Here is a 57,671-nt window from a genome sequence, read left to right as displayed (position 1 = left end):
ATGCTGGGCAATGGCTGTCATACTCGACCAATTGCCAGGGGTTATGCGCAGCTCCGATGTCGCCAACACGGGCAGCGATGACCAGGGAAGTCCGGATGAATCAGACTCAGCAACCAACAACCGCGCCGGCGAAGCGACCGTCGCGTTGGTCGCTGCGCAATTGGCCGGTGCGGGGCAAAGTCTTTGCGATCGTGGCCGTTCCACTGGTGCTGGCACTGGTCTTCGCCGGCACCCGGCTGTGGAACGAATTCAATTCAGAGCGAGATCTGCAGGTCGCCGCCGATCGCGTCGAGATGATTCCGGTGATCGAAAGCTACGTCAGCGCGGTGGAAGGTGTGCTGCTGGCCTACAGCTCCGGCGAGGACACCCAGGGGAAAGCAAACACATTCGATAAAGCCAAGGCCACCCTGCAGAACAAGCTGAACTCCACTGACGTCGCCCCTGACGTCCGCACCGGGGTGGCCAACCTTCTCACCGGGGGTCAGCAACTCATCGGTGCGGTATCGGCAAACGCCATCGGGCTACGTGAGCGGATCGCCACCTACGCGCCGATCCTGCTCACCGCAGAAGACGCCATCAACGGTTCGGTGCGTCTGGATGACGAGAAGCTACGCGCGCAGACGCTGGGCCTGAGTCGCGCGGTCGGTGCCCGCGGCCAGATGCTGATGCAGCAGATGCTGGTGAAGCAGGGTGGCGACGTGGCCGAACCGGAGCTGCGGACGTCGATGATCACCCTGGCCGGTACCGAGCCGTCGACGTTGTTCGGGATGAGTCAGGTGCTCGGGGTCGGCTCTCAGGACGCCAAGACGCTGCAGAGCGAGATGGTCAAGCGGATGGGCCTGATCTCCAACCCAGACGTCGCGCTGGTCGGCAACACCGAACTGCTGCAATCGCTGCAGGCCACCGACACCATCGCCGGCCAGGTCATCACGTCGACCACCGCCCAGACCATCGCGGCCGTCCAACAGCAGGCCAGCGATCGGCGGACCGCCGTCATCCGCGACTCGCTGCTGGTGTCCGCGGCGTTCATCATCGCCCTGCTGGTGGTGTTCCTGGTGGCGCGGTCACTGGTCAGGCCGCTGCGCATCCTGCGCGACGGTGCCCTGCGGGTTGCGCACACCGATCTCGAGCAGGGCATCGCCCGAGTGCGGGCCGGCGACGAGCGCGAGCCTGAACCGCTGGCCGTCTACACCACCGAGGAGATCGGCCAGGTCGCGCACGCCGTCGACGAGCTGCACGCCCAGGCGCTGCTGCTGGCCGGTGACGAGGCCCGGCTGCGGCTGGTGATCAACGAGATGTTCGAAACGATGTCCCGGCGCAACCGTTCGCTGGTCGACCAGCAGCTCGCACTCATCGACCGGCTGGAAAAGAGCGAACAAGACCCCGAGCGGCTGGACAATCTCTTCCGCCTGGACCACCTCGCCACCCGGATGCGCCGGATCGGCGCCAACCTTTTGGTACTCGCCGGCGCACAGGTGTCGCGCGATCACCGCGAGTCGCTGCCGCTGGCCAGTGCGGTCAACGCCGCGGTCTCCGAGGTCGAGGACTACAAGCGGGTGGAGATCGGTGAGGTGCCCGACTCGGCGCTGATCGGCAAGATCTCCGCCGACGCGGTGCACATGCTGGCCGAACTGATCGACAACGCCCTGCGCTACTCGCCGCCGATCTCGCCGGTGCGGGTCAGTGCGGAGCAGACCCGTAACGCCGGGCTGCTCATCGAGGTGCACGACGACGGTATCGGCATGACCGACAGTGACCTGCGCATCGCCAATATGCGCCTGCACGGCGGTGGCGAGGTCAGCCAGGACAACACCCGGCACATGGGGTTGTTTGTGGTCGGCCGACTGGCGCACATGCACGGGATGGGTGTGCGGCTGCGTAACGCCGTGGAGGGGGAGACGTCCTCGGGGACCACCGCCGAGCTGTACATCCCGCCGAAACTGCTCGAGCACGGCTCGCCGATCAGCACTGACGCCCGCCGCTACGACGATGCCTCCGCCGAAGCCCCTTCAGCCGCGCCCGCCGAGGACAGCGCTCTGCCGCAGCGCTCGCCGGGTTCCAGTGGCATCACCGGGGTGCCGGCACCCGAACCCGAGGACACCGACACCGACTTCATCTATCAGAAGATGCTGAATGAGATCATGGTCGACCCGCACACGCTGGTGGTGCCGCAGGACTGGAAGTCGGTGTGGGACAACGGCTGGGAGACGGCGGCCAAGGTGGAGAACGTCCCGGTGCAGGCCCACACCGAGCACGGCCTGCCGGTTCGCGATCCCGGTGCCCGGCTGGTGCCCGGTGCCGCCGAGGTTGTCGAGGCCCCACCCGGTCCCGAACTTCCGCGACGCGATCCCGACGCGGTGCGGGCGTCCTTCAGCAGCCACTTCGGCGGTGTGCGGGCCGCGCGCTCCGATCTTCAGGACGGATCCGCAGCGAACAGACGAGAAGACCAATGACCAATCCGCCACGCCCGCCGCACAATTCGCTGGACTGGTTGGTGACGAACTTCGCCCGCGACATCCCCGGTGTCTCCCACGCGGTGCTGGTGTCGGTCGACGGCCTGCTTATCGCGGCCAGCGAGCAGTTGCCGCGCGAGCGTGCCGAGCAGCTGGCCGCGGTGACCTCGGGGCTGGCCAGCCTGGCTGCCGGGGCGGCCCAGCTGTTCGAAGCCGGTCAGGTACTGCAATCGGTGGTCGAGATGGCCGGCGGCTACCTGTTGGTGATGCGGGTCGGGGACGGCTCGCACCTGGCGACGCTGGCCGCACCCAACTGCGATATCGGCCAAATCGGTTATGAGATGGCTGTTTTGGTTGAGCAAGTCGGCAGCGTCGTCTCATCGTCGCGGCGTAGCCCACGACCTTCGTGACCGGCGACGCCGAGGCGGATCTGGTTCGCCCGTACACGCTCACCGCGGGACGCACCGAAACCACGGTCGAGCTTCCGGTCGAGGCCCCGATCGAGACGTTGCCGTCGGCCGTGCAAAACCATTGGCCTTCGGGAGATATGCGGGGGCGGATCTGCCGGCTGTGTGCCGACAGCCCGTCGGTGGCCGAGATCTCCGCGCTGCTGGATCTGCCGCTCGGCGTCGCGCGCGTCCTCGTCGGTGACCTGGTGACGGCGGGCTATCTTCGGGTACAGATCACTTTGACCGACCGCTCGACACCTGACGAGCGCCGCGACCTGATAGGAAGGACCCTTCGTGGCCTACGAGCCCTCTGAGGGACGCCCATCGGCCTCGACGAAGATCGTCGTCGCGGGTGGGTTCGGCGCCGGGAAGACGACGTTCGTGGGTGCGGTCTCGGAGATCATGCCGCTGCGCACAGAGGCGATGGTCACCGATGCGTCGACCGCGGTGGACGTGCTGGAGGCCACCCCGGACAAGACGACGACGACGGTGGCAATGGACTTCGGCCGCATCACTCTTGACCAGGATCTGGTGCTCTACCTGTTCGGCACCCCGGGGCAGCGCCGGTTCTGGTTCATGTGGGACGACCTGGTGCGCGGCGCGATCGGGGCGATCATCCTGGTGGACGTTCGTCGACTGCAGGACAGTTTCGCCGCTGTCGACTTCTTCGAGCACCGCAAGATGCCGTTCTTGATCGCGGTCAACGAATTCGACGGCGCACCGAGATATCCCACTGATGAGGTGCGCCGCGCGCTGACGTTGCCCGAGACGACGCCGGTGATCACCCTGGACGCCAGGGACCGCAATTCTGCCACCGACGCGCTGATCGCGATCAGCGAGTACGCACTGGCGAAGCTGTAGTGCAGCCCTGGACCGACCGCGAATTCAACGGCAATGACTTTCGCGACGAAGACCTTTCCGGCCTGCAGACCGAGCGGGTGGTGTTCACCGAATGTGACTTTGGTGGCGCCAACCTTTCCGAGTCGACACACCTGGGGTCGGCGTTTCGCAATTGCCGGTTCTTGCGGACCACGCTGTGGCACAGCACGTTCCGTAACTGCAGCATGCTCGGCTCGACCTTCGAGAACTGCCGGCTTCGACCGATCGTCTGCGAAGAGGTCGATTTCACGCTCGCCGTCCTGGGCGGGGCAGACCTGCGCGGGGTGGACATGTCGGGTTCTCGGCTCCGGGAAACCAGTCTGGTTCAGGCCGATTTGCGCAAGGCGATCCTGCGAGGCGCCGACCTGACCGGCGCCCGCACCAACGGGTTGCGGCTCGAGCAGGCTGATCTGCGGGGAGCCCGCATCGACGCGACACTGTGGACCACGGCAGCCTGCCGGGGTGCACGCATCGATGTCGCCCAGGCACTCGCCTTCGCGGCGGCGCACGGCCTCGACGTCAGCGGTGAGTGAGCCGTCACCTCGGCGAATTCTATTCACGTTACCGCAACTGCAGCCGGGGAGAGGCAAGAGGAGCCGACGCAACCCGCTCCCGGTGACGCCGTCGCCGCCGGACAGCAATAACAGCCGAAACGTCCGAAAGTCACCGTCGTGGAACTCTTTCATCCTCGAGGTGCGTGGTGCCATCGACCGGGACAAGGGCCGCGCCAACGACCGCGAAGCCGAGTTCATCGAGAAGGTCCAGATCGAGAGCGCACTCGGAATTCATTCCGGCCACCACGGATTCGCCTTCTCTACCCTCGGCCAATTTCTACGGCGTGGTCGGCCAAGCGTTCACCCTGCGTCAGAAGTTCGGGCCGCCGATGTGCAGCGCGGCGCCGGTGGGGATCACCGCAAAGGCGACGATGACACAGAGGGAGATCCGCACGTGGCACCGGGTTGTGGGTTGATCGATCTCTGGCCTGGTGATCGAGTACAGAATGTAGACCAAGGCGACATTGAAGGTGATCAGGACCCACCAGCGCGTCCAATCGACGGCAGTGATGAACAACGGCACCATGGCGGCGAGCCCCAGGATCGGCGCGGTCAGCTTGCCGTGGAATTCACGGAGAAGGGCCGAGAAGCGAACGCCCGAAATTGACTGAATCGCCCAGATGCTGACCGCAAAGTACAGCAGCCCCACCACAAACGAGGCGAGAAGCGGGCCGGCGCCGAAGGTGCCGACCTTATGAAGACCGTCAGTTACCCGGGCATCGACAATGGTGCGCTCAAAGTTGCACACCCAGTCGTGAAAGTCTGTTTTGATCGCGGTTCGACCGGCGAGGTAAGCCATGTGGTCGGACGGGAAAGGGTCCTCGATCTGCTTGTGGGGAATCTGCTCACATACCTGTGTCCCTACGTCGTTGCGTGAGAACGCGGCGATGGCCAGTATCGCGCCGAGCCCAGGCGCCACCGCGGCGGTCGCGCATAGTCGCCGCAGCCCGGACGCCAATTGTGCAGGCAGGACGGATATCGCCAGAAGAGCTCCCAGCGCGACCTCGAGTGGAATCCCTTCGTGTAGCAGCGCCAGTACGGCAATCGTCACGCCGTAGACGGCACTGACGATGAGCTTTGAGCGATCCGACTGGAGCTGGGTCAACGCGATGCCCAACATGACCAGGGCCGACATCGCGTACAACTCCGGTCTCGGCGTGTACACGGCGTAAGAGAATGCAAAAGGCAACACGGGGACGAGCAGGGCCAGCATCGCCCGTCGCGCCGATTTCTCACCGCTGGAGAGAATCAGCCGAATTAACGCTGCGAGCGCGGCCAACCACACGACGACGGGTGCCCACACCATCGTGTGAAGGGCAGGGAAGTAGGCGGCGTCGGGCAGCATACGGATGATTTCGCCGCCGAGCCCGCGACGCAAGAACCCGAACGCGTAGTTGGGCACGTAATACGTCATCCAGTAGACCGCTGTCGGATACAGGGCGAGGGTGAGGAACGAATGGCAGCCCGCCAGGACGACCAATCCGATCGCCGTCCATACGAACACCCTCGGGTGCTTGTCGTTCATCACCGAGTTACTCACGCCGCGATCACCGTCAACCTGCATGCTCGCGAGTTCACAGGCGCGGTGAGCCCGCTGGCCGTGGTGAGGATGCGTCCCATCTCGGTGCACCGTCGGCGCTCGCCTATTGCCGGCCACGACACGGTGGCGGCGGGGGTGGGACGCATGCATCGTAGCGAGGCGGGACGAGATCGGGCTGGGCGACGCGGCTGGTCAGCTCGCGCACCAAGCGCACCGCCAACCATGAACGTGCTTCCCCCCGACGAAAGATCCGTACGAACAAGCCGAAAACTATCCCCGCGTCCCCGAAAGCGCTGATAGAGGACAAAGGTTCTGCATCGCTACTGCCTAGCAAGGCCGAAAAGCAATATACACAGCGCATCTGATCTGACGGAAACTCGCGGCGGATCCGAAGCGGAAGCCTGACCCTTGACGGCGCTCACTTGGGTCGCCATTCTTACTGCTGAAACGCCACACGAAATTCGCAACTGCAAAGAAACCGGACGCAGGTAGGTAAATGGCCGATCCGCGCTAGGACCGGAGAGGTTGCTAGCCGGTTGAATCGGCTAAATCCTTTGCAGTTCATGGCAATCCTTGTTGAGACCACCCTTAGCGCCGGGTCGTTGACGACGTCGCGGGCCGCATCGTATCGTCTCCGTCATGTGGGGGATCGTGTCCCTGTTGGGTCTGTCCGTGGCGGCCGACCCGCTGCGGATAGGTATCGCGATGCTGTTGACATCACGTCCCCGGCCCATGGTCAACCTGGTGGCCTTCTGGCTCGGATCCCTGGTAGCGGGAATCGTCGTCTCCCTTGGCGCGTTTGTGTTGTTTCCAGGTTTGGTGTCTGAAGCCCTTAACATCGTGGTTTCTTGGATCGGGAGCCTCACTGGTGGTCACACTAGGCGCATCGTTGGGGCCGTTGCCCTTTTTGTCGCCGCGGCTTCCGCCGTGCGCTTGGCGCGACGACCGATGGTAGGCGCGAAACGAGTTCTCCAGAAATCCAATTGGGCAGCGCAGCCAAGCGCCTCGACTGCGATTTCAAGGGTGGCGTTGCGTGCGAGAGAGCTGTTGCAGGACGGGCGTCCGTGGGTTTCGTTCGCCGCTGGCCTCTCGCAGGGGCCGGCGCCAGTCGAGTACCTCGCGGCGATATCGGTCATCCATGCGTCCGGCGCAGCGACCGGAACGCAGCTGGGAGCTTCCGTTGCTTTTACCGTTGCGACGTTGGCCGTTGTTGAGGTCCTACTCGTCAGCTTTGTCGTAAAGCCCGCGCAGACCCAATCGATACTTGCGAACGCACGTGACTGCTTACAGCCCTACCGCCAGCACATCGCTACCGTGGTGGCGGGGCTGCTCGGGATCGTCTTGGTGGTCGGCAGCGGCTGAGCCGGCGGTGCCCGCTGCAGCCACACGGGTGCGAGGTGGCATGGCTGTCTGGAGACTGGCGCAACGAGCGTCGCCGCTGGGAGCTGAAGCCAAGGGGCAGGCCCGCCGCCATCGCCAAGCTGCCCGCAGCAGGGCCGATCGGTCAACTCCAGTCAGCGGTGAGCTGGACTACTTCCAGACCAGCAGGTCCTCAACCCCGTTGTTGTAGACCACCGAGGTCGGCGCGGGTCCGGTCACGTCGAAGTACAGCTTGCCGGAGGCATTGTCGCCCTGCTGGAGTGTCCCGCCGCTGATGCCGGCCGGGGTGGCGGCCTGCCACAGCACCGGGTAGTTGGCGCCGTTCGCGGCGCGGGCGTCGAAATTCGGCTTAGCGCCCATGGCCGGCAGCTGGATCGAGTTTCCCCTGGCAGTAACGTTGCGGACGCGTTCGCTGCGTAGCTGTCAGTGGGGGTTGGGTTCGTTTGCGAACAGCTGCGTGACGTTGCGTTGGCGTTCTCGTTTGACGTTGGCGCGTGCCGCGTCGAGTGAGCGCCTGAGGGTGTTGTTCTCGCTGTGTGCGCGTTGGAGGTTGTGGGTGAGGGTGGAGACGAGGTCGCGAAGTCGGGCGTTTTCCTCGGCGAGGTGGTTTCCGTCGGGATCGTAGAGTTGGCCGGCGAGATCGCTGATGCGGTCTTCTCGCTGTTGGACTGCGGTGCGCAGTGACTTGGCGAGGGCTTCGGCGCCGAGGGCTCGTTCTCGCCACGAGGCGGATGTGTGATCGAGGGCTTTTTCGGCGTGGTCAATTCGGTTGTTGTGGGAGGCATCTCGGGCACTCAGGACTGCCCGTGTGAGGTGGGGGCGCCGCTTGTCGTAGATGAATGTCTTGCCGACTCCGGCGAGGTCGCAGACGTTGGCGACGGTGAATGGCGCGCCGGCCTTGATGAGTTTGGTGAGAGCGTTGCGGACTCGGCGTTCGCATTCGGTGGTGTTGGTTGTGCGGTGTTCGATCATTTCGACGGGGCGTCGGCGGGCCTTGGGTTCCGTCAAGTCGTCCTCCTTAGGATCCGGGTTCGCTGCTATCACTTTGGGGCGGGGGTGGATTCAGTTGAGCTATGTGCCATCCGGTGGCGAATAGTGGGTCGAAGTAGTCGTGGACGGGTGTACGCAGGTCTGGTTTCTCGGCTTCTTCCAGGAGACCGAGTTCGTCGAGCGCTTCGCGTAACGCGGTGAGTACTGGTTCCCACGGATGCCATTGACTGAGGATGTAGTCGCGGGCATCGTCGGTGGGTGCGCCTTCTGCGAAGTGGTAGGCGGCATCGCGTTTACGCTCCCAGTAGGCGAGATCCGCGCCGGTGAGCACAAAGTGCTCGCATGGTCCGTTCGGACCGTTGCTGCAGTTCTTGTCGAATGGGCATTGCGCGCCGCCGACCACCGGGCCGTAGCGGCACAGGCCGTGCTCGACTGGGACGATGCTCAGATCGATGCGGGCTTCGGCGGCGCGTGTGTCGTCGGCCTTTGTCTCGGTTGGTCGCATCAAGATGGTGCCCGGCTTGTTCATCCCTGGTCCTGCGGCCCAGAGCTGCTTGAGGTGTCGGGCCATGCTGTCGTTGCTGTAGTTCGCATAGTGCGCCAACGACTCTTGGGAGAAGTGTCCCAGTAACTGCCGTACCAGAGCTGCGGGAGCGCCGTTGTTCAATAGCGAGGTAGCCAGGGTTGCTCGGGTCTGGTGTGTGGTGATCCCCTTGAGGCCAAGACCTTCGAACCAAGGCCGGAAAAGCTCGTTGAACCATGATTGTCCTACTTCGATGACCAGGTCGGGATTACGCACGGCGCTTGGGAACAGCGGTTTGTCGCGATCCCACCTCGCCTCCAGCGCTGCCCGCCCGCGTTCGTCGAGAGCAGCAAGTTGCTCGGCGTAGCGGGTGCGAAGTTTCGCCCGTGTGATCCCCACGGTGAAGCAGTCGTTCGTAGACCGGCAGATAGCAGGGCATACCGTAGTCGACGACGTTGACTTTGCTGAGGTCTCGCCAGATATAGGGTTGAGCGGCGCCGACGAGTCCTACACAACCGAGTCGGAGTTTGAGTGTTTCGCTGATCCGGCCACCTTGGAAGGCCTGGGTGAGCCAAATGTCAGCGAGGCCGAGATTGTGGGTGTCGAGTGCTTCAAGAGCGGTCACACTCTCGGGGTTGACCAGCAGTTGAAAGTCGCTGTAGGTCAAGGGGCGCGGTCGCGGCTTCTTCGTGGGGATCGGGTAGTCGGGAAGGCTGTAGATGAAGGGGTCCAACCCTGCCGGGGCTCGATGGCGTTCGCGGCTGCGCTGGAGTACAAGTCGGATACCGGACATGTAGCGATGGCGTGTCAGCTCGTTGAGAGTGCTGGCTCGCTTGGCGTTTTCGTTCTGGAAAGGGAGGGGAGTCTGCTCGAGGAACCATAGGTCCCAGGTGTCCTTGACCGCGAGCGCATCGGTTCTGTCAAGTCGGGCGGGGTCGTTTCCGTGGTCCTTACGGTTTTTCCGCAGTATCTGCGACAGCAGGATGATGCCGGTGATTTTGTTGTAAAGCGTTGCTGTGCTGGGCCGTTTCCCGGCGGGTTTGAGGGCCTCGTCGCGCAGGTGTTCCCAGACCAAATCCCGCAGCCAGCGCTGTGAGACTGCGGTGAGATCCCAGACTTTGCGTCGGTTCGGCTGTCCTTGTGATCCGGGAAATGGTGTGCTTCCGACGAGTACCGGGTCGAACCAGCCCGCGGATTTGGCAAGGTCGGCAGTGACGGTGAGACTGCGCGCCGCGAAGGGAAGGGCTACCCAGATGCGGCGCGCGTCGATGCGGCGGCTGTTGGCTGCGAGCTCGGTGAACAGGGGATCGTTGAGTGACTCCACGGCGTTTGCCGCCAGAGCATCGACCACTTTCTGCAACTCGGAGGGCCGCCATTGTGTGCGTCGCGCGAGTCCGGCATGGCGATGCAGGGCGTAACGGATCTCACGCTGCAAGCCGAGCGGGAGCATCGCCAATGACAGTTGCCCTCGCATGGTCGGGTGCGTCACCGAATCTCTGACTTGTTTCGACGTGAGCCACGCGTCCCAGGATTCCGAATCTGCCTGTCCGCCTGTGACGGTCAGCCAGCGGTGCCAGAGACGGAGATGGCTTCTGCACACGCGGTGATGGTCCCAGCCTGACACCGCGCTATCGTGGGCGCAGCGCGAAACCGTGCAGCGGGCAATCCTCGGCAACGGATGCGCGTCGCGGCGCCACTGTGCTTCGCTGAGGCCACTGCGCTGTGCTTTGCGCAGCGAGTTCGCATGTTGGTGACAGTAGCCGTGCTGGTCGGCTTGCCGATTGGCGCCGCAGATCGCACAGTCGGGCTTAGGCGTTAGCGCCCAACCGAATTGGGCAAATCTCCCGGGCCTAGCACCGCGGATGAATTCTTCGAGATCTGCGGGGGCCTTCAGCTGGCGGTATTGCTTCAAATGTTCAGCGCACATCAGGTCCCTACACGTTGTGTTGAGTGTGCCCGCGCACTCGGGGACCAGGCACGCCCAACCGTAGGTCGGATGCTGGGGTGGGAAGGCGATCGGTTCGGCCAACAGCCACGGCGGAAAGTGTTGGCTGACAACGGTGTAGCGCTGCTCGATGGTGAGACTCAGGTAGTCGCTGGCAGTCTCCAGGATTGGAGGCTGAGCCTCTGCTGCTGCTGCGCTCATGGAGTGTCTTTCGAGGCTACCGGCACGAGGTAGCTTTCGGTCGGTGGTCGTGCCGTGGCATCCCAGGCCCGCTGCAGATATTTCATCGCATGCTGGTTGGCGGACTTGCCGTAGAGATCGGTGACCATCTGCGGGCTTGCCCAGCCGAACTCTTGAGCGACCATCTCGGCGTTGAAGTCAGTTTCGGCGTAGAACGTCGCTGCAGCTTTGTGCCGGAATCCGTGCGGGGTGACCCGCGCCTGCATCCCGGCCCTCGTGCACGCTCGGCCAAGCATCTTGCGCACCCCGGCAGTGGTCAACGCCGCGCCCGGGGTTTTCCCCAGGACATGCACGAGGACCTGCTCGTGGTCCACCAGGTGCTGCATCGGATGGAACTCGTCGAGTAGGTAGGCGTGGAACGTGCTGATCATGTCCGGGCTCACTGCACGGATGACCCCGTCCAGAACGGTCCCGTCATCGGCGAGGTTGACCGGTGCACGAGTCTTCGCGCGGGCACCATTGGGGTTGTCATCGCGACCGACGATGTGAATGTGCGGATCGGTGCGCTGGCATCGATGGTGATGGGTGAGGTGCAAGTCGCAGAACCGTAGCCCGCACAGGCCGCCCACCCTGATACCTGCGTCGTGGAGCCAGGTGACGATCATGACGTCACGCGCCGTTGTCAGTACCCCTGGCGCAAACAGAGCTTGTACCTGTTCATCTGGCAGAAAGCGGGGTCGGCGAGCCGCTTTCTTCGGTGCAAGGGGATTGGCTTCACCGTTCCACCGTGTCGCGCCTTGTCGTGCAGTGTGATGGGACGTGAGTGCCTCCACCAGTTTGGCGTTGATGTTGTGCGACACGGCCAGCGCCAGATAGAAGGCTTTGACGATCGAAGCTACGTTCCCCGCGGCCGAGGCACCCAGCGGCCTCTGGGTCGGTTTTCGCCACGCTGCGCCGTAGACGCCGTCGAGTTGACCGGTCAGGCCGTTCATGTAGCGCCGCAAATCGTCAAGAGTGACCGTGTCGACCGATTTGCCATTGGCCAGCAACCAGTTCAAATGATCGGCCAGACTGTAGGCGTAGGTCTGCTGAGTGGACCTCTGGTACCGGCACAAGACGGTCAGTGAGGGCCGGTGCACCTCCAGATCGGGGGTGAAGATCCAAAAGGACTGACTCTTGTCCCGGTGCCGGACCTTGCGAACAGAAAACCGATCAGCCTCCATGACACCACCCGTTCTGCTGTGTGATCAATCCATGACCGCACGTCATATCACCTGCTCGACGGCGACGACGGGCGCCGCGCCGCGAACCCGATGCCTTGCCGTTGCGCGCTAAGGCGTTGATGTCGAACACATTTCAGCATCGTGACGCCGGCATTGCCCCTTGCCGGCCGCGTGGGCGAAGGTAGATAGCGCGCCTGCGAGTAGGTCCAGCGGGCGGTCCGGGACACACCGACCTGCTGCGGTGCTGGCGGCGCCGACTGTCGGCATGTCAGGGGCGGGTATTCTGAGCTGCGCAACTGGTCTGCTGGGGGCGAAATGCCCGCAGCATCGAGCGGCGCGTGCTCGCACAGGCGTGGCGTGAGAGGGAACCCGGTGAGAATCCGGGACTGTCCCGCAGCGGTATGCAGGAACGACCGCCGTCATCGGCACTGGTCTTCACGACTGGGAAGCGACGGCCATTAGGTGCACTCATAGGGGTGCGTGCCTGCGAGTCCGAAGACCTGCCAGGTGTGCTGGGTGCGCCGCGCCCAGCGGCGCATCGCCTCGTGGAATGGGCGGACTCCAAGCTGTGGTCAGCGACCGCATTTGGCAGAGGTCCGAGGGCGATGAGCTTCCCGTCGCATCAGAAAGACGCTGCTCGTGTCTCCTACCGTTACACCCTTCACCGCAACCACATTGGGATCCCCACGGATCGGGCCTCGTCGCGAACTCAAACGCGCGATCGAGGGCTACTGGTCGGGTCGCATCGATAAGGCCGATCTGGAGTCGGTCGCCGCTGACCTGCGTAGGCAAGGTTGGGCAGAACTCACCGCCGCTGGCCTCGACTCGATTCCAGTCAACACCTTCTCCTATTACGACCAGATGCTCGATACCGCGGTCCTGCTGGGCGCATTACCGGCCCGGTATGCCGTCGTCGACGACGAGCTGGATCGCTACTTCGCGGCCGCCCGTGGCACCGCAGAGGTGGCGCCGCTGGAAATGACCAAATGGTTCGACACGAACTACCACTACATCGTCCCCGAAATCGGCCCCGACACCGTCTTCAGGCTGAACCCGGCAAAAGTCCTCAACGAACTCCAGCAAGCTCAGGACGCAGGTGTACCGGCACGCCCGGTCATCATCGGACCGCTGACGTTCCTTGCGCTGAGCAAGGCAGTCGACGGAGCTTCGTCGCCGACCGAGCGCCTCGACGACGTGGTGCCGCTCTATGTCGAGCTACTCACTGTGCTGGCCGATGCCGGTGCTCGATGGGTGCAGATCGACGAACCCATTCTGGTCACCGACACCCTGGACGACGGGCCCGCACTGGCCGAACAGGTCTACACGACACTGGGCGAAGTTACCGAGCGTCCGGCAATCTTCGTCGCGTCGTATTTCGGCGCCCTCGGCCAAGCGCTGCCGGCACTGGCCCGGACCCCGGTCGAGGCGATCGGGGTCGACCTGGTCTACGGCTCGGATCCCGCCATCGGCACAGTGAGCGAACTGGCCGACAAGATCCTCGTCGCCGGCGTAGTGGACGGCCGCAACGTGTGGCGAACAGATGTGCGCACAGCGTTGGACACCCTTGACTCGCTGCGCAATTCAGCTGCATCGATCGCGGTGTCGACATCGTGCTCGACGCTGCACGTGCCCTACTCGCTGACGCCGGAAACCCACGCCGACGACGCCTTGCGCAGCTGGCTGGCCTTCGGGTCGGAGAAGATCATCGAGGTCGCGGCCCTTTCCGCAGCGCTGCGAGATGGCCGTGACCGAGTCGCCTCGGCCATCGGTGAGGCCGACGCCGCAGCAGCCTCCCGCAGGTCTGATCCCCGCCTACACAACGATGACGTCCGCACACGGCTGTCGTCGATCCTGGCGTCGGGTGCCAGCCGTGGGCCCGCGGCTGACCGGCGCACGAGTCAGGACGCGCGGCTGAACCTGCCCGCGCTGCCGACCACGACCATCGGGTCGTATCCGCAGACCGTCGAGATTCGTAAGGCCCGTGCGGCCTGGGTTGCCGGTGAGATCGACCAGACCGAGTACACCAACCGCATGAAGGCCGAGGTCGAGTCGGTGATCCGGCTGCAGGAGCGGCTCGGCCTGGACGTGTTGGTGCATGGCGAGCCGGAACGCAACGACATGGTTCAGTACTTCGCCGAGCAGCTCGACGGGTTCTTCGCGACAACGAATGGCTGGGTGCAGTCCTACGGGACCCGGTGCGTGCGGCCACCGATCCTCTACGGCGACGTGGCCCGCCCGGCACCGATGACGGTCGAGTGGGCCACCTACGCCCAATCTCTGACCGGCAAGCCGGTCAAAGGCATGCTGACCGGTCCGGTGACCATCCTGGCGTGGTCGTTCGTCCGCGACGATCAGCCGCTGGCCGATTCCGCCAATCAGGTGGCACTGGCGATCCGGGATGAGACGGTGGATCTGGAAGCCGCCGGCATCGCCATCATCCAGGTCGACGAACCCGCATTGCGTGAGCTTCTTCCGTTGCGACGCAAGGACAAAGACGCCTACCTGGACTGGGCAGTGTCTGCGTTCCGCCTGTCGACGTCAGGAGTCGCCGACTCCACCCAGATCCACACGCATCTGTGCTACTCGGAATTCGGTGAGGTGATCGGAGCGATCGCCGCCCTGGATGCCGACGTGACCTCGGTGGAAGCCGCCCGCTCACACATGGAGATCGTCGGCGACCTGACAGCCGCGGGATTCGCCAACAGCATCGGACCCGGTGTCTACGACATCCACTCGCCTCGGGTGCCGGACACCAGCGAGATCGTCGAGGGCCTACGTGCCGCGCTGCAAGCCGTCGGCCCGGATCGGTTGTGGGTCAACCCAGACTGCGGTCTGAAAACCCGCAAGACCGATGAGGTCGAAGCCGCGCTGCGCAACATGGTCGACGCCGCCACGCAAGTCCGCGCCGACGCCTGAGCACCACCCGTTGCGCCCCAGCTTGTCCTGGGGCGCAACGGGTTCACTCCCACACGATCGGATCTCCCTGGTGCCCCTGAACACCGTCGCACTGGAACTGGTGCCACCCAACATCGACCGCGGTACCCAGCACGCCCGCCACGAAGCGCACAACGTCCTGGAACTGGCCGCCCAGACCGGGCTCGCCGGCCGGATCGGTCACGTCATGATCCCCGGCATGATCGCCGAGGACGACGACCGGCCCATCGACATGCAGCCCAAACTCGACGTCGTGGACTTCTGGTCATCGGTCCCGAACTGCCCGGCGTACGCGGCCTGTGCACGCAAGTCACCGCCTTCCTCGACGAATCCGCGCTACGCAGCCGGCTGACCGGCCTGGGCGCAGCGGGGTTCGACGGCATCATCTTCGTGGGCGTCCCCCGCACGATGAACGACGGCGACGGCGCGGGAGTGGCACCGACCGACGCGCTGTTGAAGTTCGACGATCTCGTCGCCAACCGCGGCGCCATCGTCATCCCGACCCGAGACGGTGAGCGTGAGCGATTCCAGTTCAAATGCGACCGCGGCGCCACCTTCGCCATGACGCAACTGCTGTATTCCGACGCGATCGTGAGCTTCCTGCGCGAATTCGCCCGATTCAGCGATCACCGCCCCGAGATCCTGCTGTCTTTCGGCTTCGTACCGAAGCTGGAGAGCACAGTCGGCCTGATCGAGTGGCTCATCCAGGACTCCGGCAACGCGGCTGTCGCCGCCGAGCAGCAATTCGTCCGCGACCTTGCTGCCAGCCCACCCGATATCAAGCGCCGACTGCTGGTCGAGCTGTACAAGCGCATCATCGACGGCGCGGTCGACCTGGGGTATCCGCTGAGCCTGCACTTCGAGGCGCCCTACGGCGTGTCCAAACCGGCCTTCGAGACCTTCGCCGAGATGTTGGCCTACTGGGCTCCGACACCGTGAACCCCACCCGAACCCGGCACACCCCTCTGAGGGTGATGGGAATCGTCAATGTCACACCTGATTCCTTCTGGGCCGAAAGCAGATTCGAGACACTCGAACAGGCGGTTCGCGCTGGACAGCAGATGTTCGAGGCCGGTGCGTGGGCCGTCGACATCGGCGGCGAGTCGACCCGCCCAGGTGCAGTACCGGTGTCGGTGGACGAGGAGCTCGACCGCATCCTTCCGGTCGTGGCCGAGCTGGCCCGATTCGGGGTCGTCGCGGTGGACACCCGACATGCCGAGGTTGCGCAGGCGGCCGTCGATGCGGGTGCCCGCATCGTCAACGACGTGTCAGGCAAGCTCTACGAGGTGGCCGGACGTCTCGGCGTGGGATACGTCAGCATGCCCGCGCACACCGTGCCCGTCGTCGCCGGTGTATACCCGCGCTACGGCGATGTCAGCGCCGACATCACCAGGGTGGTGACCGACACCGCCGACTTGGCCATCGAGTGCGGCGCCTCCCGAGTGTGGGTCGATCCGGGCATCGGCTTCGGGAAGTCGCCCGCCGACAATCTGCGGCTCCTGCGGGATCTGCCCGTGTTGTGCCAGGGACCGTTCCCGGTTCTGCTGGGGGTCAGCCGAAAATCGTTCCTGCACACGGTGACTGGGCGCAGTGTCGGCGACCGGCTGGCGGGCTCGCTGGCGGTCATCGCCCCCGCGTGGTCAGCGGGAGTGGACATCATTCGGGTCCACGACGTCCCAGAGACCCTTGACACGATCGCGATGCTGAACGCGATCTGGGGCTGACATCGGTCAGACGCAACGAATGCTCACATCAGGAAGGATCACCGCCATGGTTCTGGACCGGACTCGCCCCACCGTGACGGTGTGCCGGGGATGCTGTTGCGGCACCTCCAAGAAGCACCCCGACACCGACCACGAGGCCCAGCTCAGCGTGTTGCGTGAGCTGATGCGGGGCGTCGCCGATCTTCGAGTCACGGACTGCCTCGGACCGTGCGAACGCTCGAATGTCCTGGTGATCTCGCCCTCACAGGACGGACACCGAGATGGAGGGCGATCAACCTGGCTCGGCTACGTCTTCACCGAGGAGGCCGGCTCTGCCATCGCCGACTGGCTGCGCGACGGCGGGCCCGGAGTGGCCGAATTCCCTCGCGAACTTAGGAGATACCGCTTCAAGCGACCACGAAAACACACGTGACCGTTCGTTCCGCGGAGACATTCGCGGCCGCTTCAGCGCAGGACCACCAGCAGGTCACCACCTTCGACCTGGGCGGTGCGGGCGACCGCGACCCTGCCGACCACGCCGGCCTTCGTCGCGGTGATCGCCGCTTCCATTTTCATCGCCTCGATCGTCGCCACCGTCTGCCCCACCGAAACGGCGTCGCCCTCGGCTACAGCCAGGGTGACCACACCCGCGAATGGTGCTGCGACATGATCGGAATTGGTTTTATCGGCCTTCTCCGACACCGGAATGTCGGAGGCGATTGAACGGTCTCGCACCCGCACTGGGCGCAACTGACCGTTGATGATGCACATCACCGTGCGCATCCCGCGTTCGTCGGGGTCGCTGATTGCTTCCAATCCGATCAGGAGCTCGACACCCTGCTCGAGTTTCACCGAATGCTCTTCACCGTGACGCAGCCCGTAGAAGAACTGGTTCGCCGACAGCCGGCTAGTGTCACCGAACTCGTCCCGATGAGCCTCGAACTCAGCCGTCGGGCCAGGGAACAGCAGACGATTCAGCGTGGCCTGCCGCGTGGGGCCTGCGCAGGCCAGCACCGACTCGTCCTCGGCCGTCAGCTCGCGCTCAGGTTTGGCAGGTTCCCTACCGTCAAGAGCTTTAGACCGCAACGGTTCCGGCCACCCGCCAGCCGGATCGCCCAGCTCGCCGCACAGGAACCCGATGACACTATCGGGAATGTCGTAGCGCCCCGGGTCCGCGGCAAACTCTTCCGCGGTGGCGTCGGCACCCACCAGCGACAGCGCCAGATCACCCACCGCCTTGCTCGACGGGGTGACTTTCACCAGACGACCCAAGATCCGGTCGGCGCCAGCGTAGGCATTCTCGATATCCTCGAACCGGCCACCCAGCCCCAGGGCGATCGCCTGCTGCCGCAAGTTGGACAGCTGCCCACCCGGAATCTCGTGGGTGTACACCCGCCCGGTGGGAAATGTCGGACCGGCCGCCGCAACATCGAATGGCGCGTAGACCTTTCGCAAGGCCTCCCAGTACGGTTCCAGGCCGCAGACCGCAGATAAGTCCAACCCGGTGTCGAACTCGGTGTGGGCGGCCGCGGCCACGATCGACGACAGCGCCGGCTGACTGGTGGTTCCGGCCAGCGGTGCCGCCGCCCCGTCGACCGCATCGGCACCCGCGGTCCACGCCGCAACGTAGGTGGCCAGCTGGCCACCAGGGGTGTCATGGGTGTGGACGTGAACCGGCAGGTCGAAGCGTGACTTCAGCGCCCTCACCAGGGTCGCCGCCGCCGGCGGGCGCAACAGCCCGGCCATGTCCTTGATCGCCAGCACATGCGCGCCGGCCTCCACGATCGACTCGGCCAACCGCAGGTAATAGTCAAGCGTGTACAAGGTCTCGGCCGGATCGGACAGATCTGCGGTGTAGGACATCGCCACTTCGGCAATGGTCGTCCTGGTGCCCCGGACCGCGTCAATCGCAGGTCTCATCGCGTCAATGTTGTTCAGCGAGTCGAAGATCCGGAAGATGTCGACGCCGGTTTGCGCGGCTTCATCGACAAAGGCCTGCGTGACCTTGAGCGGATACGGCGTATAGCCAACGGTGTTGCGGCCGCGGAGCAGCATTTGCAGACAGATGTTGGGTAGGGCCTCCCTCAGCGCGGCCAGGCGCTCCCAGGGATCCTGTTTAAGGAAGCGCAGCGCGACGTCGTAGGTCGCGCCACCCCAGCATTCGACGGAGAGCAGTTGCGGCGTCATGCGAGCGATATACGGTGCCACGCGGATCAGTCCGCTGGTGCGCACCCGGGTGGCCAGTAGCGACTGGTGCGCATCGCGGAACGTGGTGTCGGTGACGGCCACGGCCGGGGAATCCCGCAACCAGCGCGCGAAACCGTCCGGGCCGAGTTCGGTGAGCCGCTGTTTGGAGCCTGGCGGCGGGGGCGTGCGCAGGTCGACGTCGGGCAGCTTGTCGCGCGGGTACACCGCGGACGGCCGCGGGCCGTGCGGCTGATTGACTGTGACATCGGCCAGGTAGTTGAGGATCTTGGTACCCCGGTCGGCGCTGGCATGCGCAGTCAGCAGCTGCGGGCGTTCTTCAATGAACGAAGTAGTCACCCGGCCGGCCTGGAAGTCCGGGTCATCCAGAACAGCCTGCAGGAACGGGATATTGGTGGAGACACCGCGGATGCGGAACTCAGCCACCGCACGGCGGGCGCGGCGCACCGCCGCGGGGAAATCGTGGCCACGACAGGTGAGCTTGACCAGCATCGAGTCGAAATGGGCCGTGACTTCGGCGCCGATGTTCGTGCCTCCGTCGAGCCGGACTCCCGCACCCCCCGGTGACCTGTACCCGGTGATCCGGCCGGTATCGGGCCGAAAACCATTCGCCGGGTCCTCGGTGGTGATCCGGCATTGGATCGCCGCTCCCCGCATGACCAGAGTCTCTTGGGACAAACCGAGATCGGCCAACGTCGCCCCGGCCGCGAGCTGCAGCTGCGCGGACACCAGATCCACGTCGGTGATCTCCTCGGTCACCGTGTGCTCGACCTGGATTCGCGGGTTCATCTCGATGAAGACATGCTGGCCGCGTTCGTCGAGCAAGAACTCCACCGTGCCTGCACACGAATAGCCGATCTCCCGGGCGAACGCCACCGCATCGGCGCAGATACGCTGTCGCAGTTCGGGATCGAGATTCGGCGCTGGTGCCAGCTCGATCACCTTCTGGTGGCGTCGCTGCACGCTACAGTCCCGCTCGAAGAGGTGAATGACCTCCCCGGTGTGATCGGCCAAGATCTGCACCTCGATGTGACGGGGATTGAGCACCGCCTGTTCGAGGAACACCGTCGGATCGCCAAAGGCCGATTCCGCCTCCCGGGAGGCCGCCTCGATGGCTTCCCGCAACTCGCCGGCTTCGGTGACCCGGCGCATGCCGCGGCCACCACCACCGGCCACCGCCTTCACGAACAGCGGGAAGGTCATGCCGGCCGCAGCCGCCATCAACTCGTCAACGTCGGCCGACGGGTCCGACGACGCCAGCACCGGCAGTCCCGCCGCGCGTGCCGCCGCGATCGCCCGTGCCTTGTTCCCCGTGAGCTCCAGCACCTCCGACGACGGACCCACAAACGTGATACCCGCTGCCGTGCACGCCGCGGCCAATTCGGGGTTCTCCGAGAGGAACCCATAACCGGGGTAGATCGCGTCAGCTCCACACGCCTGTGCGGTCGAGACGATCTCCTCTACGCTGAGGTAAGCCCGTACCGGATGCCCGGGCTCGCCGATCTGGTAGGACTCATCGGCCTTCGAGCGGTGCAGCGAATTGCGGTCCTCGTAGGGGTAGATCGCGACGGTGGCCGCACCCAACTCGAAGGCGGCGCGGAACGCACGGATCGCGATCTCCCCGCGATTGGCGACTAGAACCTTGGCGAACACACTTCCCTTTCGAACTGGAACTAGGCGAGCGCGCGCTGCGGCTGGCCCGAATACTCACTGAGCGGGCGGATCAACGCGTTCGCCCCCGCCTGCTCCATGATGTGCGCGGTCCACCCGGTGATCCGACTCATCACGAACAGCGGCGTGAAGCTGGGGATATCGAACCCCATCAGGTAGTAGGCGGGGCCGGTCGGGAAGTCCAGGTTCGGCTTGATCCTGGTGGCGGCATACATCGAACTCTCCAGAACGTTGTAAATGTCCATCCAGCGCTGCCCGTTACGTGCCTCGACCACCCGCGTCAAGGCGGCCTTCATCGTCGGCACCCGGGAATCCCCGTTCTTGTACACCCGGTGGCCGAACCCCATCACCTTCTCTTTACGGGACAACTTGCCGTGCAACCACTCCGGGGCACGATCGGCTGAACCGATCTCGATCATGTCGTGCATCACGGCCTCGTTGGCACCACCATGCAGCGACCCTTTCAACGCACCGATCGCCGCGGTGACCGCGCTGTAGATATCGGACTGAGTCGAGGTGACCACGCGGGCGGCGAACGTCGAGGCATTGAAGCTGTGCTCGGCATACAGGATCATCGACTGCTCGAAGGCTGTGACGATGACGGGTTCGGGGACCTCACCCAGGCTCATCTTCAAGAAGTTCTCGGCGTAGCTCAGATGACTGTGCGGGGCAATGGGTTCCAGCCCATGACGACGGCGGATATCGGCGGCGACGATCGTCGGGAGCACCGCGAACATACGCAGCGACTTGGCGTAGTTGGCGGCCTGGCTGCTGTCATCCTCGTCGGGATCCTCGGCGCCGAGATAGCTGATCGCGGTCCGCACCACATCCATGGGATGGCAGTTGTCGGGAAGGTTGGCCAGCAGCGAGAGCATCGACCGGTCGATCCGTCGCGATGCCCGTTCCCGCTGGGTGAACAAGGCCAGTTGCTGATCGGTCGGCAACTCCCCGTGCCATAACAGATAGGCGACCTGCTCGAAGCTGCACTGCTCGGCCAGGTCCTGCACGGGGTAGCCGCGGTAGGTCAGGGAGTTGGTCTCGGGGACCACCTTGGAGATCGCGGTCGTATCCACGACGACACCGGCCAGCCCCTTGTGGATCGTGGGAGCGCTCATCGGGTCACTCCTTGCAGTGCGAAGTTGTAGATATCGGAGTCGAACTGGTTGTAGTCGGCGTAGCGCAGCAGTTCATAGAGCCGGCTGCGATGCTGCATCTGGTCGAGCAGTCCGGATTGGGTTCCAGTGGAATGGATCTCACGCAAGCCGACTTCGACGGCGTGCATCGCCAACCGCAATGTGGTCACCGGGTAGATGACGACGTTGTAGCCGATATCGGACAGCTGGGCGGCGCTCAGAAGCTCTGATTTACCGAATTCGGTCATGTTCGCCAGCAACGGTGTGTCGACGGCAGCCCGGAATTGTTCGAAGTCCACAGGTGTGTGCAGGGCCTCGGTGAAGATCAGATCGGCGCCGGCGTCGGCATAGGCCTTCGCGCGGTCGATAGCCGCCGGCACGCCTTCGATTCCGGCGGCGTCGGTCCTGGCGCAGATGATGAAGTTCGGGTGGCGGCGGGCCGCGACGGCCGCCCGGATCCGCTTGACCATCTCTGCGGTCGGCACCACGGCCTTGCCGTCGAGGTGGCCACAGCGCTTCGGGTTCACCTGGTCTTCCAGGTGGCAACCAGCCAGGCCGGCGTCTTCGAGAACGGTCACGGTGCGCGCTGCGCTCATCGGCTCACCGAATCCGGTGTCGGCATCGATGAATGTCGGCAGGTCGGTCACGCCGGCGATCTGGCCACCGCGGGAGGTGACTTCGGTCAGGGTGGTCAGGCCGATGTCGGGCAACCCGAGGTCCGCCGAGAGCACCGCACCGGACACATACACCCCGTCAAAGCCGATCTCGCCGATCAGCTTGGCGACCAGCGGTGAGAACGCTCCCGGAAAGCGCAGCAGCCGACCAGAATCCAGCCCTCTGCGGAACCGTGCGCGCTTGTCGGCCGGTGAAGCCACCGCGCCGATCAGGCCGGCGCTCACGAGAAGATCCCGGACGGGATCGTCGGCGCCTTGTCCAGCACCCGCGGGTCGACCAGGACGTTGAGTCGATCCACCTCGCCAGGTTGGAGGCTGGCCAACTCTGCGGCGGTCACCAGGAAGCGCTCCTGTTCGGCCTCCTCCACGACCCCCTCGGCGAGCTCGGCGAATTTGGCGACGTACTGCTCGCGCTCGAAGGGCCGCGCGCCCAGCGGATGCGCGTCGGCGACCGCGAGCTCGTCGGTGATGACGTCACCGTTCTTGAGGGTGACGACGGCCTTGGCGCCGAACGCCTTCTCGGCGGGATCGGTGGAGTGATAGCGACGGGTCCACTCCGGGTCTTCGACGGTGGAGATCTTGCGCCACAGCTCGATCGTGTCGGGCCGGTGCGCGCGCTCGGGCGCGTAAGACCGTTCGTGATGCCAGGTGCCGTCCTGCAAAGCGACGGCGAAGATGTACATCACCGAGTGGTCCAAGGTCTCCCGTGAGGCATCCGGGTCGAACTTCTGCGGATCACCTGAGCCAGTGCCGATCACGAAGTGGGTGTGGTGACTGGTGTGCAGGACGATTGTCGCGATCTGATCGAGATCACCGATGCGGTCGCGCAGCCGGCGGGCCAGGTCGATCGGAGCCTGGCTTTGGTATTCGGCGGAGTGTTCCTTGGTGTAGCTGTCCAGGATGGCCCGCTTGGGTTCTCCTGGCTTGGGCAGCGGCACCTGGTAGGTGTGCTCAGGCCCCGAGAGCAGCCAGGCGATGACGCCATCCTCACCCTCCCAGATCGGGGCGGGTGAGCCCTCACCGCGCATGGCGCGGTCGACCGCTTCGATGGCGACCTTGCCGGCCAGTGCGGGCGCATAGGCCTTCCAGCTGGAGATCAAACCCTTTCGGGACTGCCGGGTCGCTGTCGTGAGATGCAGTGCCTGTCCGATCGCGTTGTAGATGGTCTCGGGATCCAGCCGCAGCATGGTGCCCAGGCCGGCCGCGACGGCGGGCCCGAGATGTGCGACGTGGTCGATCTTGTGCTCGTGCAGGCAGATTCCCTTGACCAGGTCGATCTGGACTTCATAGGCGGTGGCGATGCCGCGAATGAGGTCGGCACCACGGATGTCTAGGTGCTGGGCAACGGCAACCAGGGCCGGGATGTTGTCGCCGGGGTGCGAGTATTCGGCGGCCAGGAAGGTGTCGTGAAAGTCCAGTTCGCGCACGGCGACGCCGTTGGCCCACGCTGCCCACTCCGGTGAGACGCTGCCGGGGACACCGAACACCTTCGCACCGCGATGGGCCGTACGGTGCGCCAGCGCCTGGGCACGCGCCACGGTGACTGGTCGCCTGATGACCGACGCCGCCGAGACAGCCGCGTTGTCGATGATGCGGTTGATGACCATCGCCTCGGTCTCCGCCGGCACGGCGACCGGGTCGGCAGCCAACTCGGCGATCTTCCACGCGAGATGTTCAGAGCGCGGGAACTCCTCGGCGCTGCGGCGGGTCCGGACCTCATGGATCTGCAAGCTCGACATGATTCGCACGCTACGCACCCCGAGAACTGCTGGAAATCCACTGCAAATGTGTATTTTTGCGTCCTTTGTCGGGCGATTTTGCAAATATTGCGAAAGTGATGCCGGGTACGCTCGTGGCGTGGCCGGAGCGCCGGGTAAGACGTTCGCGGGGGCGCGGTTGCGCCGTCTGCGGGAAGAACACGGCCTCACGCAGGTGGCGTTGGCCCGTGCGCTGAATCTGTCGACGAGCTACGTCAACCAGCTGGAGAATGACCAGCGGCCCATCACAGTCCCGGTGTTGCTCACGTTGGCCGAACGGTTCAACCTGCCCGCCCACTTTTTCGCCACCGATTCCGATGCGCGGCTGGTGGCTGACCTTCGTGAGATTTTCACCGAGGGGCCGGCAACCACCGCCCAGATTGAGGAATTGGTGACCCGCATGCCCGAGGTCGGGCAGACCATCGTGAATCTGCATCGCAGGTTGCACGACGCCAGCGCAGAACTCGAGACGGTCCACGGCCGAGCCAATCAGGACGCCCAGCCCGGTACCCAGCAGCCAATGCCGTTCGAAGAGGTCCGCGACTTCTTCTACGACCGGCGTAACTACATCGACTCACTCGATCGAGCCGCCGAGGAGCTTTTCCGCACCCGGGAATTGCGGGTCGGCGGCCTAGACGGACAACTTGCGGCACTCCTGGCCGAACAGCTCGGGATCGCCGTGGTGGTTGATGATGGTGATGTACTGGGACACAACGTGAAGCGCCGCTTTCAACCCCACGATAATGTGCTCTTCCTGGCCCGGTGGCTACTGCCCGGTCAGCGGGCGTTCCAGCTCGCGACACAACTGGCGCTGATGCTGCACTCCGAACTGATCGACGCAATCCTGGCCGCAGACGACCAGCTCAGCGCGGAAGCGCGCGAAGTGGCGCGGATCGGTCTGGCCAACTATTTCGCCGGTGCGCTGCTGCTGCCGTATCGCGAGTTCCTCGACTCCGCTGAGCAATTGCAGTACGACATCGATCAACTATCCCGCCGGTTCGAGGTCGGCTTCGAGACGATCTGCCACCGGCTGTCGAACCTGCAACGGCCCGAGGCCCGCGGGGTGCCGTTCATCTTCGTGCGGACCGACAGCGCCGGAAACATCTCGAAACGCCAGTCCGCGACGGCATTTCACTTCTCGCGTATCGGCGGAAACTGCCCGTTATGGGTTGTGCACCATGCCTTTTCCAGACCGGGGGAGTTTCTCACTCAGGTCGCCGAGATGCCCGACGGGCGCCGCTACTTCTGGCTCGCCAGAACGTCGGTGTCGACGCCGAGCAGCTATCTGGGCACCCCGAAAAGCTTCGCCATCGGACTAGGGTGCGAACTAAGCCACGCCAGCAAGCTGGTCTACTCAGTAGGCGTCGATCTCAACGCACATCAAGCCGCGGTACCGATCGGCGCGGGCTGCCGGATCTGCGACCGGCCCGCCTGCCCACAACGGGCATTCCCCTATGTAGGACGAGCGGTCCACGTCGACCCGCAGACCAGCAGCAGCCTGCCCTACTCCCCAGTCCCCTAAACGAAGGTCGTTGCCGCCGAACGCGCAACGGGTCCGCAGTCGTGGGCCCGCTGTCGCGGCAACCGGCACGGTTACCCCTTACCCATGATGGTCGACGCGATGGCCTGGAGAATGTCGGCTTGGGTCTTACCGGTGGTCATCTCCATCCCGGACAGCAATAGACTGTTGAGGTTCACGAGCCCCGTGATCAGTCCCGTGTCACCGCACGGTTCGGCACGGTAGGCCGCGACGCGTTCGTGAAAGAAGGCGCAGTCGTCCTGGTTCCAGGCGGTCATGACGTCGATGGCCCACCTCGTCTTCTCATCGTCAGCCACAACACACCGCCGGGCGACCTAGAAGATCAGACCGGAGGTCTTGGTAGTGGCTGCGGCGAACCGGTTCTGTACATCTTCCCAGTTGACGACGTTCCAAAAGGCGGTGACATAGTCGGCCTTGACGTTCTTGTACTGCAGATAATAGGCGTGTTCCCACATGTCGACCTGCAGCAGCGGAATGACGCCTAGGGGCACGTTCGCTTGCTGATCGTAGAGCTGAAACGTCAGCAGCCGATCGCCTAGACTGTCATATCCCAGCACGGCCCAACCCGAACCTTGTAGGCCGTTGGCGGCCGCGGTGAATTGGGCGCGAAAGTTGTCGAAGGATCCGAATTGGTCATCGATGGCCGCTGCGAGGTCACCGGTGGGCTTGTCGCCGCCATTGGGCGACAGGTTCTTCCACCAGATCGTGTGGTTGACGTGTCCGCCCAGGTGAAAGGCGAGGTTCTTCTCGTTGAGGAAGATAGCAGCGTGGTCACCGTTGGCCCGAGCTTCCTCGAGTTTCGCGATGGCGTCGTTGACGCCTTTGACGTAGGCGGCGTGGTGCTTGCTGTGGTGAATTTCGTTGATCTGTCCGGAAATATGCGGTTCGAGAGCCCCGTAGTCGTAGTCCAGCTCGGGCAGGGTGTATTCAGCCATGAGGCTTCCTCCACGGTCGGTCGTCGATGATGTTCGCTTGCGTCCCGTCAACGCGCTGCATGCGTAGTTTCGGGAACCACAACAACCTACCTGTTCATCTGTTCAGATGATAGGTTGGGGGTGTGGTCGACCGGGAGCGCCGGAGTCGATGCAGCACATCAACCGCCGTCCTCGAATTGAGGTGGCAGCGTGTCCCGGTTGCCCACCTGCGCCACTTGCCGAATTGACTGCTGCACAATCGATGTACTTCTACTTGCGTCCCGTGGCGACGCAGCGAACAGACGCAGGAGAGTGTTTGGCGTGGACCGCCTCAAATGCATCGCCAACGCGGAGTCCGCATTGCTGGAGATGGATACCCAGGCTTGGTCAGTGCGCTTTGATCTGCTTGCCGACCCCAACCGGCTGCAAATCCTGCTGGCGCTGCACCGTGCGCCGGGGATCTGCGTGGGCGATCTGGCCGCAGCGCTGGGACGACCGGAGAACACCGTCTCGCAGGCGCTGCGCATCCTGCGCCAGCCAGGTTGGGTCAGCGCCACCCGCGTCGGACGCAGTGTGAGGTACCGACTCGACGACCCGACCGTGCACGAGCTGTTGCATTGGATCGGCGCTCACGCCTCCGGTGAGGGCACGCATACCTGACACTCCCGCTTCATCGGCAACATCGGGCGGGTCTAGGTTGGTTGGCCTACCGGCACCCGGCCGATCATGCGCTTCGTTTAGGTGTCGGTCGCGGGCGCGGTCTGCCATCGGTTTTCGCCGCCGCTGATTCGCCAGTAAGCGATCGCGCAGGTCCAGGTGATGACGAAGAGTCCTACGATGACGAAGCCGAAGTTGTTCAGGTCGATGCCGCTGATCCAGTCGGTGACCGGAGTGGTCCAGCCGAGGTTGTCGTGCATCACTGAGACGAGTTCGATGCTGCCGATCAGTAGTGCCACTGCCACCGACAGGCCGGTGATAGTGATGTTGTAGTAGATCTTGCGCACAGGGTTAGCGAAGGCCCAGTCGTAGGCGACGGTCATGAACAGCCCGTCGGCGGTGTCCATCAGGGTCATTCCGGCGGCGAACAATACGGGGAGAGTCAGCACGGCGAACCAAGGCAGACCAGCAGCCGCGCCGGTGCCGGCAAGAGCGAGCAGGGCCACTTCGGTCGCGGTGTCGAAACCGAGCCCGAACAGGATACCGACCGGGAACATCTGGACCGGATGTTTGATCCGCTTCATGATTGGACGCAGTATGCGTGCGAGGAACCCGCGGTTCTCCAATTGGTCTTCAAGGTCCTGCTCGTTGAACTCGCCACGGCGCAGCGCCGTGAACACCCGCCAGATGCCAATCAGAGCAACGACATTGATGATGCCGATCAGCCACAGGAACAGTCCGCTGGCCAGCGTTCCGGCAATCCCGAGCGACTGGCGGGCCGCCGAGTCATCGTCCAATAGGGTGCCCGCGATTCTGGTGGCGGCCACGACCAACACGGCCAGCGCGAGGACCATCATCGAGTGGCCCATGGCGAACCAGAATCCCACCGACTTGGGCTTACTCCCGTCAGCGGTGAGTTTTCGAGTGGTGTTGTCGATTGCGGCGATGTGGTCGGCGTCGAAGGCGTGGCGTAGTCCGAAAGTGTAGGCGGTGATGCCTAGGCCGACGCCGAACACCTGGGTGCCGACGTGGTAGTGGTGCGGAGCCACAAGCACTACCAGCGATCCGAATCCGACGAGGTGCAGACTGCCTATCGCGGCGACCAGGGCGCTGAACTCAAGCCAGTCGCGCCGATTCCAGGACTTGGCCATTCTCCGAAATACATTGCGAGCTTGAGACGATTCAGCTGCAATTGGCATGGCCATGACCTCCCTGAGGGATTGCGCGTCCCCGTCGTGGGTGAGGTGAGCGGGAGGGTCTGACTCCCAGCGCTGCCGAATGGTAATCGGCGGCGCTGGTCACAGTGGCGCGACCGCACCGGATTTGCACCGGATTCCGCACCGCTCACTTGAACGGCCCGGACGATACCGACTCTTCCTGGTAGAACGCTGTAGATGACAAATCCGGCCGGACCGGAAGCGCGATGCGGGGGCTGAAGGTTGGGACTGCCCCAGGTTCAGTCAACCAATCTGGGACCGTCCCCGCGCCGTACCTTGTCAATGCACCTAGATGGCGAAGTCGCTGCGGGTGTCGACGGCGCAGTCGGCGGTCGGTCCGCAGACCGACAGCGCAGGCCGCGGAGCGTGAACGTCGTGGAAGTCAAAGGCGGGAATTAAGTAGGTACAGCGCCCATTTCAGAGAGTCGGTTGGTCCGCAAGTCCGCGACACAGCAGGCCGTTTGCTGAGAACCTCGCGAACGCACAGAAGAAACCCGTTCGTAAAACCAGACAAAGGGATCAGCCGAGAACGTCACGAACGTTGGCCACCCGGGGAGCTAAAGTCCGGAATGATCGGCGTCACGGAGCCTTTGGCGGCGCGCACCTTGGCAGTGGCCTCCCACAGCTTGCCCGCCACCGGGTAGCCGGGGATGGTGTCGCTGCTGGGCTTGAGATCACTGATCTTCCAGATCGTGATCACCTGCCCGCCGTTGTCGACAAGGTGGTTCCAGCCGCCGAATTTGTCCACACTCGGATCGGCCGCCGCGGTCGGGGCCAACACGACCGACAGGCTCACTGCTGCGGCCAGCGCCGCCGCTTTCATCCTCATGCGCCGAACGCTATGGACGTTGGATGAACAGCGGTCAACCTTGACGCGAATTCCAGTGACGTTGCACCTCAACGGGAGCTGGCCTGCGAGCTAAGCGCTCTTGAGCCGAATCTTCCACCGCACCAGGCTCAGGTAACCGACACACAGCGCCCCGAGCATGCCCATGTCGAACCACCACGCCGACGCGGTGTGATGCCAGTGCGCGTCTTTGGGGGTCAACGGGCCGGGCACCAGCGTGATCAGGTCGATCGTCGATGCCGACGCCGCGAAGCCCCAGCGGGCCGGGGTGATCCACGACAACTGATCGAGCACCATGCGGTCGGTCACCGGGATCATGCCGCCGGAGAACACCAGCTGACTCATGACAGCCACGACCAGCAGCGGCATGATCTGTTCGTTCGACTTCGCCAGCGCGGACAGCGCCAGACCCACCATCGCCGCGGTGACCGTCGTCGCGGCCATCACCACGAACAACTCCAGAGTCGGGCTCAGGAACGTCAGCGAACCCTGCGTCGGCCCGCCCTTACCCGCGACGGTGATCGCGGTGACGATCGTGGACTGCACGATCGCGAACACCGCGTAGATACAGACCTTCGCCAACAAATAGGCCGTCGTCGACAACCCGACCGCCTGTTCTCGGCGGAAGATCGGCCGCTCGCCGATCAGATCGCGCACGGTCAGCGCGGTCCCCATGAAGATCGCGCCGACGTTGAGCAGCACCAGAATCTGGCCGGGCTCGTTGGGGGCGTCGCCCATCGGATCGGGCTTCCCGAAACCGACCGTGCCGGGCACCGACAGTGACAGCACGCCCATGATGAACGGCAGCAGTGCCAGGAAGATGAAGTAGCCGCGGTCGGAGATGATCAGCCGCATCTGGCGGCGCGCAATCGTGGAGAACTGCCGCAGCAGACTGGTGTGCGTCGGCTCGCCCATATTCGACGGCGCCTCCAGCGGCGGCGGTGGGGGAGCAGGTCCGGTCTGCGTCAGGTACCGGTGATGGGCGGCGTCGGGGTCGCCGGCGACGCTGCTGAAGATATCGGCCCAGTTGGTGGTGCCCATGGCCGGACCGATCTGGCTGGGCGGCCCGCAAAACGCGGTCTTGCCGCCGGGTGCCAGCAGCAGCACCTGGTCGCACACATCCAGATACGTCAGCGAGTGCGTCACGACCAGCACCACGCGGCCGGCGTCGGCCAGCTGGCGCAGCATCGTCATCACCTGGCGGTCCAGCGCCGGGTCCAGGCCCGAGGTCGGCTCGTCGAGGATCAGCAGCGACGGGCCGGTCAGCAGTTCCAATGCCACCGATGCGCGCTTGCGCTGTCCGCCGGACAGCTTGTCTACTCGGGTGTCGCCATGCTGGGTCATTTCCAGCTCGGAGAGCACCTGGGCCACCACCTGCTGGCGGTCCTCCTTGGTGGTGTCCGGCGGCAGCCGCAGTTCGGCGGCGTACATCAGCGCCTGGTTGACCGTCAGCTGGCCGTGCACCACATCGTCCTGCGGCACCATGCCGATCCGGGAGCGCAGCGAGGCGTACTCGGCGTGGATGTTGTGACCCTCGAAAGTCACTGTGCCACTCGTCGGATGGGTGTAGCCGGCGACCAGTCGCGCGAACGTGGACTTGCCGGCGCCGGACGGGCCGATCACCGCGGTGAGCGTTCCCGGGCGTGCGGTCAGCGAGATGTTGTCCAGCAGTGTCTTGTTGTTCTCGATGGTCCACGTCACCGCACGTACGTCCAGACCGCCGGTGGCGGTGGCCGCCTCGGTCTCGGTGCGCCGGGCCAGCGTGCCGCCGGCGAAGACCAGGTCGATGTTGCCGATCGTGACGGTGTCGCCCTCGTTCAGCATCGCGGTGTCGACCCGCGTGCCGTTGACGAACGTGCCGTTGATGCTGCGGTTGTCGACGATCTCCGTCCCACCCGGGGTTGGGATCAGCGTGGCGTGGTGGCGCGAGGCCAGCACGTCGGGGATGACGATGTCGTTATCGGTCGCGCGGCCGATCTTGATACCGCCGGGCGGCACCTCGCTGGGCGCGCCCGGCCGCAGGATCTTGAGCATCGACGTCGCGAGGTTCGACGATCCGCCCACCGGGGCCTTGCCGACCGCCTGGCGCAGCTGGGTCGGCGCGGTCGCGGGCGGGGGCGCCGCCGCAGGTCCGGAGACCGTCGGCGGGTGGTACGTCGGTTGGGCGCGCGAGCCACTCGTCGGATACGCGGGCGGCGCCTGCTGCCACGATCCGGCGGTCGCCGCACCCCGGCTCGGCGCGGCCGGCCACGACGGCGAGGAAGGCGGGGCGGCCAGGCGCACCGACGAGGTCTGCGGCGGACGCCCCACCGAACCCTGGTCGCGGCCAAGCCCGAAGCTCATCGGGGGCCCGTCGGGATTGCCGACGTTCACGGTCATGCCATCGGTGATATCGACCGACGGCATCCGGCGGCCATTGACGAACATGCCGTTGAGTGAGCCGTTGTCGACGGCCATCCATCGGCCGTGATCGAAGCGCAACACCAGGTGGGCACGCGATATCAACGGGTGGGCGATTCGCACGTCGGCGCGCAGATCGCGGCCTACCACGACGTCATGGCCTGCGGCGAAGGTGCGCTCCGACCCGTCGTAGCGAACTGTCAGAACGGGTGCGGCTGGTCGAGTCATCGCCGCTAACTCTATCGGTAGCGACGCCGACTGCTCGTCATGCCGGACCGCCCGTCACCACACAAAGGGTCCGCGAGTAAATCGTCGGCATGCATTTGTTGCAGTGCGTACACAGCGATCGCACCGAATGTGCGGCGCCGTCGGCCTGGATGCGATTGAGCAGATTCGGCTCGGCCAACAGGGCGCGGCCCATCGCGACGAATTCGAAGCCGGCGGCCATCGCGCGATCCATGGAGTCGCGGTTGGTGATACCGCCGAGCAGGATCAGCGGCATCGTCAGCTCCTTGCGGAACTTCTCGGCATCACTGAGCAGGTAGGTCTCTTGGTAGGGATATTCGCGCATGAATTTCGTACCGGTCATGCGCATGCCCCAGTTCAGCGGCCACTTCTGCGCGGCGGCGAACTCCTTGACCGGGGCGTCCCCGCGGAACAGGTACATCGGATTGAGCAGCGAGCTGCCGGCCGTCAGTTCGATGGCGTCCAGGCCGCCGTCTTCCTCGAGCCACTTGGCGGTCTGCAACGACTCTTCGATGTTGATGGAGCCGCGTACCCCGTCGGCCATGTTGAGCTTGGCGGTGATCGCGATCGGGGCCGGGCCGAGTCGCTCGACCTCGCGGCGCACGGCCATCACAATGCTGCGGGCCACCTTCGCCCGGTTCTCCAGCGAGCCGCCGAATTCGTCGGTGCGGCGGTTGAGCATCGGCGATAGGAACGAGCTCGCCAGATAGTTGTGGCCGAGATGGATTTCGACGGCGTCGAAACCGGAGTCGATGGCGAACCGGGCCGCCGAGGCGTGGGCGGCGATGACGTCATTGATGTCGTCGCGGCTGGCGTGCTTGGCGAACTTCATCGACAGCGGGTTGAAGAAGCGCACCGGGGCCAGCGCGGTGGCCTTGTTCGACCGGGCATTGGCCACCGGGCCGGCATGGCCGATCTGCGCGCTGATCTTCGCGCCCTCGGCGTGGATCGCGTCGGCCAGACGCTGCAGACCGGGTACGGCTTGCGGGCGCATCCAGATCTGTCCGCCGTTGGTGCGGCCGCCCTGGCTCACCGCGGTGTACGCGACCGTCGTCATGCCGATGCCGCCGGCGGCGATCGCGCGGTGGAAAGCGATCAGGTCGTCGGAGACGACGTTGTCGGGTGTGCGGGCTTCAAAGGTGGCCGATTTAATGATGCGGTTACGCAGTGTGATGGGGCCGAGTGTGGCCGGGCCGAACACATCGGGCGCGCTGTTCATAACCGCAGCTGACCATCCGGTAGGAGATGCTGTCAACGACAGCTCCCGGTGCGATGGAAGAATGTGGCGCGTGGTCGCTATCACCCTGGACGGCAAGCTCACCCGTGACGAGATTTTCGTCGATCTCACCGAGCGCGTGGCGGCGCTGACCGCCGAGGGACGCACCCCTGGACTGGGCACGGTGCTCGTCGGTGACGACCCCGGTTCGCATGCCTATGTGAAGGGCAAGCACTCCGACTGCGCAAAGGTGGGGATCACCTCGATCCGCCGCGACCTGCCCGCCGACGTCAGCCAGGCGCAGCTCGATGACTCGCTCGACGAGCTCAATGCCACCCCCGAGTGCACCGGCTATATCGTGCAGCTGCCGCTCCCGCGGCACCTCGACGAGAACGCCGCGCTGGAACGGGTGGATCCCAACAAGGACGCCGACGGACTGCACCCGACCAATCTGGGCCGGTTGGTGCTCGGCAAAGATGCGCCGCTGCCGTGCACCCCGCGCGGGATTGTGCACCTGCTGCGGCGCTATGACGTGCCGATCGCGGGTGCGCATGTGGTGGTCATCGGCCGCGGTGTCACCGTCGGCCGCCCGCTTGGCCTGCTGTTGACCCGTCGCAGCGAGAACGCGACAGTGACGTTGTGCCACACCGGAACTCGCGATCTTCCCGCGCTGACGCGGCAGGCCGACATTATCGTCGCCGCGGTCGGGGTGCCGCACATGCTGACCGCCGACATGGTGCGTCCCGGCGCGGCTGTCATCGATGTGGGCGTGAGCCGGGTCGACGGAAGGCTCACTGGCGACGTGCATCCCGATGTCTGGGACGTCGCGGGGCATATCTCGCCCAACCCGGGTGGGGTGGGTCCCCTGACCCGGGCATTCCTGCTGACCAACGTCGTCGAACTGGCCGAAGCGGCCCGGTGACCGCGCGGGCCGAGCGCTGGCTGCCGACCCGTGCGGAGGCAGTGGCCTTCATCGGTCGCGTGGTGCGTTCGCAGTGGCCCATCCTGGGTGTCGGGGTGATCTTCGTGGTCGCGTTCGTTCTCGTGGCGGCAGAGTTCTGGCGCCGCGGCTCGCTGCTGATCGGCATCGCAGTCGGGGTGGCCGCCGCGCTGCGTCTGGTGCTGTCCGAGGATCGTGCCGGGCTGTTGGTGGTGCGCTCGCGTGGCGTCGATTTCGCGACCATGACCACGGTGTGTGTGGCGATGGTCTACATCGCGTCGACGATCGACCCGCTGGGCACGTCGTAGTCCGTCAATCTTGCCCGATGGGCAACTGTGCGCGGTAGGCGATTTCAGTCGTACGGTGGCGGCATGACCGCACCGCAGGGATTGCGCGAGCGCGAGAAAGCCGACACCCGAAGAGCGCTCAGTGACGCCGCCCTCGCTTTGACGTTCGGGCTAGCCGATGCGCAGCGCTTGCGCGCCGCGCTGGGCCGGTGGTTCGGCCTGCCCGGTTAGAAAGGTCCGGACTGTGGAGGACTTCTCCTGGTACATCTGCCTGTCGACTCGCGTTATGAGATCGGACACGGTGTGATCGCCCACTGCGGCAGCGGTGAGTCCGATGCTCACGCCGATCTGGCACGGACAGCGATCGCCGGGGCCAAGTCCGCTGATGCGCCGGCGAATTCTTTCGCCGATTGCGCTGGCGTCCGCAGCGTCGGAATCTACCAGGGCGACGCAGAACTCGTCGCCGCCTAGGCGGGCGACGAAATCGTTCGGCCCGGCCTCGCGTAGCAGAGCATCCCCGATGGCCATCAGCACGTTGTCGCCCGCGAGGTGGCCGAACCTGTCGTTGACCGATTTGAAGTCGTTGACGTCGAGCAAGAGCAGGCTGAGTGGGCCGCCACCACAGTGGACGCGGGACAGCTCAACCTCAATGCGTTCGGAGAAACCCCGCCGGTTGAGTACTGACGTCAGCGGGTCGGTACAGGCCAACTCGGCCAATTGTTGCTGGAGCGACTTGAGTCGGGTGATGTCGTGTGACGTGCTGAGCACGGTACGGACCCGGCCGTCTGGCGAGCGTTCCGGCACCACCCGGGTCAGGAACGTCCGCACTCCGTGGATCGTGGGAAGCTGTTGCTCCTCCTCGGCCGGTTCCTCGCTGCGCAACACGCGGTCGACCAACGGTTCCCACTGCGCCACCAGCTCTGGGGGCAGGCCGAGTTCGCGCTTGCTCTTGCCGATGAACAACTGGGCCGGAATCCCGGTCTCCCGTTCGATGCGGGGATTGATGTAGACGTGCCGATGGTTACGGTCGAGGCGCGCGACGATGTCGGGCAATGCCTGTGCAATCGAGAAGAACGTCTCGCAGTGCCGCTGGCGTTCGGTAGTCAGACGCAGAATTCCCAGCCACGCGGTGGGTGGATCGTCCAGTGCCTGCAGTGTGCACTCCCAGTCCGGTGCATCGGAGAAGCGTGCCGCCGCCGGTGAACTGTCAATGTCCGGCAACGTCGAACCGACCCCGGCCAGCAAGATGGTCTCGCCGAGCTGGCCCGCACCCGGACCGACAGCAGTGGCGAACTGCGGTGTTCGCGAGGTGATCTCAACTCGGCCGCCATCCCGGCGGCACAGAAAGGCTGGCACCGACGATGCGGCAAACCACTGCAGCCAGGCTTCCTCCATAGCCATCGACTCTAGACCGTCCCAGCGGTGGTCCCGCTCGACTTCACCTGGTACAGCAGCACGTCCACGCGGGACAGCAGATCCTCGGCCGTCTTGTCCTGTTCTTCGGCCTGGGCCACACCGACACTCGCCGATATCCCCAGTGGCCGTCCATCCTGGCCGCAGATACCCCGGATCCGCCGGCTGATGCGCTGCGCGACGTCGCGGGCACTGTCGGCGTCGGTATTGATGAGCGCGACGCAGAACTCGTCGCCGCCCAGTCGAGCCGCGACATCCTGGGGACGTGTCTCCTCGGTCAGGACCTGACCCACCGTCTCGAGCACCCGGTCGCCCGCGACGTGGCCGAACCGATCGTTGATGTCCTTAAAGTTGTCGAGGTCCAGCAGTAACAGCGTTAAGCCGGCCTGCCCACGCTGGACCAGGTCCAGTTCGAGGCCCAGGCGCGCGGTGAAGCTACGCCGGTTCAGCAGCGCCGTCAGCGGATCGGTGCGGGCAAGTTGTTCCAGCTGGTGTTGCAGCCGTCTGACCTCACTGATATCGCGGACGACGGACAGAATGGAGGTCACGCGACCCTCGTGATCGAACTCGGGCGTCGCGCGCCCCAGGTAGTGCCGTACGCCACTCGGCCCGGCATAGTCGAACGCGATCTCAATCGGCTCACCGGTGTCCACCACCCGTTGAAAGGCGGCTTCGAATTCAGCGTCGAGCGCGACAGGGGCGCCAGTCTCGGCGTACGTCTTGCCAAAGCGAGTCTCTGCGGGGATACCGGTGGCCACTCCCAGCGCCGGATTCGCATAGATACAGCGGAACTCGCGGCTGTAGCGGGTGACGACGTCCGGCAGGTTCTCGATGATCGTGACGAACGCGTCGTGGGAGGCTTGCAGCTCGTCGGGCAGACGCAGGATTGCCAGATAGTCGCCCTGCTCGGCGTCGACGACGCGAATCATGCATTGCCAGAAGGGTTCTTGCTGCGCCGCGATAGTGAAAGCGGCATTGCCGACCGCCGACGGCCACTGGTCGTCGAGGCGGGCCAGCAGCGACTGCTCGTCGAGCTGACCGGTGATCGACTGCATGACTCCCATGAACTCGGGTGTCCGTGACACCATCGAGAGCCCAGCCGTGTCTCGCCGACAATGGAACGCCGATAACCCCGCGGCGGCCAGTGTGGATAGCCATTGTTCGGCGGACACCCCCATGCCCGCCAACTTTAACTGCCCAGCGTCGCGCGGAGACACACCGTGATGTACGGCAGCGCCAAACCGGTCGAGTTGGCCAGCGCGGGATGGGTGGCCAGCAACTCGCGGACCTCCGCGAGCGTCTGGGTGCGCACCGCGGCCGGTTGGGTGATGCAGTAGCTGCGCGATGCCACCAGGTCGATCAGAGCCTGCGGCGTCAGGTAACTCGTCCACTCGACGTGGTGGCGGGCCACGTCGGTAAACGGTTCGGGCAGCGTGACCGACCTGCTGAACGGGTCGTCCTCGTGGCCGATGATGCGGCCCAGATCCTTGACCCACCCCGATCTTTCGTCACGGGTGTTCCACACCAGCCCGAGCTGCCCACCCGGCCGCAGCACCCGCGCCACCTCCGAGGCGGCCTGCTCCGGATCGAACCAATGCCAGGCCTGCGCCACCAGAACCGCGTCGACGCTGTTGTCCGGCAACGGGATTTGCTCGGCGGTGCCCAGCAGTGCCGGGGTGCCGGGCAGTGCCGAGCTGAGCAGCTCCAGCATCTCGGCCAACGGATCGACGGCCACCACATCCAGGCCGCGTTCCACCAGCCGGGTGGTCAGCTTGCCGGTACCGGCGCCCAGGTCCAGGACGTCGCGTGCGCCGGGAGGCAACAGCCAGTCGATCGCCTGTGGCGGATACGACGGACGACCCCGCTCGTAGGCGGCGGCCTCGGATCCGAAGGACAGTGAGCGTTCGCGCCGCGTCTCGGTCACCGGGTCCGAGAACCTTCGCACTCGGCCAGATCCAGTGTCCGGCGGATCAATTCGCCCACCGCCTCGGTCTCGACGAGGAAACCGTCATGGCCGTAGACCGATTCGACGACATTGAGCCCCGAGCAGTTCGGCAGGAGCGTGGCCAACTCCTGCTGCAGGCGCAGCGGGTAGAGCCGGTCTGAGGTGATCCCGCCGACCACCGTCGGCACCGGGCAGGACGCCAGGGCCGCGGCCACTCCGCCGCGTCCGCGCCCGACGTCGTGGCTGGACAGCGTCTCGGTCAGCGTCACGTAGCTGCCCGCGTCGAACCGCTCGACCAGCTTGGCGCCCTGGTGCTCCAGGTAGCTCTGCACCGCATACCGGCCGCCGGCCAACGTGTCCTCGCCGTCTTGCGCGTCGTTGCCGAACCGGTCGTCCAGCTCGGCCTCGCCGCGGTAGGTCAGATGTGCGAACCGTCGGGCCAGCTCCAGCCCGGCATCGGGATTGCGCCCGGTGCCGTGATAGTCGCCGTTCTGCCAGTTCGGGTCCGCCTTGATGGCTGCGATCTGAGTGCTCTGCGTCCCGATCTGGTCGGCGGTCGCACGAGCACCCACGGCCAATACCAGCGCGGCGCGCACCCGCTCGGGGTAGCCGATCATCCACTCCAAGGCCCGTGCGCCGCCCATCGAACCGCCCATCAGCGCGGCGACGTCGGTGATGCCGAGCGCGGCCAGCGCAGCCACGTCGGCGTTGACCTGGTCGCGCACGGTGATGACGGGGAATCGCGAACCCCACGGCTTACCGTCACGAGCCAGCGAGCTGGGCCCGGTCGAGCCGCGGCAGCCGCCGAGCACGTTGGTGGCCACCGCACACCAGCGGCTCGTGTCGATCGGTGCGCCGGGGCCGGCGACACCGTCCCACCAGCCGGGCGTCGGGTGGCCGGGGCCGGCTGGCCCGGTCAGATGCGAATCGCCGGTCAGGGCATGCAGCGCCACCACCACGTTGTCGCGGGTGGGGGAGAGTTCGCCCCAGCGCTGCACCGCGATCGAGACGTCCGCGAGTACCTCGCCGCTTTCCAGCGTCAGCGGGCCGATGTCGACGACACCGATCTCGCCCTCGGCCGGCAGCGCCACTATGCGCTCATCAGAAAGGGTCATATCAGGCTCACTCAAAAGGCTGCCACGGCACGCGGGTCCGATGCCTGCCCGTCTGACGTGGACCTGGCGGCGGCGAAGCCACGGTCCAGGTCAGCCAGGATGTCATCGATCCCCTCGAGGCCGACGGCCAGACGCACCAGACCCGGGGTGACACCGGTGGCCAGCTGCTCTTCGGTCGACAGCTGCTGGTGTGTGGTCGACGCCGGGTGGATCACCAGCGAGCGCACATCGCCGATATTGGCGACATGGCTATGCAGTGTCAGCGCGTTGACGAACGCCTTGCCCGCCTCGACACCGCCGGCCAGTTCGAACGCCAGCACCGCGCCGGTTCCCTTGGGCGCCAACCTTTTTCCACGCTCATACCACGGCGAGGTGGGCAGACCCGCGTAGTTGACCGACACGACATCCTCATGGGCGGCCAGGTATTCGGCGACCTTCAGCGCGTTGGACACATGGCGCTCGATGCGCAGGCTCAACGTCTCCAGGCCCTGGGCCACCAGGAAGGCGTTGAACGGCGACGCCGCCGAACCCAGGTCGCGCAGCAACTGGACGCGGGCCTTGAGTGCATAGGCGGGCGGGCCGAGTTCGGCGAAGACGACACCGTGATAGCTGGGGTCCGGGGTGGTGAACCCGGGGAACTTGGCGTGCCCAGATTGTTCAACGCGCCAGTCGAACTTGCCGCTGTCGACGATCACGCCGGCGATCGCTGTGCCGTGGCCGCCGAGGTACTTGGTCGCCGAGTGCACCACGATGTCGGCGCCGTGGGCGATCGGTTGGATCAGGTAGGGCGTGGCGATGGTGTTGTCAACGATCAGCGGCACTCCGTTGTCGTGGGCCACCGTGGACACCGCCGGAATGTCGAGCACGTCGATCTGTGGGTTGGAGATCGTCTCGGCGAAGAACGCCTTGGTGTTCGGCTGGACCGCCGCCTGCCAGGACGCCGGATCGTCGGGGTCCGTCACGAACGTGGTCTCGATGCCCAGCTTGGGCAACGTGTAGTGCAGCAGGTTGTAGGTGCCGCCGTAGAGGCGCGGGGAGGAGACGATATGATCGCCGGCCCCGGCGATATTCAGGATCGCGAAGGTTTCCGCGGCCTGACCGGAGGACAGGAACAGCGCGGCGACGCCGCCTTCCAGCGCCGCGATGCGCTGCTCGACGGTGTCCTGGGTCGGATTCATGATCCGGGTGTAGATGTTGCCCGGCTCGGCCAGCCCGAACAGCGCTGCGGCGTGCTCGGTGTTGTCGAACGTGTACGACGTGGTCGCATAGATCGGCAGCGCACGGGCATGCGTGGCGCTGTCGGGGGTCTGCCCGGCGTGGATCTGTTTGGTCTCGAAGGACCAGCTCGCGCTCGCGTCTTCGGTTTCGGGTGTGGTCACGTGAAACGAACCTCCATCTGTCCTGGGGGCCCGTCATCCACGGACCCGCGCTTGCCGTGCAGCTAGATACAGCTGCTCAACCTGGTCTTCACCCGGAGCACCCCACCGCGGTTGGAGGGTTGCCGGCCAGCGAGCCGGGGCTTGACGCTGGCGCTCATGACCGCCTTGAAGCATAGCGGACCTTCGTAACGGGAGGCCAGCGGGTTATCGACCACGGTTCCGGCGCGACTGTGACGCAGACCTCTCCGCGGATACGACGACGGCGATCACGTAGGTTCGATTGCGACGCGATACTGATACCCGCCACCGCACCTGAACGACCGCTGGGAGACAACAGCACATGAGCGCCGAGCACCCGACCATCATCTACACGCTCACCGACGAGGCGCCGCTGCTGGCGACCTACGCCTTTCTGCCGGTCCTGCGCACCTTTGTCGAGCCCGCGGGCATCGACGTCAAGACCAGTGACATTTCCGTGGCCGCGCGCATCCTCTCCGAGTTCAGCGACCGGCTGACCGAAGACCAGCGGGTGCCCGACAACCTGGCAGAGCTGGGCGCGCTGACCCAGGACCCGAGCGCCAACATCATCAAACTGCCCAACATCAGCGCCTCGGTGCCGCAACTGGTCGCCGCGATCAAAGAGCTGAAGGCCAAGGGTTACGACCTGCCCGACTATCCGGACGATCCCAAGACCGACGAAGCGCGCGAGATCAAGAAACGCTACGGCAAGGCACTCGGCAGTGCGGTCAATCCGGTTCTGCGCGAAGGTAACTCAGACCGTCGTGCCCCCAACGCGGTCAAGGAATACGCCAAGAAGCACCCGCACAGCATGGGCAAGTGGTCGCAGGCGTCGCGCACGCACGTCGCGACCATGAAGACCGGCGACTTCTACCACGGGGAGAAGTCACTGACGCTGGACAAGGACCGCAAGGTCCGGATGGAGCTGAAGACCAACAGCGGCCAGACCATTGTCTTCAAGCCCGAGGTGAGGCTCGACAACGGCGACGTCATCGACAGCATGTACATGAGCAAGAAGGCGCTGATCGAGTTCTACGAGGAGCAGATCGAGGACGCCTACAAGACCGGCGTGATGTTCTCGCTGCACGTCAAGGCCACGATGATGAAGGTCAGTCACCCCATCGTGTTCGGCCACGCGGTGAAGGTGTTCTACAAGGACGCGTTCGCCAAGCACGAGGCGCTGTTTGACGAGCTCGGCGTGAACGTCAACAACGGCCTGTCCGATCTGTACGACAAGATCGAGACGCTGCCTGCCTCGCAGCGTGACGAGATCATCGAAGACCTGCACCGCTGCCACGAGCACCGGCCCGAGTTGGCGATGGTGGACTCGGCCAAGGGCATCTCGAACTTCCACTCACCGTCCGATGTCATCGTCGACGCGTCGATGCCCGCGATGATCCGCCTCGGCGGCAAGATGTATGGTGCCGACGGCCGCACCAAGGACACTAAGGCCGTCAATCCGGAATCGACCTTCTCCCGGATGTACCAGGAGATGATCAACTTCTGTAAGACCCACGGCAACTTCGATCCGACCACCATGGGCACCGTCCCCAACGTCGGTCTGATGGCGCAGAAGGCCGAGGAGTACGGCAGCCATGACAAGACCTTCGAGATCCCTGCGGACGGTGTCGCCGACATCGTCGACAACGACACCGGCGAGGTACTGCTGAGCCAGAACGTCGAAGCCGGCGACATCTGGCGGATGCCGATCGTCAAGGACGCTCCGATCCGGGACTGGGTCAAGCTGGCCGTCAACCGGGCCCGGCTGTCCGGCATGACGACCGTGTTCTGGTTGGACGACGAGCGCCCGCACGAGAACGAGCTGCGTAAGAAGGTGAAGGCCTACCTCGCCGAAGAGGACACCGAGGGCCTGGACATCACGATCCTGCCGCAGGTCTGGGCCATGCGGTACACGCTCGAGCGGGTGATCCGCGGCCAGGACACGATCGCCGCCACCGGCAACATCCTGCGCGACTATCTCACCGACCTGTTCCCGATCCTGGAACTGGGCACCAGCGCCAAGATGCTCTCGATCGTGCCCCTGATGGCCGGCGGCGGGCTCTACGAGACCGGTGCCGGCGGATCGGCGCCCAAGCACGTCAGCCAGCTGGTCGAGGAGAACCACCTGCGCTGGGATTCGCTCGGCGAGTTCCTGGCGATTGGCGCCAGCCTCGAGGACCTGGGCAACAAGACCGGCAACGCCAAGGCCACGGTGCTGGCTACCACGCTGGACACCGCGGTCGGCGAGCTGCTCGATGAGAACAAGGGTCCCTCGCGCAAGGCCGGCGAGCTGGACAACCGGGGCAGCCAGTTCTACCTCGCGCTGTACTGGGCTCAGGCCCTGGCCGAGCAGACCGAGGACAAGGAGCTGGCCGAGCATTTCGCACCGCTGGCCAAGACGCTTGCCGAGAACGAGTCCACAATCGTCGCCGAACTTAGCGAGGTGCAGGGCCAGCCGGTCGATATCGGCGGCTACTACTACCCGGATCCCGAAAAGACCGCGTCGGTGATGCGCCCGAGCAAGACGTTCAACGAGGCGCTGAGCTAACCCCGGCTAGCCGCCGGCCTGCGCCTGCCGCACCGGCGTCACGTGCGCATCGGCCCAGTCGGCGATCAGGTCCGTGACGCGCTGCGGTGCCCCGAATATCGGGATGCAGCAGCAGAATCGGTTCGCCGGAGCCGCCGGGCCGGCGACCATTGCCTAAGTGAATGGATTCGCGGGGAGCCACGGACCGACCGTAAAGGTGATACCGCCGGTACCGCAATACCGCACGATAGGTTGTCACCGTGATCGTGACCACCATCAACGTTAACGGAGTGCGCGCCGCGGTGCGTCAGCGCTCGGACGAAAACCTCGGCCTGCTCGACTGGCTGACCCACACCGCCGCCGACGTCGTGTGCCTGCAGGAGACCCGTTCCGATGACGAGCAGATAGCCGAAGCGCTCGCTCCCGCCGTGGCCGAGGGCTGGCATCTGGCGTCGGCCAGCCCGCACCTCAAGGGGCGCAGCGGGGTGGCGATCCTGTCTCGCACGCCATTCGCCGAAGTTCGAATTGGTTTGGCAGCAAAGGAATTCGAGTCACATGGCCGTTACGTCGAGGTGGATCTGGCTGGTGGGCAGACGGTTGGCTGCGTCTACGTGCACACCGGGGAGGCGGGCACCGACCGGCAGCTGGAGAAGGAACGGTTCACCGCGGCGCTGGCCAAGCGGATGGCCGAGCTGCGCGCCGACGGCCGGGATGCAGTGATCTGTGGCGACTGGAACATCGCGCACACCGAGAACGACATCAAGGCCTGGAAAGCCAACGTCAAGAAGGCCGGGTTCTTGCCCAGCGAGCGGCAATGGCTGACGGATCTGCTGGATTCGGGGTGGGTCGACGTCGTGCGGCGCATGCACCCCGATGTCGCCGGGCCGTACAGCTGGTGGTCGTGGCGGGGCAAGGCGTTCGACAACGACGCCGGCTGGCGCATTGACTACCATCTGGCCACCGAGGGCCTGGCCGCGCGCACCGTGGCCGCCCGCGTCGAAAAGCCTGCCCTGTACGCGCTGCGCTGGTCGGATCACGCCCCGGTGACGGTGGAGTTCGCCTCATGAGCGTCCTGATCAAAAATGTCCGCATCTTCGATGGTCTCTCGGGACGCCTGGTGCCCGGCCATGTCCTCATCGACGGGGCGACGATCGCCGCGATCGACACCTCCCCGATTGCCGAGCCCGCAGGGGCAACCGTCATCGACGGGGCCGACCGGGTGCTGATGCCGGGCATGATCGACGCCCACGCCCACCTGGTCGGTATGGCAAACACGCTGCTCGACCTCGCGATGGCTTCCCAGACCCAGCTGGCCGCCACCACGTTGGCTCGGGCGAAGGGCACACTGCTGCGCGGGTTCACCACCGTTCGTGACATGGCCGGTGACACCGCGGGTATCAAGAAAGTGATCGACGGTGAACCCGCGCTCGGGCCGCGGATCTACCCCAGCCAGGCAGCGATCTCGCAGACCGCGGGCCATGGCGACTTCGGCTTCGTCTACGAAACTCCGACAGCGTTGGGTGGCAACGAGTCTCGTGCAGAAACCATCGGTTTCATGAGAGTCGCCGACGGCGTCGACCGGGTGCTGGCGGCAGTGCGCGAGCAACTCAAGCTAGGTGCGTCGCAGATCAAGTTGATGGTCGGTGGTGGTGCGGCCTCAATGTATGACCCGCTCTACACGGTCCAGTTCACCTCGCCTGAGCTGGCCGCCGCGGTGCAGGCCGCGACCGATTACGGCACGTACGTCGCCACCCATGTCTACAACGTCGCCGGCATCCGCCGCGCGGTGCAGGCCGGGGTGAAATCCATCGAGCATGGTCATCTCGCCGACGAGCCCACCATCGCGATGCTGGCCGAACGCGACGTGTGGCTGTCCACGCAACCTTTCGCCGAACACGACCACAGTTTCCTCGACCCCGACAGCACCGAGAAGAACCGGGAGATCTGCAGCGGCACACCGCACGTCTATGAATGGGCGACGAAGCACGGAGTGAAGCTGGCCTGGGGCACTGACCTCCTCTTCGAACCCGATCACGTTGCGCGCCAGAGTGAAATGATGGTTCGACTCGGCGAATACGTGAGCAATGTCGACGCGCTGAAGATGGTCACCTCGGGCAATGCCGCGTTGCTGCGGCTGGCCGGCGAACGCGACCCGTACCGGGCGGCCCGGCTCGGCGAGATCACCCCGGGAGCGTGGGCCGACGTGCTGCTGGTCGAGCGCGATCCCACGGCGGACCTCAGTGTGCTGGCCACCCCGGACACCGGCATCGCGGTCATCGTCAAGGACGGCGTCATCGTGAAGAACACCCTCGGCTAGATCGGCGCTAGGCCGCCGGGCAACCTTCGCGGTTGGGACTCGCCAGCTCCTTGGGCGCGCCGTCGATGGCCTTGTGCACGGTCTCGAGCACAGCCGGGTCCCACGTCAGTGCCGTCTTCCAGTCCAGCCCTGCCGCGTTGGAGACGTAGATGCTGTGGGTGTCGTCGAAGGTGTAGCAGCGCCGGTGCGGCAACACCGAGTCGCTGATGTCCTTGGCCAGCGCGCTCTGGAGGGCCACCAGACCGTCGTTGGGCCACACTTCGGGGTTCACCTGGCCGTCTTTAGTGAACTTCTTGCCGCCGATCAACACCACCGGGATCTTGTCCAGCACGCCGGATTGGAATTCGTTCCAGCCGTCCTTGCCCATCAGGAACGCCTTGTTGACCTCGCGCCCGGACCCGGCCATCAGCTGCAGCACCCGGTCTTTGAAGATCTTCATCGCGGACTCACAGAGCTTGTCGCCCAGGCAGTCGGTCAGCGGAACCAGGTTGTTGGCGTAATCGGAGAGGTAGGAGCCCTGCCACGGGGTCCCCAGCGTGGTCAGCGAGCGGATCTTCACCGGGGAGTTCGCCGAGGTCAGCACCCGGATCGCGGCGCGCGAGTACAGTCCGCCCATCGAATGGGCCACCAGGTCCACCTCGGTGACGCCCTTGTCGGTGTGCAGCCAATTCAGAAAACGGGCCAGGTGTTCGCCGGCGGTGTCGATACTGCCCGTCGAGTTGACCGTCATGTTCTCCGGCAGGGTGACCGGGCAGACCCCGAACGGCCCGAAACCGGTTTGGTCAGTCACCTGGCCGCGACCGTTCATCGCCGGTGAGGTGTAGACGGCGTAGCCCTTGCCGAGCAGGAATTCCCGCAGCGCGGTGTCGGTGTTGCCGGCCGCCAGTCCGGTGGCGCAGGCCTGGTCCGGGGTGGTGAACGGGCTGGTGGCGTCACCGCCGGAGACGATCACCACCGCCGTCGACGCGGGCCGCTTCTGGTCGCCGGAATCGCTCTGGCAACCGGCCAGCGCGAACAGCATTGTCACAGCGGCGGCCAGCGCCAGAAGTCCTCGCACGAAGCACGATGCTAGCTGCCGGAGGCCGCGTGACAGGATTGACAGACCATGAACAGCTCACCCCGCCGTGTCGTCTTTTCTGGCGTTCAGCCGACGTCTGACTCGCTGCACCTGGGTAACGCGCTCGGCGCGATCAAACAGTGGGTCGGTCTGCAGGACGAGTACGACGCGTTCTTCTGTGTGGTGGACCTGCACGCGATCACCGTGCCGCAGGATCCCGCCACCCTGCGCCATCGCACCCTGGTGACCGCCGCGCAATACCTTGCGCTGGGCATCGACCCGGACCGCGCCACGATCTTCGTCCAAAGCCATGTGCCCGCCCACACCGAACTGGCCTGGGTGTTGGGCTGCTTCACCGGGTTCGGCCAGGCCTCGCGGATGACGCAGTTCAAGGACAAGTCGCAGAAACAGGGTGCCGATGCCACGACGGTTGGCTTGTTCACCTATCCGGTGCTGATGGCCGCCGATGTGCTGCTCTACGACACCGACCTGGTGCCCGTCGGCGAGGATCAGCGCCAGCATCTGGAGCTGGCCCGAGATGTCGCGCAGCGGTTCAACGTCCGCTTCCCCGACACCTTCGTGGTGCCCGAGCCGATGATTGGCAAGGTCACCGCCAAGATCCACGACTTGGCGGACCCGACGGCCAAGATGAGTAAGTCCGCGGCCACCGAGGCCGGGCTGATCAGCCTGCTCGACGACCCGAAGGTGACGGCCAAGAAGATCCGCTCGGCCGTCACCGACAGCGAGCGGGAGATTCGCTTCGACGTCGACGCCAAGCCGGGTGTGTCGAACCTGCTGTCGATCCAGTCCGCGGTGACGGGCACCGATATCGGGACGCTCGTGGCGGGCTATGAGGGCCGCGGCTACGGCGACCTGAAAAAGGACACCGCCGACGCCGTCGTCGAGTACGTCACGCCGCTGCAGCAGCGGGTCACCGAACTGCTGGCCGACCCGGCCGAACTGCAGGCGATCCTGGCCAAGGGCGCGACGCGCGCACGCGAGGTGTCTGCCAACACCATCGGACGGGTATACGAGCGGTTAGGGTTTTTGCCGACAAGTCCGTAGGCGGTCCGGGGAGGCTGGGCGATGACAGAACCGGCCAAGAAACCGAGCCGTCTGGACCGGTTGCGGGCCCGGTATCACTGGCTCGACCACGCGGTGCGGGCCGGGCAGCGCTATCAAAACGTCAAAGGCGACTTCTACGCCGCCGGCATCACCTATTTCACGATCTTCGCGATGTTCCCCTTACTGATGGTCGGGTTCGCGGCCGCCGGTTTCGCGCTGGCGAGCCGGCCACACCTGCTGGCAGAAATCGAAAGCCGGATCAAGGCAACAATTTCCGGTGATTTCGGTGAGCAGCTGATCGGTTTGATCGACTCGGCGGTGCAGTCCCGCACATCGGTCGGCGTGATCGGTCTGGCCGCCGCGGCGTGGGCCGGGCTGGGCTGGATCGCCAATCTGCGTGAGGCACTGAGCCAGATGTGGGAACAGCGCTGCCAGCAGCAGAACTTCGTGCGCACCAAGCTGTCTGACGTGCTGGTGCTGTTGTCGTTGTTCGTGGCGATCGTGTTGACCATCGCCCTGACGGCACTGGCCGATCCGTCGGTGATGACCAAGGTGCTGCAGTGGATCGGCATACCCCATCCCGACGGGCTGGGCGGAGTGCTGCGCATCGTCTCCCTGGTGGTGTCCTGGGCGGTGTCGTGGATGCTGTTCAGCTGGATCATCGCGCGGTTACCGCGGGAGACCGTCAGCTTCCGCAGCAGCCTGCGGGCCGGCTTGATGGCCGGGGTGGCCTTTGAGGTCTTCAAGCTGGTCGGCTCGATCTACCTGCGATCGGTGGTGCACGGGCCCGCGGGCGCGACGTTCGGTCCGGTGCTGGGCTTGATGGTGTTCGCCTATATCACCGCCCGGCTGGTGCTGTTCGCCACGGCGTGGGCGGCGACATCGCGCGACAATCTGCGTCCGGAGCTGGTTCCGGCACCTGGTCCCGCGCTCATCACGACACGCGTCGGCTCGGACGATGGTTTGAGCGCGCGGCAGACAGTCGCCGCGATGGCAGTGGGTGCGGTGAGCGCGATTGGTCTTTCGCGGTTCTGGCGCAAGCGAGAGTAGTCACCGCCCTCGCACGGGTCTGCGGTTGATCGAACGCGCCATCATGATCAGGCCGAACACGATCAGCGTGCCGATCACGCCCACACCTACCCGGACCGGCACCGCGTCGGCGTCGGGCAGCACTGCCGAGGCCTTGGCGGCGACCGCGCTGTCCGCCTCTGGCTTCGGCGGCATCAGCGACGGGTCCGGGTCGATCAAGTCGCCGATCTTGGTTCCCGGCGGTGTCGAGAAGCCGTAGTCGAGCAAGTGGGCAGCCTGCTGCCACGGCGGAATCGGCTGGCGCGTGCCGCGCATCAGCACCGCCACCAACCTCCGCCCGTCGCGGTTCGCGGCGCCGACGAACGTCTGCCCGGCATCGTCGGTGTAGCCGGTCTTGCCGCCGAGCGCGCCCGGATAGTTGTAGAGCAGCTGGTTGTCGTTCTCCAGCTCGTAGCTGGGATGGTCGCCGTCCTCGCCCGGCTTTGCCGGGTGGCCGGGGAACTCATACTTTTGCGTGGCGACAATGTTGGCGAAAGCCGGGTTCTCCCAGGCATATCGGTAGAACAGCCCGATGTCATAGGCCGACGTGCTCATGCCCGGCCCGTCCAGTCCGGACGGTGTCGCCGCGCGGGTGTCCTGACCGCCGAGCTTGCGGGCCAGGCCGTTGATCTTCTGCAGCGCGGTGTCCCAGCCGCCGACCTGCATGGCCAGCGCGTGGGCGGCGTCGTTGCCGGAGTGCATCAGCAGACCGTGCAGCAGATCGTTGACGGTGTACTTGCCGCCCTCGTCGACGCCGACCCGGGTGCCCTCGGCGTTGGCGTCATCCTGGGTGCCGGTGACCATCTTGTTCAGCGGCAGCTCGTTCATGGACTGCATCGCGATCAGGACCTTGATGATGCTCGCGGGGCGGTGGCGGGCATGCGGATCGCGTGCGGCGATGATGTCGCCGGTGTCGAGGTCGGCGACCAACCACGACTCGGCCGAGATGTCATCGGGAACCGGTGGCGTGCCCGGCGCGACGATCACTCCGCAGCTCGAGAGCGCGTCACCGCCGACCGGCTTTGCCGGGACGGCGAGAGGCTGGGGCGGATCACCGGCGGTTGGCACCTCGGAGGAGTCGACGGCCGGGGGTGTGGTCACCCGGTACGGGCAGGTATTCGGGTCGGCCGGGTCGGCCCATGCGGTTGCCGATGTGCCGACGACGCACAGCGCCGCGGCCACTGCGGCAGCACACCGCGTGAGTAATTTCGAGCTCGCCATCGAGTCGCAGAGTAGGGGATTGGAGCCCCGAATTAGTGGAGCCGCGCTGTTACTGGAGTGGTGGTTGTTACAAATTGAGACATGCGACGGCGGACGATCCGATGCACCCCAGCCATAGCCTGCCGTCATGTTCCACCAGGCCAGTGGCCAGCGCGAACCGTGCATCGGTGGTCCGTAGCTGCGTGGTCACCCGGCCGTCGAGGTCGACGGCGATCGCCCACACCACCGGCTTGGGGTTGGGCATCCAGCTGTACGGCAGCCGCCACAGCAACCGGCGCAGCGCCGGGGCGCGCGGGGCCAGCCATTCGCCGACCGCGTTGCGCTCGCTGACCAGTGCCACCCAGATGCGGCCGTCGGGGGCTGTCGAAATATTGTCCGGATAGCCGGGGAGGTGTTCGATCAGCGGCACCGGTTCGCCGACCCCGGACTCGGTGAGCGGATACCGCGAAATCCGGCATGCGGTGGTCTCGGCGACGATCAGCGCCGACTCGTCGGCGGTCAGCGTCACCCCGTTGGCGAACCGCAGCCCGCACGCCAGCGTCGTCACGACGCCGTCGGCGCCCAGCCGGAACAGGGATCCACTGGCGCGGGCCTCCAGCACCGAGCCCTTGTAGTACTCATAGTGGAACCGGGACGTCGACTCGGTGAAATAGATTGTGCCGTCTGATGATTCGACGACGTTGCTGCAGAACCTCAGGGGCCGCCCGGCCACCTCGCTGACCAGTGTCTCGAACACTGCGGTGGCCGGATCCAGCCGCAGCAGTCCGCGGTGGCTGTCACAGATCAGCAGCCGCCCGTCGCGGCTGACGTCCAGACCCAGCGGTCGGCCGCCGGTGTTGGCCACCACCTCGGGTGCGGATCCGGGCCGGATCCGCATGATCGCGCCGTCATCGGTGCCGGTCCAGATCGCCCCGTCGGCGTCGACGACGACGTCCTCGGGGGCATGGCCGCCAACGTCGACAACCTTCAGCGGTCCGGACCGATCCGGTGCTGGCAGCGCTACCGACGGCGGCGGCTGCCACCGCACGGGATCGACCGGGGGCTTAGTGCCAGGCGTCGCCACGGGTCTGCAGGTGATCCCAGGCCTGGGTGAACACCCGGCGCAGGATCTGCTCGATCTCGTCGAAGACGGCCTGGTCGCTGATCAGCGGCGGGGCGAGCTGCACGACGGAGTCGCCGCGGTCGTCGGCGCGGCAGTACAGCCCGTTCTCGAACAGCTCGACGGACAGGAAGCTGCGCAGCAGCCACTCGGACAGCTCGTCGTCGAGGACCGCCTTGGTGGCCTTGTCCTTGACCAGCTCGATCCCGTAGAAGAAGCCCTCACCGCGAACGTCGCCGACGATCGGCAGGTCGAGCAGCTTCTCCAGGGTGGCCCGGAACGCCGGCGCCGTGGTCTTGACGTGGTCGTTGAGGCCCTCGCGTTCGAAGACGTCGAGGTTGGCCATCGCGACCGCTGCCGAGACGGGGTGTCCGCCCCAGGTGTAGCCGTGCGCGTACGTCGTCTGGCCGTCGTTGAACGGCTCGAACAGCCGGTCGGAGGCGATCATCGCGCCCAGCGGGGCGTAGCCAGAGGTGAGGCCCTTGGCGCAGGTGATGATGTCGGGCACGTAGTTGAAGTCGTTGCAGGCGAACATCGAACCGATGCGGCCGAACGCGCAGATCGTCTCGTCGGAGACCAGCAGCACGTCGTATTCATCGCAGATCTCCCGGACCCGCTCGAAGTAGCCGGGCGGCGGGGGGAAGCACCCGCCGGCGTTCTGCACCGGCTCGAGGAACACCGCCGCGACCGAGTCGGGGCCCTCCATCTCAATGGCCTCGGCGATCCGGTTGGCCGCCCACTGCCCGAACTCCTTGATGTCGGTGTCGTGGCCTTCGGGCGCGCGGTAGAAGTTTGTGTTGGGCACCCGGAAGCCGCCGGGCGTGATCGGCTCGAAGGGCGCCTTGAACGTCGGCAGGCCGGTGATGGCCAGCGCGCCGTGCGGCGTGCCGTGATAGGCGATGCTGCGGGAAATGACCTTGTACTTGCCGGGCCTGCCGGTCAGTTTGTAGTACTGCTTGGCCAGCTTCCACGCCGACTCGACGGCATCGCCGCCGCCGGTGGTGAAGAACACCCGGTTGAGGTCACCGGGAGCGTAATTGGCCAGCCGCTCGGCCAATTCGATGGCAGGCGGGGTGGCATACGACCACAGCGGGAAGAACCCGAGGGTCTCGGCCTGCTTCTTGGCGGCTTCGGCGATCTCTTCGCGGCCATGTCCGACCTGGACGACGAACAAGCCCGACAGGCCGTCGATGTAGCGCTTGCCGTTGCTGTCCCAGATGTGGACGCCGTCGCCGCGGGTGATGATCGGCGGCGTGATCCCGGCACCGTGGCGGGCGAAGTGGCCCCACAGGTGCCGGTCTGCCTTGGCACCGAGTTCGGCGGTCAGGTTCTGGCTGGCGGTGGTTGTCATCGTGTACCCCAATTGTATTGTTGCTTAACTAGTTTCAGATAGACCAGCGTCTCGGTGGAGGTCACTCCAGGAACGGCGCGGATCTCGGTGTTGAGCAGCTCCAGCAGCTCGGCGTCGTCCTCGCAGACGACCTCAGCGATGGCGTCGAAGGTGCCCGCCGTGAGCACCACGTAGTCCACCGCTGGGATCAGCGCCAGCTTCTCGGCGACCTTGGTGGTGTCGCCGGTGCAGCGGATGCCGATCATTGCCTGACGGGTGAAACCCAGCTGCAATGGATCGGTCACCGCGACGATCTGCATGACCCCGGAGTCGACCAGCCGCTGCACTCGCTGGCGTACGGCCGCCTCCGACAGCCCGACGGATTTCCCGATTGCGGCATACGAACGCCGCCCGTCCTGCTGCAATTTCTCGATAATGGCCTTGGACATATCGTCCAGTTGGACGGGCCCGTTTCCACCCGCCGCAACGGCGCGGACGGGAAACCGAGTGGCCGGTACACCCGAGTCGCGCATGCCCATGATTGTGCACGGAATCCGTTGTTTTAAGCAACCAGATCGATGAAATTGGTGGTGTTTAGCCGTCCATACTGCGGTAATGCGTAGCAGCCCCTGAGGGGTTCGGTTACCGTGGGGCGGTGACAACACGTGCCTCTGACAAGACCCGCATTGTGCGCAGCAGCTGGATCGACGGCGCCCCGGTGGCCACCGGCGGCAGCCGGCATCAGGTGATCAACCCTGCCGACGGCAGCATCGTCGCGGAGTTGGCGCTCGCCGAACCCGTCGACGTCGATATCGCGGTGGCGTCGGCTCGTGCGGCCCTGACCGGCTGGTCGCGGGCCACCCCGGTCGAGCGGTCCACCGTGCTGGCCAAACTGGCCGAGCTCGTCGACGCGCATGCGCAAGCGATCATCGCCGAGGAGGTCAGCCAGACCGGCAAGCCGGTTCGACTGGCCACCGAGTTCGACGTCCCGGGAAGCATCGACAACATCGCGTTCTTCGCCGGGGCGGCCCGGCACCTGGAAGGCAAGGCCACCGGGGAGTACTCGGGCGACCACACCTCCTCCATCCGGCGTGAGGCCGTCGGCGTCGTCGCGGCGATCACGCCGTGGAACTACCCGCTGCAGATGGCCGTGTGGAAGGTGCTGCCGGCCCTGGCGGCGGGCTGTTCGGTGGTGATCAAGCCCGCTGAGCTGACCCCGCTGACCACATTGACGCTGGCCCGTCTGGCCACCGAGGCCGGGCTGCCCGACGGTGTGCTCAACGTCGTCACCGGCGCCGGTTCCGATGTCGGCTCGGCGCTGGCGGGTCACCGCGACGTCGACGTCGTGACGTTCACCGGCTCCACGGCGGTGGGCCGACGAGTGATGGCCGCGGCGGCCGTGCACGGTCACCGCACCCAGCTGGAGCTCGGCGGCAAGGCGCCATTGGTGGTGTTCGATGACGCCGACCTGGACGCCGCGATCAACGGTGCGGTGGCCGGATCGCTGATCAACACCGGGCAGGACTGCACCGCCGCGACCCGCGCGATCGTCGCGCGCAACCTCTATGACGACTTCGTCGCCGGGGTCGGGGAGCTGATGAACAAGATGGTCGTCGGCGACCCGCAGGATCCCGACACCGACCTTGGGCCGCTGATCTCGGCCGCACACCGTGACAAGGTCGCCGCGATGGTGGCGCGCGCGCCAACCGAGGGCGGGCGCATCGTCACCGGCGGCGCCGCACCGGACCGGCCGGGCTCCTTCTACCTGCCCACACTGGTCGCCGATGTTGCCGAGACCTCCGAGATCTATCGCGACGAGGTCTTCGGCCCGGTGCTGACTGTGCGCGCCCATGACGGTGATGACGACGCGCTGCGCCAGGCCAATGACACCGTCTACGGGCTGGCGGCCTCGGCGTGGACCCGCGATGTCTACCGTGCCCAGCGCGCGTCGCGCGAGATCAACGCCGGCTGCGTATGGATCAACGACCACATCCCGATCATCAGCGAGATGCCGCACGGCGGGGTCGGGGCGTCCGGATTCGGCAAGGACATGAGCGACTACTCCTTCGAGGAGTACCTCACCATCAAGCACGTGATGAGCGATATCACCGGTGTCGCCGAAAAGAACTGGCACCGAACGATTTTCAAGCTTCGTTAGTTGCACGTCCCGCGGCCGTGGCGGCACTGGGCACCGCGGCACGGCGACTGGTTAGCGCCGCGCGGCACCGACACCGTCACCGTGCCCGGTGGTGTCGAGTCGATAGGGCAAGCCAATGTGGTGAAACTTCCCTAGGCCTGCGGTTCCTTGGTGAACCCCTCACCCGTCTCGGGATTGACCGCAGTCCGCTGCGGCGGCAGGTTCGACAGATCGGGTGCGATCACCGTCGGCATGTCGCCGGAGTCGGGCAGGCCGAAGTGGGCGACTACGGCAGTGGTCGGTTCGAGCACCAGATCGGCGCTGGAGCGCCGCGACAGCGTCTCGCCCTGGAAGAACCCCGGACTGATCAGCCGCCACACCACCATCAGGATGACGCCGAGCACCAGCGCCCCGATGCCGACGACGGCGACCGCGCCGAACCCGAACATCGTGACATTGTTGCCGTCGTCATCGGTCAGCCAATCCGGCTTGGCGTACTGGATAAGGCCGTATACGAAGACCACCAGCAGGATCACCCCACCGAGCAGCGGGATCACCCCCCGCATCATGAAGTCGCGGACGTTGCGGGTCAGGTTCTTGCGGTAGAACCAGACGCACGCGAAACCGGTGAGGCCGTAGTAGAACGCGATCATCAGGCCGACCGAGCCGATCAGCGCCGACAGCAGGTTCGAGCTGACCAGGGTGAACAGAACGTAGAACACGATTGACACCGCGCCCATGGCGATCGTCGACGTGGTGGGCGTGAGATACGTGCGGTGGATCTTCGCGAATGATCCCGGCAGCGCCTTGTAGACCCCCATCGACAGGGTGGTTCGCGCGGTCGGCAGGATCGTCGTCTGCGTTGACGCCGATGCCGAGGTCAGGATGGACGCCGCCAATAGCAGCAGGCCGATCTTGCCAATGACACTGTCGCCGAACAATGCCGGCCCAATCGCGGCGAAGGCGTCCGCGGCGTTGTCCGGGTTGCCCAGGCCGATGCCTTGGGTTCCGGTGCCGGCGAAGGCGACCGCCGCCACGCTGACCATCGCGTACGTCGCGAGCAGTAGGAACGTCGAGATCACCGCGGCCCGGCCCGGTGTGCGACCGGGATCGTCGGACTCTTCGTTGCAGGCGACGGCGGTGTCCCAGCCCCAGTAGATGAAGATCGCGGTGAGGATGGCAGGTGCGATCACCGTGCCGAAATCCAGCCCGCCAGGCCAGAACCAGGACAGCGACGGCATCATCGAGTAGCCCTCGGCCTGGTGGGTGTAGACCTTCACCAGCGCGACGATCGAGAACATCACCAGCACGATCAGCTCGATGCCGAGCAGGCCGTACTGGATTCGCGCCGACACCTCGATGCCGCGATAGCAGATATAGGTCATCACGACGATCCAGATGACGCCGGCCACCGTCGACCACAGGGTGCTGCTGGCCAGCGTGGCCGCTGATGTCCACCCCAATTCGCCGACGAAGGTGAAGGAATAGGAGCCGGCGATCTGCGCCAGGTTGGCCATCACGATGACGTCGGCGGCGATGATTCCCCAGCCGCCGAGCCAACCGACAAGCGGTCCGAAAGCCCGCGACGCCCACGTGAAGGTCGTACCGCAGTCCGGCTCGGCCTTGTTCAGCTCCTGGTAGGCGACGGCGATCATGTACATCGGAACAAACGCGATGAGCACGATTGCCGGCGCCTTCTCGCCCGCCAGCAGCGAGCCGCCGCTGGCTACGACCAGTCCCAGGGTCGCGGCCAGCGAGTAGGCCGGGGCGGTCGAGGCCATGCCGACGACGATGCTGGACACCAGTCCCAGCGCACCGCCCTTAAGTCCTTTGCTCTCGACGGTGTTGGACGACCCGGGAACTCCGGGCTCGAGAGTGAGCTCGCCTTTGCTCATGGCATCTCCTGTTCAAACGCCTGAATTGAACGACGAGATGAGAGTACGGTTTCAGTGGTGGATTCGCGTGTGATCTGCGGAATTGTTTTTCAGCAGGCAGCACAGCAATGGAATCAGTTGATTGGCAAGGCTTTCCTTGATTCGCTCAGGCGTTGAGATCACCGCTGTTCCAGGGGACGCGGCAGGTGTCGCCCCACTGAATGACACGATGCTCGGCGCGGTGGAAATGTGACACCCCGACGCGCATCAATCTTGCGTTGACGCACTAACTACTCGGCTAGGGTCCTCACTTGTGGATGTCGACCTTGACGCCGAACAGCGCGCCTGGTGCCGGCGCGCTGGATCTTGAGCGGGGTGCGCTGACCAACGCCGGCGACCTGCGCCGCGCGCTCGACGAGTTGCAGGTGCTGGCGCGCATGCCGCGGCGCGACGGCGCCATCCCGATCGACAACGCCGGATTCCGGCGCCGGCTGGCCCAGGCCGAGGCCGACCGTCGAAGTGGGCGTCGAAAAAGTGTTCAGCAGCCAATTGCGGCAGCGGATCGGCCCATCGATTTCGGTGAACGGGTGGATCTGGGCGGAGCCACCTCGGCGGCCAGCTGTCCTACGGGCAGGCCGGCATGTTGGGCGGCACCCACCCCGGTGTCCCAGCGGTTCTGGGATGGGCTGGCACAACACCGGATCCTGATCCACTACTCGCCGTCGGCCGATCGATACGTGTTCTATCCCTGCACATTGGCCCCGGGCACGCTGGCAGATGACCTCGAGTGGCGCGAAATCGGGACACCCACACCTAGAGCTGACGGTCGTCGCCGCACCTGAGAGCCATGCGTCAGCGTGCGAACATCAGCGCGCGCTTGACCTCCTGGATCGCCTTGGTCACCTCGATGCCGCGGGGGCAGGCATCGGTGCAGTTGAACGTCGTGCGGCAGCGCCACACCCCGTCGACCTCGTTGAGGATGTCGAGCCGCTCGGCGGCACCCTCGTCTCGGCTGTCGAAGATGAACCGGTGAGCGTTGACGATCGCGGCGGGCCCGAAGTACGACCCCTCATTCCAGTACACCGGGCAGCTGGTGGTGCAGCAGGCGCACAGAATGCATTTGGTGGTGTCGTCGTAACGGGCCCGGTCGGTGGGGCTCTGGATGCGCTCGCGGGTGGGCGCGTTGCCTGAGGTCATCAGGTACGGCTTGACCGCACGGTAGGCGTCGAAGAACGGCTCCATGTTGACCACCAGATCCTTCTCGACGGCCAGGCCGCGGATCGGCTCGATGGTGATGGTGAGCGGTTTGTCCTTCTTGGGTAGTAGATCCCGCATCAGCACCTTGCAGGCCAGCCGGTTGACGCCGTTGATCCGCATCGCATCCGAGCCACAGACCCCGTGCGCGCACGAGCGGCGGAACGTCAGTGTGCCGTCCAGGTAGCTTTTGATGTAGATCAGCAGGTTCAGCAGCCGGTCGCTCGGCAGACACGGCACCCGGAAGCTCTGGTAGCCGGCGGCGTCGGGATCCTCCGGATTGAACCGGGCTATTTTCATCGTCACCATCACCGACCCGTCCGGGATCGGTGGCAGCGCAGCTTCTTTCAACTCAGGTGCGATCGTCATTAATACTTCCGCTCCATCGGCTCGTA

At 65.3% G+C, this 57,671-nt stretch carries 49 protein-coding genes, 3 pseudogenes and 2 riboswitches (1 of these 54 cut by a window edge); of the genes and pseudogenes, 22 read left to right on the top strand and 30 right to left on the bottom strand.

Annotation, left to right across the window (positions count from 1 at the left end):
• Positions 1–95 precede the first annotated feature (95 nt).
• From G6N13_RS02655 to G6N13_RS02635, 5 genes are read left to right on the top strand one after another with little or no spacing between them, the layout of a single operon-like run.
• Complete coding sequence (locus G6N13_RS02655; protein WP_163694698.1) at positions 96–2,453, top strand: sensor histidine kinase; 2,358 nt, start codon at positions 96–98, stop codon at positions 2,451–2,453.
• Complete coding sequence (locus G6N13_RS02650; RefSeq protein ID WP_163694697.1) at positions 2,450–2,863, top strand: roadblock/LC7 domain-containing protein; 414 nt, start codon at positions 2,450–2,452, stop codon at positions 2,861–2,863. The genes G6N13_RS02655 and G6N13_RS02650 overlap by 4 nt, the downstream gene beginning before the upstream one ends.
• The gene (locus G6N13_RS02645; RefSeq protein ID WP_163694696.1) at positions 2,860–3,216 is read left to right on the top strand and encodes a DUF742 domain-containing protein; all 357 of its coding nucleotides are present in this window, start codon (positions 2,860–2,862) and stop codon (positions 3,214–3,216) included. The genes G6N13_RS02650 and G6N13_RS02645 overlap by 4 nt, the downstream gene beginning before the upstream one ends.
• A complete protein-coding gene (locus G6N13_RS02640) occupies positions 3,197–3,763 on the top strand; it encodes a GTP-binding protein (protein ID WP_163694695.1) in 567 nt (188 codons plus the stop codon). Before G6N13_RS02645 ends, G6N13_RS02640 begins: the two co-directional genes overlap by 20 nt.
• Positions 3,763–4,314 carry a pentapeptide repeat-containing protein gene (locus tag G6N13_RS02635; protein WP_163694694.1) on the top strand — a complete coding sequence of 184 codons (552 nt, stop codon included), beginning with the start codon at positions 3,763–3,765 and terminating at the stop codon, positions 4,312–4,314. Before G6N13_RS02640 ends, G6N13_RS02635 begins: the two co-directional genes overlap by 1 nt.
• 331 nt (positions 4,315–4,645) lie before the next feature.
• Here G6N13_RS02635 and G6N13_RS02630 read toward each other — a convergent pair whose 3' ends face one another.
• Positions 4,646–5,899, bottom strand: a complete 1,254-nt coding sequence (locus G6N13_RS02630) for an Rv1490 family membrane protein (RefSeq protein ID WP_163694693.1) — start codon at positions 5,897–5,899, stop codon at positions 4,646–4,648.
• A gap of 615 nt (positions 5,900–6,514) precedes the next feature.
• On the opposite strand from G6N13_RS02630, the gene G6N13_RS02625 reads away from it, so the two are divergent.
• Positions 6,515–7,237, top strand: a complete 723-nt coding sequence (locus tag G6N13_RS02625) for a GAP family protein (RefSeq protein WP_163694692.1) — start codon at positions 6,515–6,517, stop codon at positions 7,235–7,237.
• A gap of 168 nt (positions 7,238–7,405) precedes the next feature.
• Here the strand turns inward: G6N13_RS02625 and G6N13_RS02620 are convergent, their stop codons facing one another.
• The 5 genes from G6N13_RS02620 to G6N13_RS02605 form a co-directional block, all read right to left on the bottom strand.
• Positions 7,406–7,615, bottom strand: a complete 210-nt coding sequence (locus tag G6N13_RS02620; RefSeq protein ID WP_163694691.1) for a DUF1942 domain-containing protein — start codon at positions 7,613–7,615, stop codon at positions 7,406–7,408.
• Between the two features lie 63 nt (positions 7,616–7,678).
• Positions 7,679–8,263, bottom strand: a complete 585-nt coding sequence (locus G6N13_RS02615) for a hypothetical protein (protein ID WP_235677908.1) — start codon at positions 8,261–8,263, stop codon at positions 7,679–7,681.
• Positions 8,264–8,273: 10 nt separating this feature from the next.
• The gene (locus G6N13_RS24760) at positions 8,274–9,044 is read right to left on the bottom strand and encodes a tyrosine-type recombinase/integrase (RefSeq protein ID WP_235677907.1); all 771 of its coding nucleotides are present in this window, start codon (positions 9,042–9,044) and stop codon (positions 8,274–8,276) included.
• A complete protein-coding gene (locus G6N13_RS02610; protein WP_235677906.1) occupies positions 9,037–10,914 on the bottom strand; it encodes a hypothetical protein in 1,878 nt (625 codons plus the stop codon). Before G6N13_RS02610 ends, G6N13_RS24760 begins: the two co-directional genes overlap by 8 nt.
• The gene (locus tag G6N13_RS02605) at positions 10,911–12,116 is read right to left on the bottom strand and encodes a tyrosine-type recombinase/integrase (RefSeq protein ID WP_163694690.1); all 1,206 of its coding nucleotides are present in this window, start codon (positions 12,114–12,116) and stop codon (positions 10,911–10,913) included. The genes G6N13_RS02610 and G6N13_RS02605 overlap by 4 nt, the downstream gene beginning before the upstream one ends.
• Positions 12,117–12,428: 312 nt before the next feature.
• A riboswitch (cobalamin riboswitch) is annotated at positions 12,429–12,638 on the top strand.
• Between the two features lie 117 nt (positions 12,639–12,755).
• Here G6N13_RS02605 and metE point away from each other — a divergent pair.
• The 4 genes and pseudogenes from metE to G6N13_RS02585 all read left to right on the top strand — a co-directional run bounded on the left by metE (position 12,756) and on the right by G6N13_RS02585 (position 17,186).
• Positions 12,756–15,032 (top strand): 5-methyltetrahydropteroyltriglutamate--homocysteine S-methyltransferase, encoded by a 2,277-nt coding sequence (gene metE, locus G6N13_RS02600; RefSeq protein WP_163694689.1) that lies wholly within the window; start codon positions 12,756–12,758, stop codon positions 15,030–15,032.
• A gap of 70 nt (positions 15,033–15,102) precedes the next feature.
• Positions 15,103–15,989 (top strand): annotated as a pseudogene (locus tag G6N13_RS02595) (mycobacterial-type methylenetetrahydrofolate reductase).
• A 35-nt stretch (positions 15,990–16,024) separates the two neighbouring features.
• Positions 16,025–16,774 (top strand): dihydropteroate synthase, encoded by a 750-nt coding sequence (gene folP / locus G6N13_RS02590; RefSeq protein ID WP_163694688.1) that lies wholly within the window; start codon positions 16,025–16,027, stop codon positions 16,772–16,774.
• A gap of 46 nt (positions 16,775–16,820) precedes the next feature.
• The gene (locus tag G6N13_RS02585; RefSeq protein ID WP_163694687.1) at positions 16,821–17,186 is read left to right on the top strand and encodes a (2Fe-2S) ferredoxin domain-containing protein; all 366 of its coding nucleotides are present in this window, start codon (positions 16,821–16,823) and stop codon (positions 17,184–17,186) included.
• Between the two features lie 32 nt (positions 17,187–17,218).
• Here G6N13_RS02585 and G6N13_RS02580 read toward each other — a convergent pair whose 3' ends face one another.
• From G6N13_RS02580 to prpD, 4 genes are read right to left on the bottom strand one after another with little or no spacing between them, the layout of a single operon-like run.
• Positions 17,219–20,611, bottom strand: coding sequence for a pyruvate carboxylase (locus G6N13_RS02580; RefSeq protein WP_163694686.1), 3,393 nt, complete (start codon positions 20,609–20,611; stop codon positions 17,219–17,221).
• 20 nt (positions 20,612–20,631) lie between these two features.
• Positions 20,632–21,744 (bottom strand): bifunctional 2-methylcitrate synthase/citrate synthase, encoded by a 1,113-nt coding sequence (locus tag G6N13_RS02575; protein WP_163694685.1) that lies wholly within the window; start codon positions 21,742–21,744, stop codon positions 20,632–20,634.
• The gene (prpB, locus tag G6N13_RS02570) at positions 21,741–22,661 is read right to left on the bottom strand and encodes a methylisocitrate lyase (protein ID WP_163694684.1); all 921 of its coding nucleotides are present in this window, start codon (positions 22,659–22,661) and stop codon (positions 21,741–21,743) included. The genes G6N13_RS02575 and prpB overlap by 4 nt, the downstream gene beginning before the upstream one ends.
• Positions 22,658–24,166, bottom strand: coding sequence for a 2-methylcitrate dehydratase PrpD (prpD, locus tag G6N13_RS02565; protein ID WP_179965130.1), 1,509 nt, complete (start codon positions 24,164–24,166; stop codon positions 22,658–22,660). Before prpD ends, prpB begins: the two co-directional genes overlap by 4 nt.
• A gap of 127 nt (positions 24,167–24,293) precedes the next feature.
• On the opposite strand from prpD, the gene G6N13_RS02560 reads away from it, so the two are divergent.
• Positions 24,294–25,715 carry a short-chain fatty acyl-CoA regulator family protein gene (locus G6N13_RS02560; RefSeq protein WP_235677905.1) on the top strand — a complete coding sequence of 474 codons (1,422 nt, stop codon included), beginning with the start codon at positions 24,294–24,296 and terminating at the stop codon, positions 25,713–25,715.
• Positions 25,716–25,786: 71 nt separating this feature from the next.
• On the opposite strand, the gene G6N13_RS02555 is transcribed toward G6N13_RS02560, so the two are convergent.
• Together G6N13_RS02555 and G6N13_RS02550 are read right to left on the bottom strand one after the other, a co-directional pair.
• The gene (locus tag G6N13_RS02555) at positions 25,787–26,029 is read right to left on the bottom strand and encodes a hypothetical protein (RefSeq protein ID WP_163694682.1); all 243 of its coding nucleotides are present in this window, start codon (positions 26,027–26,029) and stop codon (positions 25,787–25,789) included.
• An 18-nt stretch (positions 26,030–26,047) separates the two neighbouring features.
• Complete coding sequence (locus tag G6N13_RS02550) at positions 26,048–26,668, bottom strand: superoxide dismutase (RefSeq protein ID WP_163694681.1); 621 nt, start codon at positions 26,666–26,668, stop codon at positions 26,048–26,050.
• A gap of 348 nt (positions 26,669–27,016) precedes the next feature.
• Here G6N13_RS02550 and G6N13_RS02545 point away from each other — a divergent pair, with 348 nt between their 5' ends.
• Entirely contained in the window at positions 27,017–27,307 is a 291-nt protein-coding gene (locus G6N13_RS02545; protein ID WP_163701585.1) for an ArsR/SmtB family transcription factor, read from the top strand.
• A gap of 77 nt (positions 27,308–27,384) precedes the next feature.
• On the opposite strand, the gene nicT is transcribed toward G6N13_RS02545, so the two are convergent.
• The 4 genes from nicT to G6N13_RS02525 form a co-directional block, all read right to left on the bottom strand.
• Positions 27,385–28,509 carry a Nickel transporter NicT gene (gene nicT, locus G6N13_RS02540; protein ID WP_407663862.1) on the bottom strand — a complete coding sequence of 375 codons (1,125 nt, stop codon included), beginning with the start codon at positions 28,507–28,509 and terminating at the stop codon, positions 27,385–27,387.
• Between the two features lie 544 nt (positions 28,510–29,053).
• Positions 29,054–29,350: a DUF1942 domain-containing protein gene (locus tag G6N13_RS02535; RefSeq protein ID WP_163694679.1), complete on the bottom strand. Its 297-nt coding sequence runs from the start codon at positions 29,348–29,350 to the stop codon at positions 29,054–29,056.
• A gap of 90 nt (positions 29,351–29,440) precedes the next feature.
• Positions 29,441–31,996, bottom strand: a complete 2,556-nt coding sequence (locus G6N13_RS02530; RefSeq protein ID WP_163694678.1) for an FHA domain-containing protein — start codon at positions 31,994–31,996, stop codon at positions 29,441–29,443.
• A 37-nt stretch (positions 31,997–32,033) separates the two neighbouring features.
• Positions 32,034–33,233 (bottom strand): NADH:flavin oxidoreductase, encoded by a 1,200-nt coding sequence (locus G6N13_RS02525; RefSeq protein WP_163694677.1) that lies wholly within the window; start codon positions 33,231–33,233, stop codon positions 32,034–32,036.
• A gap of 70 nt (positions 33,234–33,303) precedes the next feature.
• On the opposite strand from G6N13_RS02525, the gene G6N13_RS02520 reads away from it, so the two are divergent.
• Positions 33,304–34,152, top strand: a complete 849-nt coding sequence (locus tag G6N13_RS02520; protein ID WP_163694676.1) for a bifunctional methylenetetrahydrofolate dehydrogenase/methenyltetrahydrofolate cyclohydrolase — start codon at positions 33,304–33,306, stop codon at positions 34,150–34,152.
• Between the two features lie 41 nt (positions 34,153–34,193).
• Entirely contained in the window at positions 34,194–34,478 is a 285-nt protein-coding gene (locus G6N13_RS02515; protein ID WP_163701582.1) for a DUF3017 domain-containing protein, read from the top strand.
• 150 nt (positions 34,479–34,628) lie between these two features.
• Here the strand turns inward: G6N13_RS02515 and G6N13_RS02510 are convergent, their stop codons facing one another.
• The 5 genes from G6N13_RS02510 to G6N13_RS02490 are packed head-to-tail and all read right to left on the bottom strand — an operon-like array spanning position 34,629 to position 40,309.
• Positions 34,629–35,852, bottom strand: a complete 1,224-nt coding sequence (locus G6N13_RS02510) for a GGDEF domain-containing protein (RefSeq protein WP_163694675.1) — start codon at positions 35,850–35,852, stop codon at positions 34,629–34,631.
• An 11-nt stretch (positions 35,853–35,863) separates the two neighbouring features.
• Complete coding sequence (locus G6N13_RS02505; RefSeq protein WP_163694674.1) at positions 35,864–37,048, bottom strand: GGDEF domain-containing protein; 1,185 nt, start codon at positions 37,046–37,048, stop codon at positions 35,864–35,866.
• An 11-nt stretch (positions 37,049–37,059) separates the two neighbouring features.
• Positions 37,060–37,794: a class I SAM-dependent methyltransferase gene (locus G6N13_RS02500; protein ID WP_163694673.1), complete on the bottom strand. Its 735-nt coding sequence runs from the start codon at positions 37,792–37,794 to the stop codon at positions 37,060–37,062.
• Positions 37,791–38,930 (bottom strand): homoserine O-acetyltransferase MetX, encoded by a 1,140-nt coding sequence (gene metX / locus G6N13_RS02495; RefSeq protein WP_163694672.1) that lies wholly within the window; start codon positions 38,928–38,930, stop codon positions 37,791–37,793. The genes G6N13_RS02500 and metX overlap by 4 nt, the downstream gene beginning before the upstream one ends.
• 11 nt (positions 38,931–38,941) lie before the next feature.
• On the bottom strand, positions 38,942–40,309 hold the full coding sequence (locus G6N13_RS02490) for a bifunctional o-acetylhomoserine/o-acetylserine sulfhydrylase (protein ID WP_163694671.1): 1,368 nt from the start codon (positions 40,307–40,309) through the stop codon (positions 38,942–38,944).
• Between the two features lie 42 nt (positions 40,310–40,351).
• Positions 40,352–40,471: riboswitch (SAM riboswitch) on the bottom strand.
• A 178-nt stretch (positions 40,472–40,649) separates the two neighbouring features.
• On the opposite strand from G6N13_RS02490, the gene G6N13_RS02485 reads away from it, so the two are divergent.
• Complete coding sequence (locus G6N13_RS02485) at positions 40,650–42,875, top strand: NADP-dependent isocitrate dehydrogenase (RefSeq protein WP_163694670.1); 2,226 nt, start codon at positions 40,650–40,652, stop codon at positions 42,873–42,875.
• Positions 42,876–42,881: 6 nt separating this feature from the next.
• On the opposite strand, the gene G6N13_RS02480 is transcribed toward G6N13_RS02485, so the two are convergent.
• On the bottom strand, positions 42,882–43,025 hold the full coding sequence (locus tag G6N13_RS02480; protein ID WP_163694669.1) for a hypothetical protein: 144 nt from the start codon (positions 43,023–43,025) through the stop codon (positions 42,882–42,884).
• 89 nt (positions 43,026–43,114) lie between these two features.
• On the opposite strand from G6N13_RS02480, the gene G6N13_RS02475 reads away from it, so the two are divergent.
• Both G6N13_RS02475 and G6N13_RS02470 read left to right on the top strand, forming a co-directional pair.
• Positions 43,115–43,921 (top strand): exodeoxyribonuclease III, encoded by an 807-nt coding sequence (locus G6N13_RS02475; RefSeq protein WP_163694668.1) that lies wholly within the window; start codon positions 43,115–43,117, stop codon positions 43,919–43,921.
• Positions 43,918–45,171, top strand: a complete 1,254-nt coding sequence (locus tag G6N13_RS02470) for a metal-dependent hydrolase family protein (RefSeq protein ID WP_163694667.1) — start codon at positions 43,918–43,920, stop codon at positions 45,169–45,171. The genes G6N13_RS02475 and G6N13_RS02470 overlap by 4 nt, the downstream gene beginning before the upstream one ends.
• A gap of 7 nt (positions 45,172–45,178) precedes the next feature.
• Here G6N13_RS02470 and G6N13_RS02465 read toward each other — a convergent pair whose 3' ends face one another.
• A complete protein-coding gene (locus G6N13_RS02465) occupies positions 45,179–46,228 on the bottom strand; it encodes an alpha/beta hydrolase (protein WP_322789295.1) in 1,050 nt (349 codons plus the stop codon).
• A 48-nt stretch (positions 46,229–46,276) separates the two neighbouring features.
• Between G6N13_RS02465 and trpS the strand changes: the two genes are divergently transcribed.
• Together trpS and yhjD are read left to right on the top strand one after the other, a co-directional pair.
• Entirely contained in the window at positions 46,277–47,293 is a 1,017-nt protein-coding gene (gene trpS, locus G6N13_RS02460) for a tryptophan--tRNA ligase (RefSeq protein ID WP_163694666.1), read from the top strand.
• A gap of 21 nt (positions 47,294–47,314) precedes the next feature.
• Positions 47,315–48,343: an inner membrane protein YhjD gene (gene yhjD, locus G6N13_RS02455; RefSeq protein WP_163694665.1), complete on the top strand. Its 1,029-nt coding sequence runs from the start codon at positions 47,315–47,317 to the stop codon at positions 48,341–48,343.
• Here the strand turns inward: yhjD and G6N13_RS02450 are convergent, their stop codons facing one another.
• From G6N13_RS02450 to G6N13_RS02435, 4 genes are all read right to left on the bottom strand, one after another.
• Entirely contained in the window at positions 48,344–49,582 is a 1,239-nt protein-coding gene (locus G6N13_RS02450; RefSeq protein WP_163694664.1) for a D-alanyl-D-alanine carboxypeptidase family protein, read from the bottom strand.
• A 67-nt stretch (positions 49,583–49,649) separates the two neighbouring features.
• Positions 49,650–50,645 carry an SMP-30/gluconolactonase/LRE family protein gene (locus G6N13_RS02445; RefSeq protein WP_170310429.1) on the bottom strand — a complete coding sequence of 332 codons (996 nt, stop codon included), beginning with the start codon at positions 50,643–50,645 and terminating at the stop codon, positions 49,650–49,652.
• Positions 50,626–52,032 (bottom strand): aspartate aminotransferase family protein, encoded by a 1,407-nt coding sequence (locus G6N13_RS02440; protein ID WP_163694663.1) that lies wholly within the window; start codon positions 52,030–52,032, stop codon positions 50,626–50,628. The genes G6N13_RS02445 and G6N13_RS02440 overlap by 20 nt, the downstream gene beginning before the upstream one ends.
• The gene (locus G6N13_RS02435) at positions 52,029–52,460 is read right to left on the bottom strand and encodes an Lrp/AsnC family transcriptional regulator (RefSeq protein ID WP_163701572.1); all 432 of its coding nucleotides are present in this window, start codon (positions 52,458–52,460) and stop codon (positions 52,029–52,031) included. Before G6N13_RS02435 ends, G6N13_RS02440 begins: the two co-directional genes overlap by 4 nt.
• A gap of 206 nt (positions 52,461–52,666) precedes the next feature.
• Between G6N13_RS02435 and G6N13_RS02430 the strand changes: the two genes are divergently transcribed.
• Positions 52,667–54,169, top strand: a complete 1,503-nt coding sequence (locus G6N13_RS02430; protein WP_235677904.1) for a gamma-aminobutyraldehyde dehydrogenase — start codon at positions 52,667–52,669, stop codon at positions 54,167–54,169.
• A 131-nt stretch (positions 54,170–54,300) separates the two neighbouring features.
• Here the strand turns inward: G6N13_RS02430 and G6N13_RS02425 are convergent, their stop codons facing one another.
• The gene (locus tag G6N13_RS02425; protein ID WP_163694662.1) at positions 54,301–56,043 is read right to left on the bottom strand and encodes an APC family permease; all 1,743 of its coding nucleotides are present in this window, start codon (positions 56,041–56,043) and stop codon (positions 54,301–54,303) included.
• Positions 56,044–56,375: 332 nt separating this feature from the next.
• Between G6N13_RS02425 and G6N13_RS02420 the strand changes: the two are divergent.
• Both G6N13_RS02420 and G6N13_RS02415 read left to right on the top strand, forming a co-directional pair.
• Positions 56,376–56,586 (top strand): annotated as a pseudogene (locus tag G6N13_RS02420) (acyl-CoA dehydrogenase family protein); the annotation flags it as partial.
• A gap of 29 nt (positions 56,587–56,615) precedes the next feature.
• Positions 56,616–56,822: pseudogene (locus tag G6N13_RS02415) on the top strand (hypothetical protein); the annotation flags it as partial.
• Between the two features lie 52 nt (positions 56,823–56,874).
• Here the strand turns inward: G6N13_RS02415 and G6N13_RS02410 are convergent.
• Both G6N13_RS02410 and sdhA read right to left on the bottom strand, forming a co-directional pair.
• Entirely contained in the window at positions 56,875–57,645 is a 771-nt protein-coding gene (locus G6N13_RS02410) for a succinate dehydrogenase iron-sulfur subunit (protein WP_163694661.1), read from the bottom strand.
• Positions 57,645–57,671, bottom strand: partial view of a succinate dehydrogenase flavoprotein subunit gene (gene sdhA / locus G6N13_RS02405; protein ID WP_163694660.1) — the 3' portion only. The gene runs 1,728 nt beyond the window's last position; the window shows 27 of its 1,755 coding nt (coding positions 1,729–1,755); its start codon lies off the right edge, out of view; it ends in the stop codon at positions 57,645–57,647. Before sdhA ends, G6N13_RS02410 begins: the two co-directional genes overlap by 1 nt.

Origin of the sequence: Mycolicibacterium sarraceniae (assembly GCF_010731875.1) — a bacterium.
In the GTDB taxonomy this organism is placed as follows: domain Bacteria; phylum Actinomycetota; class Actinomycetes; order Mycobacteriales; family Mycobacteriaceae; genus Mycobacterium; species Mycobacterium sarraceniae.
This window is presented reverse-complemented; position numbering and strand designations above follow the sequence as displayed.

Excerpts from the sequence above, each read along its gene's own strand:
- G6N13_RS02655 (WP_163694698.1), top strand. The coding sequence starts at position 96 with ATGAATCAGACTCAGCAACCAACAACCGCGCCGGCGAAGCGACCGTCG.
- G6N13_RS02650 (WP_163694697.1), top strand. The coding sequence starts at position 2,450 with ATGACCAATCCGCCACGCCCGCCGCACAATTCGCTGGACTGGTTGGTG.
- G6N13_RS02630 (WP_163694693.1), bottom strand. The coding sequence starts at position 5,899 with ATGCAGGTTGACGGTGATCGCGGCGTGAGTAACTCGGTGATGAACGAC.
- G6N13_RS02625 (WP_163694692.1), top strand. The coding sequence starts at position 6,515 with ATGTGGGGGATCGTGTCCCTGTTGGGTCTGTCCGTGGCGGCCGACCCG.
- G6N13_RS02620 (WP_163694691.1), bottom strand. The coding sequence starts at position 7,615 with ATGGGCGCTAAGCCGAATTTCGACGCCCGCGCCGCGAACGGCGCCAAC.
- G6N13_RS02610 (WP_235677906.1), bottom strand. The coding sequence starts at position 10,914 with ATGAGCGCAGCAGCAGCAGAGGCTCAGCCTCCAATCCTGGAGACTGCC.
- G6N13_RS02605 (WP_163694690.1), bottom strand. The coding sequence starts at position 12,116 with ATGGAGGCTGATCGGTTTTCTGTTCGCAAGGTCCGGCACCGGGACAAG.
- folP (WP_163694688.1), top strand. The coding sequence starts at position 16,025 with ATGGGAATCGTCAATGTCACACCTGATTCCTTCTGGGCCGAAAGCAGA.
- G6N13_RS02585 (WP_163694687.1), top strand. The coding sequence starts at position 16,821 with ATGGTTCTGGACCGGACTCGCCCCACCGTGACGGTGTGCCGGGGATGC.
- G6N13_RS02575 (WP_163694685.1), bottom strand. The coding sequence starts at position 21,744 with ATGAGCGCTCCCACGATCCACAAGGGGCTGGCCGGTGTCGTCGTGGAT.
- G6N13_RS02550 (WP_163694681.1), bottom strand. The coding sequence starts at position 26,668 with ATGGCTGAATACACCCTGCCCGAGCTGGACTACGACTACGGGGCTCTC.
- G6N13_RS02545 (WP_163701585.1), top strand. The coding sequence starts at position 27,017 with ATGGATACCCAGGCTTGGTCAGTGCGCTTTGATCTGCTTGCCGACCCC.
- nicT (WP_407663862.1), bottom strand. The coding sequence starts at position 28,509 with ATGGCCATGCCAATTGCAGCTGAATCGTCTCAAGCTCGCAATGTATTT.
- G6N13_RS02535 (WP_163694679.1), bottom strand. The coding sequence starts at position 29,350 with ATGAGGATGAAAGCGGCGGCGCTGGCCGCAGCAGTGAGCCTGTCGGTC.
- G6N13_RS02530 (WP_163694678.1), bottom strand. The coding sequence starts at position 31,996 with ATGACTCGACCAGCCGCACCCGTTCTGACAGTTCGCTACGACGGGTCG.
- G6N13_RS02525 (WP_163694677.1), bottom strand. The coding sequence starts at position 33,233 with ATGAACAGCGCGCCCGATGTGTTCGGCCCGGCCACACTCGGCCCCATC.
- G6N13_RS02510 (WP_163694675.1), bottom strand. The coding sequence starts at position 35,852 with ATGGAGGAAGCCTGGCTGCAGTGGTTTGCCGCATCGTCGGTGCCAGCC.
- G6N13_RS02505 (WP_163694674.1), bottom strand. The coding sequence starts at position 37,048 with ATGGGGGTGTCCGCCGAACAATGGCTATCCACACTGGCCGCCGCGGGG.
- metX (WP_163694672.1), bottom strand. The coding sequence starts at position 38,930 with ATGACCCTTTCTGATGAGCGCATAGTGGCGCTGCCGGCCGAGGGCGAG.
- G6N13_RS02485 (WP_163694670.1), top strand. The coding sequence starts at position 40,650 with ATGAGCGCCGAGCACCCGACCATCATCTACACGCTCACCGACGAGGCG.
- G6N13_RS02480 (WP_163694669.1), bottom strand. The coding sequence starts at position 43,025 with ATGGTCGCCGGCCCGGCGGCTCCGGCGAACCGATTCTGCTGCTGCATC.
- G6N13_RS02470 (WP_163694667.1), top strand. The coding sequence starts at position 43,918 with ATGAGCGTCCTGATCAAAAATGTCCGCATCTTCGATGGTCTCTCGGGA.
- trpS (WP_163694666.1), top strand. The coding sequence starts at position 46,277 with ATGAACAGCTCACCCCGCCGTGTCGTCTTTTCTGGCGTTCAGCCGACG.
- yhjD (WP_163694665.1), top strand. The coding sequence starts at position 47,315 with ATGACAGAACCGGCCAAGAAACCGAGCCGTCTGGACCGGTTGCGGGCC.
- G6N13_RS02450 (WP_163694664.1), bottom strand. The coding sequence starts at position 49,582 with ATGGCGAGCTCGAAATTACTCACGCGGTGTGCTGCCGCAGTGGCCGCG.
- G6N13_RS02440 (WP_163694663.1), bottom strand. The coding sequence starts at position 52,032 with ATGACAACCACCGCCAGCCAGAACCTGACCGCCGAACTCGGTGCCAAG.
- G6N13_RS02435 (WP_163701572.1), bottom strand. The coding sequence starts at position 52,460 with ATGTCCAAGGCCATTATCGAGAAATTGCAGCAGGACGGGCGGCGTTCG.
- G6N13_RS02425 (WP_163694662.1), bottom strand. The coding sequence starts at position 56,043 with ATGAGCAAAGGCGAGCTCACTCTCGAGCCCGGAGTTCCCGGGTCGTCC.
- G6N13_RS02410 (WP_163694661.1), bottom strand. The coding sequence starts at position 57,645 with ATGACGATCGCACCTGAGTTGAAAGAAGCTGCGCTGCCACCGATCCCG.